Source organism: Stenotrophomonas sp., from assembly GCF_032103445.1.
Taxonomy (GTDB): domain Bacteria; phylum Pseudomonadota; class Gammaproteobacteria; order Xanthomonadales; family Xanthomonadaceae; genus Stenotrophomonas.
This window is the reverse complement of sequence record NZ_DAMDFR010000004.1, coordinates 57,672-114,173: the sequence shown is the minus strand read 5'-3', so window position 1 is coordinate 114,173 and position 56,502 is coordinate 57,672. Positions and strand designations below refer to the sequence as shown.

54 protein-coding genes and 1 pseudogene (2 of these 55 running past the window's edge) are annotated in these 56,502 nt (G+C 63.2%); 34 read left to right on the top strand and 21 right to left on the bottom strand.

Going from position 1 to position 56,502, the window contains the following annotated elements:
• From RT551_RS02895 to RT551_RS02885, 3 genes are all read right to left on the bottom strand, one after another.
• On the bottom strand, positions 1-1,220 hold the 5' end (the start) of the coding sequence (locus RT551_RS02895) for an AAA family ATPase (RefSeq protein WP_227851959.1). 1,387 nt of this gene lie to the left of the window's left edge; the window shows 1,220 of its 2,607 coding nt (coding positions 1-1,220); its start codon is at positions 1,218-1,220; its stop codon lies beyond the left edge, outside the window.
• A 135-nt stretch (positions 1,221-1,355) separates the two neighbouring features.
• Complete coding sequence (locus RT551_RS02890) at positions 1,356-1,667, bottom strand: hypothetical protein (RefSeq protein ID WP_136191685.1); 312 nt, start codon at positions 1,665-1,667, stop codon at positions 1,356-1,358.
• Positions 1,661-2,047 (bottom strand): helix-turn-helix transcriptional regulator, encoded by a 387-nt coding sequence (locus RT551_RS02885; RefSeq protein ID WP_024958708.1) that lies wholly within the window; start codon positions 2,045-2,047, stop codon positions 1,661-1,663. The genes RT551_RS02890 and RT551_RS02885 overlap by 7 nt, the downstream gene beginning before the upstream one ends.
• Before the next feature lie 106 nt (positions 2,048-2,153).
• Between RT551_RS02885 and RT551_RS02880 the strand changes: the two genes are divergently transcribed.
• From RT551_RS02880 to RT551_RS02860, 5 genes are all read left to right on the top strand, one after another.
• Positions 2,154-2,972, top strand: a complete 819-nt coding sequence (locus tag RT551_RS02880) for a hypothetical protein (RefSeq protein ID WP_024958707.1) — start codon at positions 2,154-2,156, stop codon at positions 2,970-2,972.
• A gap of 1 nt (position 2,973) precedes the next feature.
• Positions 2,974-3,357 (top strand): hypothetical protein, encoded by a 384-nt coding sequence (locus RT551_RS02875; protein WP_024958706.1) that lies wholly within the window; start codon positions 2,974-2,976, stop codon positions 3,355-3,357.
• A gap of 74 nt (positions 3,358-3,431) precedes the next feature.
• On the top strand, positions 3,432-3,929 hold the full coding sequence (locus RT551_RS02870) for a hypothetical protein (protein WP_229298520.1): 498 nt from the start codon (positions 3,432-3,434) through the stop codon (positions 3,927-3,929).
• A gap of 657 nt (positions 3,930-4,586) precedes the next feature.
• The gene (locus RT551_RS02865; RefSeq protein ID WP_157806036.1) at positions 4,587-4,901 is read left to right on the top strand and encodes a hypothetical protein; all 315 of its coding nucleotides are present in this window, start codon (positions 4,587-4,589) and stop codon (positions 4,899-4,901) included.
• 138 nt (positions 4,902-5,039) lie between these two features.
• On the top strand, positions 5,040-5,618 hold the full coding sequence (locus RT551_RS02860) for a hypothetical protein (protein WP_024957707.1): 579 nt from the start codon (positions 5,040-5,042) through the stop codon (positions 5,616-5,618).
• Between the two features lie 58 nt (positions 5,619-5,676).
• Here the strand turns inward: RT551_RS02860 and RT551_RS02855 are convergent, their stop codons facing one another.
• Both RT551_RS02855 and RT551_RS02850 read right to left on the bottom strand, forming a co-directional pair.
• The gene (locus RT551_RS02855; protein ID WP_024957706.1) at positions 5,677-6,219 is read right to left on the bottom strand and encodes a hypothetical protein; all 543 of its coding nucleotides are present in this window, start codon (positions 6,217-6,219) and stop codon (positions 5,677-5,679) included.
• A 125-nt stretch (positions 6,220-6,344) separates the two neighbouring features.
• The gene (locus RT551_RS02850; RefSeq protein ID WP_313455584.1) at positions 6,345-8,273 is read right to left on the bottom strand and encodes a type 4 pilus major pilin; all 1,929 of its coding nucleotides are present in this window, start codon (positions 8,271-8,273) and stop codon (positions 6,345-6,347) included.
• Between the two features lie 160 nt (positions 8,274-8,433).
• On the opposite strand from RT551_RS02850, the gene RT551_RS02845 reads away from it, so the two are divergent.
• From RT551_RS02845 to RT551_RS02815, 7 genes are all read left to right on the top strand, one after another.
• A complete protein-coding gene (locus RT551_RS02845; protein ID WP_100468043.1) occupies positions 8,434-8,622 on the top strand; it encodes a hypothetical protein in 189 nt (62 codons plus the stop codon).
• Entirely contained in the window at positions 8,619-8,864 is a 246-nt protein-coding gene (locus RT551_RS02840; protein WP_100468044.1) for a hypothetical protein, read from the top strand. The genes RT551_RS02845 and RT551_RS02840 overlap by 4 nt, the downstream gene beginning before the upstream one ends.
• Complete coding sequence (locus RT551_RS02835; protein ID WP_100468045.1) at positions 8,861-9,175, top strand: hypothetical protein; 315 nt, start codon at positions 8,861-8,863, stop codon at positions 9,173-9,175. Before RT551_RS02840 ends, RT551_RS02835 begins: the two co-directional genes overlap by 4 nt.
• Positions 9,172-9,642: a hypothetical protein gene (locus tag RT551_RS02830; RefSeq protein ID WP_100468046.1), complete on the top strand. Its 471-nt coding sequence runs from the start codon at positions 9,172-9,174 to the stop codon at positions 9,640-9,642. Before RT551_RS02835 ends, RT551_RS02830 begins: the two co-directional genes overlap by 4 nt.
• Before the next feature lie 198 nt (positions 9,643-9,840).
• Complete coding sequence (locus tag RT551_RS02825) at positions 9,841-10,428, top strand: ParA family protein (protein ID WP_100437284.1); 588 nt, start codon at positions 9,841-9,843, stop codon at positions 10,426-10,428.
• 11 nt (positions 10,429-10,439) lie between these two features.
• Complete coding sequence (locus tag RT551_RS02820; RefSeq protein WP_157806601.1) at positions 10,440-11,003, top strand: hypothetical protein; 564 nt, start codon at positions 10,440-10,442, stop codon at positions 11,001-11,003.
• A gap of 3 nt (positions 11,004-11,006) precedes the next feature.
• Complete coding sequence (locus RT551_RS02815) at positions 11,007-11,513, top strand: hypothetical protein (protein ID WP_100468048.1); 507 nt, start codon at positions 11,007-11,009, stop codon at positions 11,511-11,513.
• A gap of 146 nt (positions 11,514-11,659) precedes the next feature.
• Here the strand turns inward: RT551_RS02815 and RT551_RS02810 are convergent, their stop codons facing one another.
• Positions 11,660-11,980: a hypothetical protein gene (locus RT551_RS02810; protein ID WP_100468049.1), complete on the bottom strand. Its 321-nt coding sequence runs from the start codon at positions 11,978-11,980 to the stop codon at positions 11,660-11,662.
• 730 nt (positions 11,981-12,710) lie between these two features.
• Here RT551_RS02810 and RT551_RS02805 point away from each other — a divergent pair.
• The 5 genes and pseudogenes from RT551_RS02805 (at position 12,711) to RT551_RS02785 (ending at position 15,154) form a co-directional block, all read left to right on the top strand.
• Positions 12,711-13,307, top strand: coding sequence for a hypothetical protein (locus RT551_RS02805; RefSeq protein ID WP_313455580.1), 597 nt, complete (start codon positions 12,711-12,713; stop codon positions 13,305-13,307).
• Between the two features lie 49 nt (positions 13,308-13,356).
• Positions 13,357-13,656: a hypothetical protein gene (locus RT551_RS02800; RefSeq protein WP_100468051.1), complete on the top strand. Its 300-nt coding sequence runs from the start codon at positions 13,357-13,359 to the stop codon at positions 13,654-13,656.
• 498 nt (positions 13,657-14,154) lie between these two features.
• Positions 14,155-14,460, top strand: coding sequence for a hypothetical protein (locus RT551_RS02795; protein WP_100468052.1), 306 nt, complete (start codon positions 14,155-14,157; stop codon positions 14,458-14,460).
• Positions 14,461-14,548: 88 nt separating this feature from the next.
• Positions 14,549-14,907 (top strand): annotated as a pseudogene (locus RT551_RS02790) (hypothetical protein).
• Positions 14,894-15,154, top strand: a complete 261-nt coding sequence (locus RT551_RS02785; RefSeq protein ID WP_099470322.1) for a hypothetical protein — start codon at positions 14,894-14,896, stop codon at positions 15,152-15,154. Before RT551_RS02790 ends, RT551_RS02785 begins: the two are co-directional and overlap by 14 nt.
• 18 nt (positions 15,155-15,172) lie before the next feature.
• Here the strand turns inward: RT551_RS02785 and RT551_RS02780 are convergent, their stop codons facing one another.
• Positions 15,173-16,225, bottom strand: a complete 1,053-nt coding sequence (locus RT551_RS02780) for a hypothetical protein (protein ID WP_164078000.1) — start codon at positions 16,223-16,225, stop codon at positions 15,173-15,175.
• A gap of 1,085 nt (positions 16,226-17,310) precedes the next feature.
• Between RT551_RS02780 and RT551_RS02775 the strand changes: the two genes are divergently transcribed.
• From RT551_RS02775 to mobF, 10 genes are all read left to right on the top strand, one after another.
• A complete protein-coding gene (locus RT551_RS02775) occupies positions 17,311-17,643 on the top strand; it encodes a hypothetical protein (RefSeq protein ID WP_130519073.1) in 333 nt (110 codons plus the stop codon).
• 34 nt (positions 17,644-17,677) lie between these two features.
• Positions 17,678-18,286: a hypothetical protein gene (locus tag RT551_RS02770; RefSeq protein WP_049419283.1), complete on the top strand. Its 609-nt coding sequence runs from the start codon at positions 17,678-17,680 to the stop codon at positions 18,284-18,286.
• Between the two features lie 66 nt (positions 18,287-18,352).
• A complete protein-coding gene (locus RT551_RS02765) occupies positions 18,353-19,501 on the top strand; it encodes a hypothetical protein (protein ID WP_049419281.1) in 1,149 nt (382 codons plus the stop codon).
• A 64-nt stretch (positions 19,502-19,565) separates the two neighbouring features.
• Entirely contained in the window at positions 19,566-20,060 is a 495-nt protein-coding gene (locus tag RT551_RS02760) for a hypothetical protein (RefSeq protein ID WP_064968313.1), read from the top strand.
• A gap of 2 nt (positions 20,061-20,062) precedes the next feature.
• Positions 20,063-23,077, top strand: a complete 3,015-nt coding sequence (locus tag RT551_RS02755) for a TraM recognition domain-containing protein (protein ID WP_313455573.1) — start codon at positions 20,063-20,065, stop codon at positions 23,075-23,077.
• An 85-nt stretch (positions 23,078-23,162) separates the two neighbouring features.
• Positions 23,163-23,693: a hypothetical protein gene (locus tag RT551_RS02750; RefSeq protein WP_049419277.1), complete on the top strand. Its 531-nt coding sequence runs from the start codon at positions 23,163-23,165 to the stop codon at positions 23,691-23,693.
• Between the two features lie 270 nt (positions 23,694-23,963).
• Positions 23,964-24,086, top strand: coding sequence for a hypothetical protein (locus RT551_RS02745; protein ID WP_255313069.1), 123 nt, complete (start codon positions 23,964-23,966; stop codon positions 24,084-24,086).
• A gap of 144 nt (positions 24,087-24,230) precedes the next feature.
• Positions 24,231-25,754 carry an ankyrin repeat domain-containing protein gene (locus tag RT551_RS02740; RefSeq protein WP_313455571.1) on the top strand — a complete coding sequence of 508 codons (1,524 nt, stop codon included), beginning with the start codon at positions 24,231-24,233 and terminating at the stop codon, positions 25,752-25,754.
• Between the two features lie 151 nt (positions 25,755-25,905).
• Entirely contained in the window at positions 25,906-27,642 is a 1,737-nt protein-coding gene (locus RT551_RS02735; RefSeq protein WP_313455569.1) for a type IV secretion system DNA-binding domain-containing protein, read from the top strand.
• A 62-nt stretch (positions 27,643-27,704) separates the two neighbouring features.
• Positions 27,705-30,701, top strand: coding sequence for a MobF family relaxase (gene mobF, locus RT551_RS02730; RefSeq protein ID WP_313455567.1), 2,997 nt, complete (start codon positions 27,705-27,707; stop codon positions 30,699-30,701).
• A 161-nt stretch (positions 30,702-30,862) separates the two neighbouring features.
• Here the strand turns inward: mobF and RT551_RS02725 are convergent, their stop codons facing one another.
• From RT551_RS02725 to RT551_RS02710, 4 genes are all read right to left on the bottom strand, one after another.
• Complete coding sequence (locus tag RT551_RS02725) at positions 30,863-31,345, bottom strand: GIY-YIG nuclease family protein (protein ID WP_053090785.1); 483 nt, start codon at positions 31,343-31,345, stop codon at positions 30,863-30,865.
• 131 nt (positions 31,346-31,476) lie between these two features.
• Entirely contained in the window at positions 31,477-33,168 is a 1,692-nt protein-coding gene (locus RT551_RS02720) for a YadA-like family protein (RefSeq protein ID WP_160314184.1), read from the bottom strand.
• Positions 33,169-33,233: 65 nt separating this feature from the next.
• On the bottom strand, positions 33,234-33,989 hold the full coding sequence (locus tag RT551_RS02715; protein WP_053091888.1) for a M15 family metallopeptidase: 756 nt from the start codon (positions 33,987-33,989) through the stop codon (positions 33,234-33,236).
• A gap of 806 nt (positions 33,990-34,795) precedes the next feature.
• A complete protein-coding gene (locus RT551_RS02710) occupies positions 34,796-35,818 on the bottom strand; it encodes a type II toxin-antitoxin system PemK/MazF family toxin (RefSeq protein ID WP_313455564.1) in 1,023 nt (340 codons plus the stop codon).
• Positions 35,819-36,151: 333 nt separating this feature from the next.
• On the opposite strand from RT551_RS02710, the gene RT551_RS02705 reads away from it, so the two are divergent.
• The 5 genes from RT551_RS02705 to RT551_RS02685 all read left to right on the top strand — a co-directional run bounded on the left by RT551_RS02705 (position 36,152) and on the right by RT551_RS02685 (position 42,302).
• The gene (locus RT551_RS02705) at positions 36,152-37,345 is read left to right on the top strand and encodes an OsmC family protein (protein WP_313455563.1); all 1,194 of its coding nucleotides are present in this window, start codon (positions 36,152-36,154) and stop codon (positions 37,343-37,345) included.
• Between the two features lie 31 nt (positions 37,346-37,376).
• Complete coding sequence (locus RT551_RS02700; RefSeq protein ID WP_313455562.1) at positions 37,377-40,331, top strand: TonB-dependent receptor; 2,955 nt, start codon at positions 37,377-37,379, stop codon at positions 40,329-40,331.
• 5 nt (positions 40,332-40,336) lie between these two features.
• Positions 40,337-41,281: a DUF1684 domain-containing protein gene (locus RT551_RS02695; protein ID WP_313455561.1), complete on the top strand. Its 945-nt coding sequence runs from the start codon at positions 40,337-40,339 to the stop codon at positions 41,279-41,281.
• A 100-nt stretch (positions 41,282-41,381) separates the two neighbouring features.
• Positions 41,382-41,813, top strand: a complete 432-nt coding sequence (locus RT551_RS02690) for a hypothetical protein (protein ID WP_313455615.1) — start codon at positions 41,382-41,384, stop codon at positions 41,811-41,813.
• A 126-nt stretch (positions 41,814-41,939) separates the two neighbouring features.
• Positions 41,940-42,302, top strand: coding sequence for a glycine zipper 2TM domain-containing protein (locus tag RT551_RS02685; RefSeq protein ID WP_313455560.1), 363 nt, complete (start codon positions 41,940-41,942; stop codon positions 42,300-42,302).
• Positions 42,303-42,342: 40 nt separating this feature from the next.
• Here the strand turns inward: RT551_RS02685 and fabR are convergent, their stop codons facing one another.
• Entirely contained in the window at positions 42,343-43,026 is a 684-nt protein-coding gene (gene fabR, locus RT551_RS02680) for an HTH-type transcriptional repressor FabR (protein ID WP_313455558.1), read from the bottom strand.
• Positions 43,027-43,099: 73 nt separating this feature from the next.
• On the opposite strand from fabR, the gene RT551_RS02675 reads away from it, so the two are divergent.
• Complete coding sequence (locus tag RT551_RS02675) at positions 43,100-44,182, top strand: ferredoxin reductase (RefSeq protein WP_313455556.1); 1,083 nt, start codon at positions 43,100-43,102, stop codon at positions 44,180-44,182.
• 2 nt (positions 44,183-44,184) lie between these two features.
• Entirely contained in the window at positions 44,185-45,312 is a 1,128-nt protein-coding gene (locus RT551_RS02670) for an acyl-CoA desaturase (protein ID WP_313455555.1), read from the top strand.
• A 107-nt stretch (positions 45,313-45,419) separates the two neighbouring features.
• Here RT551_RS02670 and RT551_RS02665 read toward each other — a convergent pair whose 3' ends face one another.
• The 9 genes from RT551_RS02665 to RT551_RS02625 form a co-directional block, all read right to left on the bottom strand.
• On the bottom strand, positions 45,420-47,570 hold the full coding sequence (locus RT551_RS02665; protein ID WP_313455553.1) for a TonB-dependent receptor: 2,151 nt from the start codon (positions 47,568-47,570) through the stop codon (positions 45,420-45,422).
• 110 nt (positions 47,571-47,680) lie between these two features.
• Positions 47,681-49,168 carry a M23/M56 family metallopeptidase gene (locus RT551_RS02660; protein ID WP_313455551.1) on the bottom strand — a complete coding sequence of 496 codons (1,488 nt, stop codon included), beginning with the start codon at positions 49,166-49,168 and terminating at the stop codon, positions 47,681-47,683.
• The gene (locus tag RT551_RS02655; protein WP_313455549.1) at positions 49,165-49,551 is read right to left on the bottom strand and encodes a BlaI/MecI/CopY family transcriptional regulator; all 387 of its coding nucleotides are present in this window, start codon (positions 49,549-49,551) and stop codon (positions 49,165-49,167) included. Before RT551_RS02655 ends, RT551_RS02660 begins: the two co-directional genes overlap by 4 nt.
• Positions 49,552-49,648: 97 nt before the next feature.
• Positions 49,649-50,761 carry a metallophosphoesterase gene (locus tag RT551_RS02650; protein ID WP_313455547.1) on the bottom strand — a complete coding sequence of 371 codons (1,113 nt, stop codon included), beginning with the start codon at positions 50,759-50,761 and terminating at the stop codon, positions 49,649-49,651.
• A gap of 105 nt (positions 50,762-50,866) precedes the next feature.
• Positions 50,867-53,089 (bottom strand): TonB-dependent siderophore receptor, encoded by a 2,223-nt coding sequence (locus RT551_RS02645; protein ID WP_313455545.1) that lies wholly within the window; start codon positions 53,087-53,089, stop codon positions 50,867-50,869.
• A 22-nt stretch (positions 53,090-53,111) separates the two neighbouring features.
• The gene (locus RT551_RS02640; protein WP_313455543.1) at positions 53,112-53,438 is read right to left on the bottom strand and encodes a DUF3325 domain-containing protein; all 327 of its coding nucleotides are present in this window, start codon (positions 53,436-53,438) and stop codon (positions 53,112-53,114) included.
• Complete coding sequence (locus RT551_RS02635) at positions 53,435-55,012, bottom strand: PepSY-associated TM helix domain-containing protein (RefSeq protein ID WP_313455541.1); 1,578 nt, start codon at positions 55,010-55,012, stop codon at positions 53,435-53,437. Before RT551_RS02635 ends, RT551_RS02640 begins: the two co-directional genes overlap by 4 nt.
• Entirely contained in the window at positions 55,009-55,335 is a 327-nt protein-coding gene (locus tag RT551_RS02630) for a hypothetical protein (protein ID WP_313455539.1), read from the bottom strand. Before RT551_RS02630 ends, RT551_RS02635 begins: the two co-directional genes overlap by 4 nt.
• A 277-nt stretch (positions 55,336-55,612) precedes the next feature.
• A protein-coding gene (locus tag RT551_RS02625; RefSeq protein WP_313455537.1) for a GGDEF domain-containing protein crosses the window boundary here: on the bottom strand, positions 55,613-56,502 show its 3' portion. The gene runs 517 nt beyond the window's last position; the window shows 890 of its 1,407 coding nt (coding positions 518-1,407); its start codon lies beyond the right edge, outside the window; the stop codon is at positions 55,613-55,615.

Below are 56,502 nucleotides of genomic sequence, written 5' to 3'. Positions count from 1 at the left end.
GCCAAGCGGGCCTTGCCGTCGTCTCCCAACGGTTGCTGGCAGAGGACACAACGGGATTCGTCCCCAACGTGGGGGAAAGGGTGGTCACGGTAGGCAAGACCTGTCGAATACGCCTTTGCAGCGTCCCAAAGGGTTCGCCACACGGCGTCTCCGACGCCTTTGAGCGGCAGCCCATTGAGGAAGGCCGTGGCATAGGCGGTGGCGGCCTGGCGCTTGACCTCTGCATTGCTGCGGGCATCCAAGAGGGCTTGGGCCTTCTCGCCGTTCAAGCTCTCCTTCAATGCCGAGATGCTTGTGGCCATCTGCGACAAGCGTTCTAGCTCTCCGACGGCCTTGGCGTGGGCCACTTCAGGGTTCGCCTGGGCCAGTGCGGTCTCCAGCGCCAAACGCTCATCGTTCAGTGCCGCGGGGAAGGCGCAACGCTTGTTGATGTCCTCTTCGGTCAGTTTCGCCGTCAGCGTGCGAAGAAACGTCGCGACGCTGCTCTGGGCGTGATCTTCCGGGATGTTGGGCAGTTTGCTGGTGAGCTTGGCTGCACGGGCCTTCAACTGGGTGGCGAGATCGTCTGAGATGTGGATGAGCATCCCGACGAACCGCATAGCTCGGGGAAGATGGGTGGCGGTGGTGGCGCTGTCTCCGAACTCCAGCGCTGTGGCTGAGTCGAAGACCGGCACCGCTTTCAATGTCGCGTGGGGGCCGTCGGATGCTTGCCAAGTGAGATCAGCAGACGATGTCGTGCCGTCGGATCGGGTCGCCGTGACTTTGATCAGGGCAGAGGCAGCATCGGGATTCTGCTTGAACACGTTGCCGTGGATAGATCCCTTGGCCCGCGCGCCACAAACGTGCTTCATCAAACGGGCGTAGCCCGATTTCCCGGCCCCGTTGGGTCCGTAGACCACGGTCATCTGGCCTTGGCTGAGGTCCAATGCCGCGTCCTCGCCAAGGGCATTGACGCCGCAGATGGAGGAGACCGAGTCGATGCGAAGCTCAGCGGCGGTGGGTGTCCCCAAGATGGTTCCCGGTGCCAACGCCGGGTGGGGAGCATCCAGCTTCTTGGCTGCCTCGGCCAGGCAGTGATCCGCCAGCGCCTCCATCTCCTCTTCGTTCGGCATGCGGCGGTGCTGGATCACCGTGGAAGCGGCCATGCGCAGCCAGCTTGGGCGGCCATTCAACCACTCTTCCAGAGTCGTAGGCGCAGCGGCCCCATTCTTGTTCGCCATCGGTCACTTCCCCTGTGAATGGCCAGAGCCAGGAAGGCTCCGTTCCCCTTCCGCAATAGTGACGCGGGTCACATTTGGAGGCAAGTCGGTGATGGTCGTAGGGGATGGGGAAATGGTTCTCCCGAACGGTAGGGATCAGGCCTCTGAGGGGGCATCGATCTGGGCGGCAGCCAGGGCGGCTGCCAGATCACGGTTCAGTGCTCGCGCTTCAGCCCGCAGTTCGCTCCAGTTCGGCGTCCCGACCGGGCCTTGCCCACGCATCGACGCGAGCCAAGCATGGGATCGCAGCCTGGCCGCTTCCGCGGCTGGCGTCGAGGACTTGAGGGCGTCCAACGCGGCCAACTGGATTTCCAGAAGGTTGATGTCCATCAGCGCCTGCAACTGCTCCGGTGCCATCGGGCTTGGCGCATCCCGCTGCAGCCACCAGCGTCGAAGTCGTTTCAGCATGTCTTCTCTTCCCTGAGATCGTTGTCGCTACTCGGGAGGATGGCCACGCCACGGCTCTGGGCGTAATCCCTCACCTTCGTCAGCAGCTCTCGCTGCTGTTCGGGTTCAAGCCGCGACATCACCAGCAACGTCTCTGCCACTAGATCATTTGTGGCATGGAAATAGGCGACCGGCATGCCAAGTGCTTGGGCCAGCTTTTCCATCGTTGCAGGATCCGGCACGCGATCTCCTCTCTCGTAACGAGAAACCCTGGGAGCGGCGGAGTTTTCCTCGTCCAACCCAAGCACGGCCCCCAACTGTGCTTGCGTCAGGCCCTTGGCCAGCCGGGCCTCGCGCAAGCGGCGGCCAAACGTGTGAGCTGGGGCGAGAGGGGCAGGCATGGGCGATCACGAACCGGGAACAATCCCCAAGTCTGCCGCTTCCCATGCTGCACCGCATTTGCCAAAATGGCAAATAAGGCCATGGTGGCCGGGATCAGGGGGATGCATGAAGCAAGCGATTGCAGCCGTGGCCGTGTGCCTGGCGTTGGCCAGCGGGACGGCCACCGCCCAGGACGGCATTTTGGGAAGGATTGGCAAGGGGTTGATGCAGGCGGGCAAGGACGCCGCCTCGGCCCCGGCGACCAAGCGTTACCTGGAGCCGGCAGGCACTTACTGGGACGACGGCGACCCTCCGGTGCTCGACGGCTACACCCGGATCCGGTGGGGCTTGGCGGCCACCGCGTCGGGTGGTCACAAGATGTGCGAAGAAGGCCTCTTCGCCGAGGCCAAGGCAGGCAAGGCCATGACGCCCGCCATGCGAACCCATTGCATCGGATCATGGGGGCACCAGTTCAAACGCGTCGGCCTGCAGGGCCACCCGGCCTCTGCGTTTGAGGCCAAGGCGCGGCAGATCGCCTCCACCGACGCGTTCTACCTGCGGCCCTACATCGACGTGGAGATCGACCCCAGCACCAACATTCTCCACGCCTACGTGCTGGTCATGAACCACGACTGGTATCCCCGCTCGCCTGACTTTCTTCCGACGGCCGTTATCGGCCCTTCGCCGTTAGGCAAGGGCAGTGCGGTGGTCGGGGTCGAGCACGGCGGGCGCTACCACGCCGCGTTGCGATTGAAGCCGGAAGACGCGGCCGAGCTGCGACGGGTGGGGCGCGACGCCACGGGAGACCGAATCTTTTTCAAGGTCGTGGAGGGCAGGTTGAAGCCCAACGGCCTGCCCGACATCGTTCTCCAAATCGACCGCCTCGAGATCGGCTACAAGAACCAGATCATCGGCATCACCCCTTCCAAAGACAAGGACGCATGACATGAAGCACGCACTGATCGTGGCCGCAGCAGCGGCACTTTTGACCCTGACGGCCTGCTCTGGCGACAAGGGCCCCACGAAGGAGGACGGGGTGAAGGTCGTGGAAGGCTTTTTCACCGAGCAGGGGAGGCAGGCAACCCTCCAGCGCTCTTGGCGGTTTGAAGTGACCGACGCGGGCGGCTTGGATCTCGACTGCGAGAAGAAGCCCAATGGGGATCAAGAATGCATGGTGGGCGGGTCGGTAAAGGCCCTGGGTTACATCGGCGGCCAGCCCACCAAGGATGAGCCGAGCACCCTCAAGCCGAAGCTGCGGGCCCTGTTCCGCCCGCAAGGCGAAGGTTGGCAAGTGGTCGAAGTGACCGACGAAGGGACGTCTGCGGGCTAAACGGGCCGCAGTCCGCCGCTTGACTGCACGCCGGTCCCGATCAAGCGTGCAGCCATCCAACAGGGGAGGACCATATGAACCGCTATCCGTCGCAGCAAGTTGTGTATGCGCCGCCGGGCCCGTCCGCGCTGATCCTCCCTGGCGTCATCTTGGCTCCGTTGGGCTTGGTTGGGCTGGCGGCCGGCCTGGAGGTGATGAAGCGCGACTTCTTCATCGGCGTGGTCTGTTGTGTGCCCGGTGCGCTCGTCTTCGCGTTTTTGGCATTTTGCCTGGCGCTCCACATCCGGGCTCAGCGGCTCTGGGACTGGCACGTCCGCACGGGGCGGATCCCGTATTTCCGGAAGCACGGCTTCCTGAAAGGGGCACTGCTCGGGGGCGGGTTGGGCGTGGTGGCGGTGGTGGCGGCTGCCGTTCTGGGCTTCAAATATGCCGATCATCCCCAGTTTGGGGAGATCGCTACCGCAGCGTTTTACTTGGCTTGGCTCTGGGGCGTGCTTTTGATCGGCGTGCTGGCCGTGGTGTTCGGGTGGTTCAAGCGGGCGTGGGATAGGACGGCCCTGCCGGACGCCTGATGAACCAGCGCATGGACCTCTCATCCTTAGTCGGATGAGAGGTCTGCTCCGAACCGTGCCCTTCATATCCCCCTCCCCATGTGAATCGACAACTCGACCAAGAGAGGCTCGTTCGCCAGCGAGATTCCCTGACCGTCGGGGCATGGCTTAAACTTAACATGGCTGCCGCTGATCAGCAGGGGTAGGCGTCTTTTTTCACGTTGGATGACAGGGGGAGTGAATGTTAGGGAAAACACCAGCGCTGCTTTGCGTCGCTACTCTCATGCTTGCTGGCTGCGCGACGCACAAGGAAATGCTCGTCACCGGTGCTAGCCGAGCGGACGGAACCATCACTCTCTCTTACGAGAGCAATGAGTTTCAGCGAGTCTCCGTAGACGGAGAAAAGGCTGAGAGCATGGCGGCGCAACGCTGCAAAGCATGGGGCTACAGCGGTGCTGAGTCCTTCGGCTCTCAGGAGACTCAGTGCCTGTCGCGCCGGGGGTTTGGCAACTGCGGTAGCCGCCGTGTATCGGTTGTCTATCAATGCACTGGCTCGCCAGGGCAAGGTCGATCAGAGTGAAGATGCCTCTCCCATTGTTGGCCGTATTCCCACTTGCGCTTGCCTTCTGTGCTTCGGCGGAAGACAGCAGGATGGACTTCTTGCCATCGCAGAGCGTTGTGAACGACGTTGCCCGGTGCTCGGCCGCAGCAAGCTACGTCATGGCGGCGGCAGCCGTTTTGCCCAATGACTCTTCCCGTTGGATGGCGTTCGCGACTGACATCAGCAGGACGATGGCCGAAGACCAGAGCCGTTCGCCGGAGCACCGAGCGCAGCTCACCCCCACGACTGCCGAGATTTTTGTGGCTGCTGCGCATGTCCGGGGGCTGGTTGAAGAAGGCTGGGATCTCAAAAAGCCGTCGGGCAGGGACTACGTCGTTGCCAACGCTGCCGCCTATTGCACTGCCTCGCTCTTGGGTCCCAAGGGGAAGTAGCGTTCGATTCGTTCAAGGGGCCTGCGGGCGTCTAGGTTCCGATGCAGGCTAAACGACGTCTTAGGTGCGACAATGCAGGCACCCGGCTGATGCGGAACGCGAGTCGCCGGTGTCTGCGTAACTCACAAGGAATGTGTTGTGTTCGGAATATTCAAGAAGCGCGAATCTCAAATGGATCAGGCTCAGAAGCAAGTCGATGAAGCCCTTGCTCGGCTGGGCGCCTCTGTGCTCCTCATCACTCAAGCAGGAAAGATTGTGATGACCTCGGAGGCACTAAAAAGCCGTCCGAAGGACTGGATGGGAGGGCAGGCTATTGAGGTGATGGTTCATCATCCCAGCCAAGAGCCCTACTTCATCTATTACGAGAACGAGCAATACTACTTCAGCATGGCGAGTGCTGGGGGCAGGCAGTCCCTTTCCGATGCTCAGAGCTTTGAGGGCTACCGAAGCAGCGTTTCGCAGGTTCTGTGCATGTTCCTTGTCCTTCATCTCATCAGGGAGGAAGGGAAGGACATTCGGCATCCTGAAATGTCCTTCACTCATAACCGCATACACACCAACGTTGTCGCTTACGTTGAGCGCCTGAACAACTGGTATCCAATCCAGCACGGCTCCGAAGAGCCTGACTCGGCAACCGACAGGAAGCTGGTGTTGGTCAATCGAGGCTCCGTCGACATCTCTGAAGTGATCGCCATCAACGCGCCATCGCCCGCGTAGGTTGGCAGTTCGCCTAGTCTATGGCTGGTCCATGGCGCTACTAGGTTCGACGGCCTTGTCATGCCTGTCGCAAGGCCGCGATCCGTGAATACATCGCGGCAAAAGAAGGCCAATCCGTTCTTCCACTGGACCCGATCTTTCTTATCCAATGACTGGAGGGCACGGGCTCGCTGGTTGTGAGGACATCACCCGCGTTCTCCCAATAGGAGATCATCTCAGTCTCGCCCTTCCGACTCGTCGGATACTTGGCCGCCCAAACAACCGTAGAGGCGTAGAACTTCAGAAGCTCAACGTCGGTTTGGGAGGTGGCTAGGCCCGCCTCGTTGGCAAGGAGCACGCTGTCGTGCGTGTTAGCGGGCTTCTTGCCGCGGCTGACCAGAATGGCCTTCAAGAGGACTTCTATCGCCAAGCCGCAGAGCAAGTGGTAGGAGGGGCGAGCCGCCAGAGCCATAGAGAATCCGACGGGCTCTCCCAGCAGCTCTCTTGTCTCTTCTGCGCTTCCCCTGATGGACAGCCAAATGCAGGCGGCACCGGCTCTCAGGCCTGCTGCTCTTGCAAACCACTGGTTGGGGTGGTTCTGATCCGAGACGATATCTTCCATGCATGTGCTCTGGTGGCTCTACGGCCTTCAGTCTAGGTCATTGCAAGCAACGGAACTTCTAGGCGCTTCATTCGCGGGCGGCCGCGTGAAGTCACCCATGCGTCCGTGTTCGCTTCGATGCACCGTCACGCGGTGGGTCCTCTGCACGTCAGCGTCAGCGTCTGGTAGTCCACCCGCACGGGGTTGTAGAACTGGCGATACCAGTTGAACGCGAAGGTCTCGCCCACGTTGTGCTCGTTGCACGCCGGCAGGCCTTGCTGGGTGCCAAACCCACCGTTGGGCGTGCATCCAGCCTGGCCCGTGCAGGTGGTGTAGGGCGTCGAAGCCACAACCGAGGATGCAGGCCACTCCCAACGATACGGATTGTTGGTCTTGCCCACCAAATCGGACGCGCACGCTTGCCGGCACACGGCCAAAGAGGTGCCGCCGCTGGTCCAGTTGTAGTCGCAGTAATGCATGCCCATGTTGGAGACACATTCAAAATCGTAGGAGTAGGCATAACGGATGTTCCCCGCGTCCGAAAGCGTGTTGCATTGCTCTTCGTAAAAAGCCGACTCGCTCACGTTGGCGGGCCAGTTGCCGGGCATCGGTGCGGGCGTCTCCACCCGTTGGATGGGCACGTTGGCGATGGCCCAGTCCAGCTTTGCTTTCTCCGCTGGCGTCAGGCGCACCACCGCATCGGGATACCAGTAAGAAATGCCACTCGAACCCGAGGGGGGCGGCACGTCCTGCCCATCGGCCGTGTGCCACGCCACAACCTGCAAGCTCCCATCGCTGCAGCGAGCAGCCGTGGGCTTGCATGTGTTGACCTCGTTGCGACGCGCCCCTGTATCCACCCAGTTGGACCAGCCGCCATAAGTGGGGCCGGGCAGAGCGGTGGTGCCAAACGGGCAGTGGGTAAACACGTCCCTCGACCGCACCTGCTGCCGTTCCCAGGTGTGCGTGCCGGTTTGACCCGACGGGCAGGCTTGCGACGTGGGGAGCCATTGATCGCGTTCCTCACGGGTGCTCCACGGGCAGGCCTGGCAATCCCTCGTCGTCACGGCCGCCACCGTCTGGGCTTGAACCCACGCCTCGGGATGCTCCCACGCGGCGTCTGAGTTTGGATCCACGTCGCCGGGAGCGCAGACCTGGCGCGTGCGCACCGTCTCTGTGCCCCACGTGCCCGCCGGACAGCTCGCCCGGGCCGCCGAGCTTTCCGATTGCCGGCACGGCACCAAGGCCGGCGGAGCCGGGGTGGGGACCGGCGTTGGGAGCGGCTGAGGAACCGGAACGCTGGGCGCAACAGGAAGCGGCGGAACCGCCGGGGAAGGAGCAACCCCAGGGCTTGGCGACACGTTCCCAGGAACGCCCGGCACCGCATCGCTCACGCTGGGCGCACCAGTGACGGGCCCCGCCGGGGTCGGCGTTGAAGGGCCAGGGACGGCGGGCGTGGAGGGCAGGGGAAGCGTGGGTACCACGGCGACCGACGACCCAGCCACCATGCCCGAGTAATAGACGATCTCGACCACGGCCCCATCGACCCCGCACGCCAATCCTAAGCCGGGGACGTCCAGGCTCCCTCGGTTGCTCAGCAAAACACTGGTGTTGCCCACGATCACGTCCCGCACGTTCACGTCGTCCGCGATGGCGGAGACGAACGGCACGCAGGCCCGCGCAGGAAGCCCAGACAGCCCCACGGTGAAGGCATCCCCCGCCAAGCGCACCGTGGCCGGGGACACGGTCACTGCGCCGCCCCACGCGTTGCTCATGGTCGCTGCGCTGCCTTGGCGGAAGTCGGCAGGGGCCAGCCCTTCTTCGAGGACGTTCAACGTGCTGACGCCGCGGAACGAACCGACGACGCCATGGGACCGATCAACGCGGCTGGCCAGGTCTCGAACGTTCTCGACGTCCGACGCCACATTGACCCGCGTGGTGACGCGGGGGTAGACCCAAAACGCGGCGGCCCCCATGGCCGTGGCAACCCCCAATGCGAGCAGCAACTCGACCAGGCCAAAGCCTAGAGCGTAAGAACGGCGGGAAGGGCGGGCATGCGGTGTCATGCACTTCAGCATGCGACACAACCGCATTTTGACAAGCCCTGGCGACAGTTTTCATTTTTAGTCAAAAATCTTTCAAATCAATGGGTTGACAAAGGTTGGTGATGTGGTTGGATCGTGGTGTAGGAGCGGTTTAGTGGGTAAGCCGACCTATCCACAAAAAGAGAGTAAAGACATGAAGATTCATCCCGTCGAGTCTGCCAGCACCGACCTGGCGCATTTCCAACTCCACACCGCCGCGCGGTTCCTGGACCGCACCAATGGCCTCAATCAGCTGGCCGACAAGCACCGCAGGATCCAGCGCTTGGCCACCCGCGCCCGTCATGAGCGGCGTTGGAAGAGGGAAGAGGAGCGCTTCGCATGAGCATTTTGAACATGGCCCTGCTGTTTGTCGGTCTCCTGGGCATCGCGGTGTTCTACCGGGACCTGGTCGCCAACCCCATCTCCGCCGGGCGCGCCCTTATGCGCTTCTATCAACTGCCGGCGGAGCATCGCCAAGGAAGCGTTCTGCAAGAGGTTTCGAAGGCGTGGTGGAGCATCGTGCTGGTGCCGTTCTACGTGCTGGTGGCCCTGGCTCTTGTTGGGATCCTAGGAGCCGGCCGATGACTACCTTCATGCAACTTGTGTATCTGACCTTTGCGTGTTTGCTGATCTACTACGTGCCATTCTTGACCGCTCGATGCTTTATCGGGGTTCGTCGCGCCTACAAGGCAGATTCACCCATGGATGCTGAGGTTGCCCCGCTCATCGTGGGATTGCTGATGGGATGGATTCTTCTGCTGGCGTGCCTGGCCAAGGTCATCGACACCTTTGTGAACGAAGGGCCGTTAGGGGTATGGGTGCTCAGTTTCTACCTTCTCGTCAATGCCTGGCGCTTCTCTGTAGGTCTTCAAGAAGTCGGGGGAGACAAGAAATGAGCTGGACCGAGAACCTCATCCGAGCCATCCAAACCAACGACTCGCTGGCGTTTTATGGGTGGCTTCACGCACTCAAGGGGACGCCCGACCTGGACGCTGGCGTGGCCGGCGATCCAGGCATCACTGCGTTGGCCGTCGCCTCCCTCATGTATTCCAAGGCCGTCCAGTCGGACCCGGTCTTGGCGACGCGCTATGCCGCGATGGTGGAGGCGCTTATGGACGCCGGGGCCAATCCGCTGGTTCAGATCGGGGAGCGGTTCGTGGTGCGACGGGGGCAAACCGGGAAGCTGGAGCGGCGACGGGTGGACGAAGGCCGAACGCTGGCGGAGGTTTGTGGGGGCGTTCTTTGCCCGGCCATGCAGGCATGGTTTCGACGCCAACGGGCAGGCGAATGGTCCAACACCGCGCTTCATCGCCCTCATCCCGCCTATGCCCACCTCCGGCGACGCCACAACGCCGTGGCCTGAAGCCAAAGCCGGCGGCTGCTCGCCGCCGAAAAGCGGGGTGGAAACCACGGCAGGGTGGGCCACGGCTCCCGCCGGGCCCCTGGGGTCGCTGAACCTCCGACGTCTGCACCGCTAAAACCCCCTGGCTGCATGGCTCTTGCGGGAATAGGTTTGCATCGTAGTGTGTTGCACGACATACCCATAAAAGGAGCCCATCTCATGCGTCTCGTTGTCTGCTGCTTCAAGGGGGGCGTGGGGCGCACCACGCTCTCGCTCAACCTCGCCGCCGCGTTTGCCGGCCAATCCCGCGTGCTCGTCAACGACCGCGACCCTCAGTGCGGTTCCGTGGCGTGGTCAGCGATGAGCGACGGCGAGACCCCGTTCACCGTGAGCCGTGCCTCATCCCCAGGCTTCGACCTGGAGATTCAAGACCTGCCGCCCAGCGCCCCGGTGAAGGATCAGCTGCCGGACGCGGACCTCTATATCGTCCCAACGCTGCTCGACGGGGGCAGTTACGTCGTCTACCTGCGGACCATCGACACGCTGCGACGTCAGGGCAAGCCCTTCCTGCCGGTCGCCAATCGGGTCAACGTGAAGCGGGCGGAGCACCGCCGCCGGCTGGAAGATCCCAGCCTGGCAGGCGCCATCGTCATTCCCGAGCGGGCGGCGTTGGCGAGCTATTACGAACTGGGGGAAACCGTGTTCTCCATGCGAGGAGCTGGCGTGGACAAGGCCCGAGAGGATATTTTGCGGGTAGGTCAGGCTATCCAAAAAAGGTTGGTCAACCTGGCGGGGGGGAAGGCATGATGGACTTCCCAATGCTGCCCCTGCCGGACCTCATGGCTGCCAAGAAGACCCCTGCCAAGAACGCCGTCGCCAAGAAGGCGACCGCCCGCAAAGACCTGTCCAAGGCTGCGAAAGTGGTCCATGCCAAGCCGCAGCGGGAGTATGCGCCGCTCATCGACTTGGGCCAGTTCTCCGAAGAAGAGCTCGCCGAGCTGCTGATCGCGGCAGGCGATGCGCCCGGGAGGAAGACGTATTTCGACTACAGCGAGGAGCAGCCGTTTACCAGGTCGGGGAAGAAGGTGTATCTCGAAGTGGGGCGTGGTAGCCAGATGTTTGACTATCGAGACGCCCAGGGCGTCAGGACCGAGCGAACGATGGTGACCGTGCCGCCCAAGCTCCGCGAGCAGCTCCAGGATTTGACGGGCACAGAGGCCCCGGTGGTGACCACGGCCATCATCGCCTTGGCGTCCTGGGCCTGCCAGGAGCTCAAAAGGACCAAGCGCCGCCTCGTCGTGACTACGGCGACCGATGACCTGGATCCGGTGCGGAAGCAGGTCCGGAAGGCACTCGTAGGCCAAGCCAGGAGGGCTCGTTAGTCCATGGCTGAAATCCAAAGCGGCGGATGCTTCCACCACGTCATCGTGTTGCTCAAGGGAAGTGACAAAAAGAGGGCCTTGTTCACCGATTTGACGGCGGCTGAGCTAAAGCGGCGCTTTGTCAGGCCATACAAGCAGGGGAAGCCGGTGTTGCTGCCGGACAACTCGGTTGTCCAAACGCGGGACATCACTTGGACCACTATACGAGCCACTGTCGACGCCGCCGCGCCCACTTTGGAGGCGCTGGCAGAGGCGAGTCGCCGCAATACAGATGAGCTCAACCGAGGTGGCGGAGTGGTGTTCCTGGGGCGCTTCGCTTGGGGCGACGAAGATTTGGAAGAGGAGGGCGATGATGTCACCTCGCGCTACATCCAAGCGCCGCCTGGGGAAGACAGTCTCTATCGGAGATTGGGTTCTTGGCTGGCGGACAACCTAGGCAAGGCCGCCGTAGGACTTCTGTTGGCCGTTGCTTCGGCGGTGGTGCTGACTTGGTTGGGATTGAAAAAGTAGGGCAGGGCAGATGCTCGGTTGATTCAGTGGAACATAGCCCGGTGGTCCCATGTCTGGACTAGGCTTTCCCCGAGAGCCGAGTAGTTCCCAGATGCCCTCCGGAGGGACAAACCAGCCCCAAGCAATGCCGGAGCAATCGCGGTCTGTCACCCCGCGAACCTCGTCCAAGCGTAGCCATGCGCAGTGAGCCGCCGTTCTGCGATCGCCAGAAGATCTTCATCGAAGAACGTGCGCCATTCGGTCTGCACGATGATGGCCTCACAGGTCAGGTCCATTCGGCCCGCGAGCAGCAGCTCGTTGAACCCGTCAGAGGGCTTAGCGCTCGCGACGATGTCCTTTACCGTTTGAAACGGTCCCTTGCTGCGGATCATCGCTACGAATCGGTTTGGGTGATAGTTGAATGCCTTGGCTTGGTCCACAGCTTCGAGAAGCACCTGTTCGAACTTCGCTTCCTGTTTGCTGTCCATCCAATCTCCATCTCAAAAGGGTGATGCGTTCAATCTTAGCCGAACCGTTGATGGCGCCTAGCGTTAAGACGCCAGGAGAGGAGCTTTCGACGGGCGCGTCAACGCACACGTTCGCCGGACTTGGTCGGTCGACGCCTAAGCACACCTGCTAATCGACCACGCAGCTGCGGCATTTTTTGGCTTCGGTCGAGCTGCTGGGATAGGCATCCAGCTAGCCAGGCATTGAAGGGCCGGCGGGATCGGGCTGGGCGGGGCGAAGAGGCGGTTGATAGACCGCTTTCTGAAGCAGAGCCAATGTGGCGCGGAACTGGAGGGTGAGGGTAAGACGGCGGTCCAATGTCGCCTTTTTATGCATGGTGTATGGGGGTGTGGGAATGAAGCGGCGGCCTTGGTGGAACCTTGGGCCAAGTCCCATTCACTTTCCTGGAGGACGCCTTTAGGGCGCGGTGCCGCCGAGTTCTTTTGAGCTCTTGAAGAGGAAGGCAACGTCAAAGGCGGCTAGAGCAAAAGCGACGTGGAGAAAAGGCGGGGTGGGCCTCGGCTTCCGCCGGGCCCGGCGCTTGGCTGGAAATGTGAGGAGTTTCAGGGTTTCGTGTTTTCTGTGGTTGCCCGTCAGTTCTACACTTTAGTCAAATAAATGTGTTGTTTTCGGGTTTACATTTTTCTGGCCTGTCGTAACTTGGATTTGTAGGGGGGGCAATACCGCCGTCCCTTTTGAATCGAGGTTCTTATGAGTGATGTTACTGTTGTTGTTGAGGGTGGCTTTATCTATGTCCGTTCGCCTTGGAACGCGGATTTCGTTAAGGAAGCCAAAGAGGACTTCAGCGGGAAGTTCGTTAATGGGCAGTGGGTATTCGACATTCACAACGAGAAGCGCGTTCGTGAGGCGCTGATGGAGAACTACGGTTGTGACGGCATCACGACTGAGACCTGCACGGTCCGCGTGACCCTGGATGCAGATGACGATAGCTCTTGTGGCCCCATCACCGTTTGCGGTCGATCCATTGCCCGTGCGCGTGGGCGCGACAGTGGCGCCACCCTGTCCCCGGGTATCGTGATCATCGAGGGGGGCTTCACCTCGGGCGGATCGGTCAAGAACTGGACCACTAAGGTTAAGAACGGGCACGCCGTTGTTCTGATCCGGGACTTCCCGGGTGTTGTTGCTCGCAGGCTGGTAGCGAAAGGTAAAGAGTGGATCAGCATCGAGCAGGGAGTGCCGAGCATCAACCGCGACGAGCTGGAACAGGAGCGCAGCCGCCTGCTGACTCGCCTAGCAGAAATCGAGAAGCTCATCCCAGCCGTCCAAGCCGAGCAGTTCAGTGCCTAGGTCCTACGCCATTTCTCCCAAGCAACCGGCCCCGCGCCGGTTGCCCACAGTGCGTATCGCCGCGGACAAGGCCGCCCAGTTCCGGGCTCTGGCTCGCCAACGGGGGGGCACGGCCAGCGGTGCATTGGCTGCCCTGGTGGCCGCTCATGCCGACATCCGCCAGCCGTTCGCGCCCCGAGTCCGTGCCAAGCATGGGCCGGATGGGAAGCGTTACGGCGCGATTTTGCCGGACCCGAAGGTGAGCGAAGAGGTGGCCGAGGGCCTGGTGCGGGATGCCCGAACGGCGGGGATCTCGCTGGGCGAGGCGATGCGGCAACTGGTGGATCGGTGCCTGGAGCAGAGCCGGTGAGTCGGGGAGCCAAGGGGGAGGGGAAACGGCGGCTCAAGGGTCGCCTTTTTTATGCCCGGGGGTTGGGAAGGGTTGGGATGAAAAGGGGCAGGTGCCCCTTTGCTGAGGGCTGGGTTTTCGGATTCGTGGGAAGGTAGAGCGGTGGCTGGGGCGGAAGCCCCGGCCCATGTCCTAACCTCCCCGGAGGGGGCTTTTCAGGCGCGGCCCGGGGCCGCGTTGTTTTAAGAGCAAAAGCGGCCAGAGCAAAGAGCCGGCGGCTGCTCGCCGCCGAGTCTTGGTAGAAAAGGCGGGAAGGGCCGTGGCTTCCGCCAGGCCTGCGCCTTGCTGGGACGTTGAAATGTGAGCCGGTTCAAAGGTTATTTAAATCTGCTTTTCGCCCGTCATATTTACACTTTAGTCAAATAAATGTGTTGTTTTCGGGTTTGCATTTTTGGGGTCTGTCGTAATCTGGATTCGTGGGGAGGCAATACCGCTGACCTAAAATAAAAGGTAAACATCATGAATATCCAAAAATCTAACGTGAGTAAGCAAGACTTGTCGAAGGCTGCGCTTGTTGTGGGAATGGTGGTCCACTCCACGCGCCATTCGCAGATCAAAGCCGACATGCGGAAAGGCCATTTTCAGCGCAACTTGAGTGAGTGGATGCAACGCTCTGGAGCGAGCGCGTCAATCGTCTCTAAGGCTTTGAACCGTCTCTTGAAGAACCCCACGGAGTGGGATCGCGTGGGCCAATCCACCTTCCCGCTCTACAACAAGCTAGCTGCGAACGAGGCTGTCGCAGCGGTTGTTGATAACGAGGCCTAAGTGCGGGTGCGAAGAGAGGAGGGCGGCCAGGGTGCCGCCTTTCTTTTGTCTGCTCCCCCGTCACCGCCCACCCCATACGCTCCTCCCCATGGATCCCCTTACCACCCCAGACGGCCGTTACCTCATCGTCCGCGGGCGCCTCTGGCGAACCACCAACCCGGGCCTAGCGAGCCGCAGAGGGAGCGACTGGTCCACGAGCTGATGGACGCCCGGCGTGCCGTGAAGTCAGCAGAAGCCAACCAGGATGGGGAAGCACTCGCCGCCGCGCGGCGCGCCGTGGACAGCGCGAAAACAGGCTTGGGCGAACGTGGCCCGGTGTGGTGGACCGATGGGGAGAGGGACTGGAACCGGTGCCTGGTGAAAAACTCGCCCTATGCAGGGTGGTTCCAGAACGTGGATACTCGCGAGACCACACCACGGAAAGGAAGTGAACATGCTGAAGGGTGAAGCGAAGATCGATGTCCCGGTTTACAGCGATGACGAGAGAGATATTGAGCAGGGCATGGACCCTATCATGCACGGAATCCTCATCACTCCCTCAGATCTCAAGCCCGTGCCAGGCAAGCCTGGTGTCTATGTTGCCGAGCATAAGAACCCAGACGTCACGGTGACAGTAACGGTCCAGGCGGATGGCAGCACGACCATTGAAACGGACCCCGAATCCGACATTTTCGAAAACACGTTGCATGTCTGACCAGTCCGGGGGCAGTGACTACTGCTCCCGGCTCTCGGTGACCATCCGAGCCCAGTCCACGCCCAGTTGCCTCACCTCATCGGCCCACGCTCGGTAATCGTCCAGCGGCATGGGGGCTTCCAGGCCGCGCTTGACCCGCTCCAAATATTTGTTCTTCCGAGACTGGGCTTCTCGGAAACGGTGTTCCGCCTCGTCCAAGCGGTCAGCCCGTTTGGCGGCCTGCAGTTGGCCCAGCCGCCGAACCGAATCCGGGTTGGTGGACAGCACGCGGGGAGCATGAGGCAGCGCGTGGCCTCCGGTCATCGGGACGCGCTTGTGGTTGCTGACCGGGTCCATGACGCGGTGGCGCCAGCACTCTCTCCAGTCGTTTGCATCGAGCGGGCCGCCGCCTGGCACGTCCAACGGCACGACGATCCCATGGGCCTCGATGAGCGCCCACACGGCCCGCAGGAACGCGTCCACCGGAAGCCGTAGAAGGGTGACCTGGCCCTCTGCTAGCACCTCGCCCCCGTCCCTCATTCGTAACGCCAGCAGGGTCTCGCTCAGTGCCAAGGCATCGCCTGACCGGGAGTTCCAGCCCACCATGCACACCCTCTCCCCATCCACCTCACCCGACCACGCATAGACCTGGAAGCGGGGCCTGGCGAAACGCGCCAACAGGTGGGAGAGCAGCCGCTCACGCTTGGAGTGACGCGATAGGGGCGTGAAGTGGTTTTCAGCGTAGAGCAACGCAGAGCGCCGACGCTCCAGCAGCAGGGCCACCCGGTCAGGGTCTGCCTTCGCTCGCCATTCGGACCAGCTCACCACATCGCGCAGGCCCTTGGCAGCAGCGCAGGGACGGCAGGCAGGCACCCAGTTTTCGACAACGGAAGCTGGCCCTCCCAGTTGCGCGGGGACCAGTGGCGTAGCCGTCCAAGACTTGGGAGAGGACAGGTCCAGTGGAGCGGAGCAGAAGGCGCAGGCGCTGCCGAACTCGGCCAAAACAGCCTTGCGTTGCCACCCGTTGGCCTTGCCTTCCAGCGGGGCATCGGCTCGGGCAATGGCATCCAAGAAGGGGGTCAGCTCACGCACGGAACACCCCCCAGCCGTTCTGCGTAGGCCGAGCACCTGGATCGCAGAACGGGGGCAGTGGGGCGTTGCAGGAGCCTGAAAAAGATTTGACTAAAACGCTATGCCGAGCCTGTCGAACCTCCCCAGCTACCGCCGATCCCAAACCCATAACCTGCTTGCCCGATCTATTCCCAGCCCAGCACTGGACCCCCAGCCGCTGATCGAAGGCCGGGGGACAGCGAACGAGGGCAAGGTCAGACGGCTTGACTAAAACGGATGGGGTCAGTGTTTCCAGGGTATGCGAACCGAGCGCGAGAACCCCCGCACTCGACCATCCAAACCCCCAAGCAGAGTTGACTAAAACGGATGGAGACAGGGCTTTCGGAACACCCGGGCAGCGTGACTGAACCCAACCACTCACGCGATCCCATGCTGGCCTCCGCTTGACTAAAACGGACAGGGACAGGTCGCGGGAGTGGGGAAAACGGCGGTCCCGGATTTCTAAGGCAAGGGGTGCGGAGTCGGTGGGGAGGTGGGGAGCTGGCTGGGTGGGGAGGGAGGCTGCGGGGGCTGGCGAAAACTTTTTTGAGCGGCTGGGCGTGGCGGGAGTGAGGGGCATAGGGGGCTCCGGTTGGGTTGAGGATTGGGGCTTTACTTAACTTCTACCGGGGAAAAGCGGAAGGGCAAGAGCGGGGGAGCAAAAACTTGGGGAGGACTGCGGGGGAAGAGGTTGGCTGCCCATTCACCGTTCAAGGTTTTCCGAAGGGTGAAGGGAGTAGGCCATACACAAGTCGCACTGAAGTGTTTTTCCGGCTTGGCTAGAAACGCTGCGCCTTTCCACCCGTCCAGGCCTTGCTGCGCCTTGTTTTCAGTCTTGGCTAACAACTTGGCCAACCGTTCGGCTGAAAAATGGCCGGAACCCCAGAAAAACAGAAGAAAAACGGCTTAGCCCACTTGCGCTTCTTAAATCCTTTGCTAATCCATGGGTGTGGATTTTCATTGCAGGGGGTTAAGTGGGTCGTCCGTCGCTTCTAACCAAATCTTTCAGCATCGCTCCCGATGAGTTGGAGAGCGCGCGGTATTGCGCGAAAGAACAAGGCGTTTCCTTGAACAAGTATTTGCGCCTGGCGGTCCTGGAGAAAAACCGGGGCGTGGTTCAGGGGCTTGAAGCGTCCGATGCGTTGGGCGACATCCGAGCCACGGTCCGCGAATCCGAAACGCGGAATGCCCTTGCCCTAGAAAGCGCGCTGGCGGACTTGCGAGCAGAGCAGAGCGCGGCGCTCCAGGCCAATGAAGAACTGGTGGTGAAAACCCTTCAAGCGTTTTCCCAGTTCCTGGCGCAGCAAGAACCCGACGCCGAAACCCTCTCCAAGCAACCGGCTGCCGAACCCAGTCGAGCTTCTGCTGCTACCTCGGCGTTCCTGCCTCCAAAACTCTAACCCTTTCCCCACTACCTCATAAGGAGGCATACCCATGAAGCGTTTCATCCTCACTCTCACCATCGCCGCGTTGCTGGCTCCGGGGCTTTCGTTTGCCCAGGACAGCACCCGGCCCGAACCCCAAAAGACCAACAAGCTGCGCCTGTTCAAGGCCGGCGGGATTGGCTGCGCTGCCGGTGCAGGCATCGCCCTGCTGACCGGCAAGAAAGACAAGGCCCTGACGGTGTGCGCTGCTGGGGCGATTGTCGGAGGCATTGCGTCCTATCAAGCCCAGCTCAAGGAGTTCCGCGAACTGGAAGCCGAAGCCAAGGCAGCTGGCCTGGATGCTCAGGTGCATACCAAGACCGTCGAAACCAAGGACGGCCAGGCCGAAGCCCTGGACAAGCTGGTCATCCGTTACCCGGCCGCTGACATGCAGCCGGTGAGTGCCAAGACCGGCGCCACGCTGGACAAGCTGGCCGCGTTGCTCAAGGCGAGCAAAGAAAAGCTGACGGTTGGCTTCAGTGGTGCCGATGCCGCCGTGTGCCAGGTGCCGGTCGTTGAGCTGGCAAAGCGCGGTGCGCTTCAGAACGCCACGGTCGATGACCAGTGCGGCCGGGGCGATTACGCCATCACGGTTTCGCCGATCCCCGACGTTCGCTAAGCCAACCGAGAGCTGGGGGGCGAAAGCCCCCTGGCTCAAATCTTTTTCAAGCGCCTGGGAGGAACCATGACACCCGAAGAACTCATCAAACAACGCAAGCAGCGCGAGCTGCTCGCCAAAGCAGCACAAGCCAAGACCACCGCCCCCACGGACGCGGAGAAGCTCGTCAGCGATGCGACAAAAGAAAACTTGAAAACCGCAGGCCGGCTGGCTGCAAGTTTTGGCAAAGCCTTGGCAGACAAAACCAAGCAAGCGGCCTCGGTCGCCGCTGAGAAGGGGCGAGAGGCGCAAGAAGCGTTGGCCCGGCGTGCGGAAGAGGCCAAGGCGCGCAAGGAAGCCGAAGCCGCAGAGAACGCGCGCCTGGAAGTCGAGCGCGCCCAGGCGTTGGCCGAGCAAGAAGCGACTGCCCAGCCCGAGCCGCGGGTGGTTGAGCCCGAGCCCGTTCAAACCGATTCCGCTCCCGAAGCGCCCGAGCCGGTTGTTGAGGAGGTGGTTCCCGAGCCGACAGCAGAACCAGAAGCAGGCCCCGCGCCTGTCATCAAAGAGCCGGTCAGCGCTCCTGCGCCTGCCGTCAGTGAAGCCGTGGACGCAACGCCTGCCGCTCCAGTGCCGGCCGAGCTGGTGGCCCCGTCTGTTCCGAACCCCGAACCGAGCAAGTCAGCTCAAGCCCCGGCACCGGCCCCCAAGGCGACGTCGACCCGGGCCCCGGTGAAACCGGAAGCCCTCAAGGCCAATCCGGCCGGTGAGGCGTCGGCGAAGGCCAGCAACAAGAAGGGCTGGCAACTTCTGGCTGGGTCGGGCGTGGCCGTCCTTGTGCTGGGTGGGGCGTTGGCGTGGTGGACCACTCACCGCTCCAGCGAAACCGTTCCGCTCCAAGACAAACCGGCTGCAGCAGTGACTGCCCCGGCCCCCGTCGCCGTGCCAGTTGCTCCGGTTGTATCCGCGCCGCCCCAGGTCGAGGAGCCCAAGCCCGTGACTGCCCCGGTGGAAGAGAAGGCCGCGGTCGCTGCCCCGGTTGTGGAAGCCCCGGTGCTGGCAGAGCCACCTAAGGCCCAGACCCCGGCAACTGCCCCGGCGTCAAAGCCGGTGCCGGTTTCGAAACCAGCTGCAAAGCCCAAGCCGGCCCCCAAGCCTGTTGCTAAACCCGAGCCGAAAAACGATTGGCAGGACCAAGCCAACAGCGATATCGACGCGTGGGCAGAAAAGATCAGGTGAGGTGCTTGCGCTTATCGAAAGCCTTGCTAGAAAGAATGTGTATCCATGAAAGATGGGAGGAAAAATGTTTGGGTGGTTGTTTACGCAGTATCGAAAGCCCGGAAAGCTCCACTTCGGATCGAAGTGGCTCAACCTGCATGGGCGATTTTTCATTGGTAACCCAGAAAGATTTGGGCTCTCCGATTGCCGAGAGAACGTCCTGACCTCGTATTACTACCTGCGGGCGGACCGGAAGATGCCGGTGGCAAACGATGAGGACTTTGATGCCTGGAGGATGGACGCCCTGCGCGCCAGCCAGGTTCGGCACGCCAGCGAAAAACATGTGTCCAAAGCCGGCTTTCTTGTCACCTCGGCCGCGTGCGTGGCCCTTTGCTTTGGGGCATTGGTCGTCAACAAAGTGAAAGGAACACGCCCTTCGCCGGCGGCGATCCAACTCGCGCCCTCGTTGTCGTTGAACGAGTGCAAAAAGAAATGGACGAGCGGCACCATCACGCCTCAGGAAATCGTGGCGTGTCAGGCGCTATCTCAAACCAACAACAACAACAACGGGAGGCACTGAGCATGTTGCTATCGCTGATGGATTGGACGGTCGGTATTGGCCGCAAGCTGTTCAAGAAGGACGATCAAGCGTCGAGCACGCTGGAGCAAATCATTCTGGACGGCAATGACCGCTACGAAAACTTGGTCGGGCGCTTTGACGTGAGCGACCGCGTGAAGAGCCGCGTGCTGGACGTTCCCCCAGAGGATGTAGATATGGCGGTCCAAGCGGGCGCGGTTTTCGACGAGAAAGAGATGGCACTGGTTGTGCCCGAAGAACTGGATCTGGACCAGTTCCATCCGTGGTGGCCGAAGGTTCCGGAGGATCTGCGCAACACCCAGGCCCGCATGATCATCACCAAGGAAGGACGTCGTGCCGAAGGCTTCGTGCTGGGGGACGACATGGCGCTGGGCGGCGACAGCACTGCAACCTCGCTGATGTATCTGGCCTTCCCGCTGATTGGTGCGGTTCAATACTTCTTGGGCTCGCTCATTGGCGCTTTTAGTTACGTGGTGCTGCTGGCTGCCATTCCTTACTTTGTTGCGTTGAAGCAAGCGGAAGGGATGAAGGAAGCCTTCAAGGGCCTGGCCCTGATGGTGCTGCCCGTGCTGATTGCAACCGCTTCGGCGGCGTTGTCGTCCGCGCTCCACGTGGACGCGGCCAGCATGGGGCAAGCAGCGGTTGACCCGATGAACACGGGAGCGGGGATGATGGCGGTCGCTGCGGGCTTTGCCAAAATGGCGGGCATCGTTCTTCTGATCTTGACCATTCCTGGCCTGCTGTTGTTTGCGGCCTTCCTGAGTGCGGCCTCGCATCCCCACCGGGGCGTGCTGGGGGGGACCGCCGAGCGCTTCATTCAGATGATGAAGTGGATGGTGGTGATCTTGGCCCTTGTTGGGATTGGCTCCCTTCTCCCGGACGGGATGGGCGTGGCCGTGGCGTTTGTGATCGCGGCCATGTATGCCTTGCAGTTCACGGAAGGCAACTTCGTTCAAACGGCCGCTCGCCTCTACCTGCAAAACCTGGACAACAACCTGGCGACCCAGGGTGCCCTGTCCAAGTCCCACGTGAAGGCCCGCGAGCAGCAGGCTGCCGAAGCGTTGCGCGACAAGACCCCGCTTTTGAAGGTGGGTCGAGCGTCTGGTCACCTGAACGACCGCGGCCATGGCTTTGCGCCGGACAAGGGCACGGTGATGATGCTGTCCTGGCGCGACCTGACCCAAGGCCTGATCGTCTACGGGCGTATCGGTTCGGGCAAGTCCTTCAGCGTGCTGCGGCCGTTGGCCCGTCGCTATCGCGAGTCCGCATTAGCCGTAGGACTGCGGAATGAACTGAAGGGGAGCGCCGCGGGCGAGACCGTTCTTGATGCGAAGCGCAGCGGGGGTGGAGCACTCATCCTCGACGCGAAGGACGGCGCGATCATCTCCGATCTGGGCAAGGACGCGTTTGATATCGTCGTGCGCGCAGGCATGTCGGTGGCCCCCTACGAGGGCCTGGAGCCGGATCAAATCACCAAGGCCCTTCGCGGCGCGACCGGCGGCAAGGTTGATGAGAAGTCCAAGCTCTGGAGCGATGGCGGCGACGCTTTCCTCTTCCACACCGGCATCATCCTGAAGGCCGCATGCGAGCACGAGCAGGCCTACCGAGACTTCTGCATCGCCAAGCTGGAAGGGTTGGAGCACGCCCGGTTGATTATGCTGCTGGAGCGGGAGGAGTTGGAGAAGCGTGGCTTGGGGTTGGAAGACCTGGAAGCGGCGCTGGCTCGCGTGGAAGAGCAAATGGGCACTTACGCGATTGTGGCGGAGGCTTCCCGGAACTGGTTCTACACCCCATTCCACCATGCCAAGCTGTTGGCGATGGTTGAGCAGGTGGTGCCGACGCCGCGTGGCGGGGAGATTGCCAGCGCTCGCGTGCTGGAGTTGGTGAACTGGTTGGGGTTGGAGCGCCCGGATACGTCTAGCACTGACGAAGAGCGGGAGGCCTATGCCGCCTACTCCCGGGACTACCACAACCGCTTGGCCACCCGGTCCGAGACCGTCCATCCCGACTTGCTGCGTCCCATGTCCCAGCTGCAAAGCTCGCTGGAATGGGCATTGCTGGGCGTTCCTGCAATGCATAAAGAGCAGCGCCAGTCCTTCACGTTGAACTCGCGGGGGCTCATCGAAAAACTGCTTCGGGGTGAAAAGCTCCGGACGGCAGATGACATCCCGTGGCATTCCGTCGAACGTGGGGAAGTGGACGTTTCTCAGGCGCTTTACGGGAAGTTCGTGGGCTTGTTCCTGCCCCCCACCCAGTTCGGCGAAGCGGGCGACATGATGCAGCGGTTGCTCAAGCAGCGTGTCATGAACGGCATTCGGGCACGCGGGGCGCACGGCGACAAGTGGCGCGAAATGCTGCCGGGCCAAACCGACGTGCTGCTGATGATGGACGAGGCGCATTTGCTGCTGACTTCGGACGACGTGCTGCTCTTCAGCACCTCCCGAAGCCTGGGGTTGATGCCGGTGATCGCGGTGCAGGGCCACGACAGCCTTATCAACACCTACGGGTCGGAGAACGAAGCCGATTTGCTGGCCAACACCATGCAATCGGTCATCGCGCTCAACCACTCGTTTGTCACACGCAACTACTTGATGAAGCGGCTGGGCAAGGCTCAGTTGACCACCTTCAAGGAGCCGACGCGTGGCATCGATTTCTCGGGTGGCTTGACCAACTTCCGCCACAGCGTTCTCAACGATCCGAACCACCCCTACGCAGCGGCCTACGAGCAAATGCTGATGCAGGGCGCAGGCCGCTTGAGCGCGCTTCGCGTGGATCCGGCGACGGGGCGCAAATGGCGCGTCGGGGCTGAAGACACGGTGGGCCAAGAGGAGCTGGCACGGGACATCGACATGCCCACAGGGGGCAAGCGGGAGGTCCTGCCGCTCTTCCTGGAAGAGGAATACCCGGCCCTGACCGCTGCACGTGGCAATGCGATTGTCTCGCTCTGCCGGGCAGGCGTGAGCCGCACGGACTTGGCCGAGATGATGCCCAACGACTGAGCCCAAAAAGGGCAAGGCAACCCTTGCCCTTTCCCAAAATCGATCAATGCTGACCTAACCACCCATTTCCTTGAAGGAGGACTTTATGAGCAATGCCCACCTCGATGCCTTGAACGACCTGCTGGGCGCTCGCGATAAACGGCGAGCCAAGCTGGCCGGAGAGCGTCCAAACGACCACCAACCGCAGAAGAAAGCAGCCTTCGACCAGTCGCTGGCGAAGGACCAGGCCGATATCCAGGAGAAGCAACAAGCCGTGTTGGACTGGGCCAAGCAAGCCAAGCCCGACGAGATCACCGACGCGCGTGAGCGGTTGCACGCACAGGTGCAGCAGCGCGCTGAAGACGCGCCCAAAGACAAGCACGCCCAAGTGGTGTTCAGCACCGTGGACGAATGGCGACAGAAGCGCCAGCAGAAGGACGGAGGGCAATCCTTGGGGGAAAACATCCCCATGCTGACTGCGGCCCAGCGGCAGCAAACCATGGGGCCTGGTAAGTTGGGCTACGCGCACTACGCCGCCAGCGCGAAGAAGGAAGCGGACTTCATGAAGCGCTATGAGGCGGGCTTCGACTGGGACAAGCACGAGGCCCAAGTCCAGAAGAACATCTACCGTCAATGACGGTCCATTCCCCGTGTCGCATCCAGGGCCCTTCGGGGCCCTTTTTGTTGGGCACGTTCCCTTGTTTGTGAGTGGATCGATCTACCCATAAAAGCAAACGGAAAAAGCGGCTCAAAGCAAGAAGCGGGGTGGGGGTTGATCATCTGGGGAAGAGAGAAAAAAAGGTTTGACTAAACATCAAAAGTGTCGATCAATCGAGATTTTTAGGGTTGCCAGTTTTATGGGATGTGGTTGACTGTAATCAGTCAAACACAACCGGGGGAGGCCCTTATGTATATTTTTGCCGATGCTTACGAGTTCGCCGTGGACAACGTGGGGAACCTGCTGATCACCTTGCTTTCGTTTTCGGTGGTGAGCTACGTGGCCGCCAACGTGGCAGGGTTGCTGGCTTGATGGCCTGGTTGAGGGGGGATTTGGAGCAGATGGATCTGCACACCGTTTCGCTTTTCCTACAAACCGGGGTTTTGGTTGGCGCGGCTTTCATCCTCAAGATCGCTTGCTGATTGCCAAAACCGAAAAAGACGGTATGCAAAGGGGATGGAACCCCAACACGACAACCCAGCAGGCAACCCAGGTGGGGGCGATTTCTTGAATCGTCACCACGAGCCGTTGCTTCATCCCATCCTCCACCCCCTGACGCTGGCCCAGTTCTACGGGAAGCATCACGAGGCCGCCGCTGCCGCCGATGCGCGGGAAGTGTTGGACCTGGCCACGCGGTTCTGCCGAGAGGCCCAGGTTTTCGGGTTGGACACCCAGACCGACGCGGGTTTTGACTGGGTGCTGACCCCCAGCCGTTTCTCCAACCGCATTTCCCTGGAGCTGGGCAACCGAGCTGGAGGAACCAAGGTTCACGTCGAGCCCGGCATCACCCCCTCGCAACTGGACGTCACAATCCACGCGGGCGTGTTGGGCCACACCCGGCTTGCTCCGGCTTACCTCAACCTCCCCAGCGACGAGCGCGCCGGCCTGCTGGCCCAGCTCCAGCAATCCATCGCAGAAGTCCAAGCCAACCGAGCCGCCGCTGACCAGCTCCAGCTCCTGCGTGCCCAGCCCGAGTTGCCGCAGGAGGCCCCGGCGCTTCCCCAACTGGACATCGCCGGACTTCTCCAGCGCTACGAGGTCCCGGAAGAGCAGGCCAAGGCCACCGAGCAACACCTCATCCAAACCCTGGGCGGAACGCTCTCCACGATGCACGGAAGCGAGGTCATCGCCGCCGCGCACCAGCACTGCGAACACCCGGGGCTCTACGGCGCACCGTTTCAGACCTGGCTTTGCGAAAACAGCACCCTGGGCAACTTGGCCGCGGTCAATGCTTGCCTGGCGATGGGCGCCGATCCGAACTGCCCCAATGCCCGAGGATTGATGCCCATCCACCTGGCCGCGCGCCAGGGCGAGGGGGCCATCGTTCGTCGGTTGCTGGAGCATGGAGCCGACCCCGCGCTCACGGCACCCAATGGGCAGACGACGTTGAGCATGGCTGAAGGCCACCGGGTGGCCCAGACCTACGTCGCGCTGGGCATGCAGCGCTCGGTCCAAAACTACCCGGCAGGACTGATGGAGCGTTACGGAGCTACGCCTGAGCAAGCGGAAGCATTGGAACTGAAGCTCATCGACGCCCACGGACCCCAACTCGCCCGCTTCCATGTGGCGGAACTTCTGGCGTCCGCGCACGCGTTCCATCCCGAGCTGACGTTCAACGTCCCTTCGCAAACGTGGCTGGAAGAAGGCATTTCGTTGAACGCGCCCGAGGTGGTGGACGCAGCGCTGCACCTGGGGGCTGACCCTAACCAGCCCGACGCGATGGGCGACCGTCCGCTTCACCAAGCCGTGCGTTCCGAAAGTCACGTCATCGTCCGCCGGCTTCTGGAAGTCCAAGCTGATCCCTCGCAGGTGAATCACTTCGGCCAGGCCCCACTGCATCTCGCTGCGCAATGGAAGCAGGCCCGCGTTTGCCTGGAGCTCATGGCCGCAGGCGCGGACCCGGGGCAGTTGGATCGGGAGGGGCGCAAGCCGGGCGACGCTCACCGGGAGAAGGCACGTGAGCAAGTCCACGATTTATGACTGCTGGAGCTGGACGGTCCCGTCGAGCATCGAACCAAGTCGGGCCGTCCGCTATTGGCCCCGGGCCCTGCTGTCTGGGGCGTGTGTGGCTGGTCTGGTCTTCCCAGCAGCGCTTTGGTTGGGCTGGCAGGTGCCCAGCAGTCACACGCTCATGAACTTCAACCAGGCCCTCACTGGCAGCCTGGCAGCGCTGGGCAACCTTGCCACCGGCACGATCTCATTCCGAGAGCCTGCCGCCGCATTCTGGGAGGTGGCCAAGGAGCAGGCCACGTTTGGCACGTTGGCACGGGTCGGCGTCGCCGCTTGCTTGGCCGGGTGGGCGTCGGCTTGGGTGACGCGTCGGGGGTTAATCCCGCGCTCAAATACCTGGCATGTGTCCGGCGCTCAACTGCTACAGGGGAAAGAGGCCCTGACTGAAGCCCGGCGTCGTTCGCTCACGAAGAAAGAGCAGGAAGACGAGCTGCATGCCTTGTCGCTGCATCCCGACTGGATCGCAAGCAAGAAGCTGCTGGCCCGGCACATGTTCATCTACGGCAGCGTGGGCAGCGGTAAGAGCGTCATCCTCAAGCACCTGCTGGAGCAAACGGTCCGTCTCAAAAAGAAAAGTTTCATCTACGACATCAAAGGGGACTTTACGTCCATTTTTAAGCACCCGGTCATCGTCTGCCCCTTCGACAAACGCAGTTGGATCTGGGACGTGGGCCGTGACGTGGCGACGCAAACCCAGGCCGCCGCGTTGTCCCAAAGCATCATCCCCCCGGAGGAGGGCAGCGGCGCATTCTGGGCGTCTGCGGCGCAAGCCTTGCTGGAAGGGTGCGTGCGCGAACTCCAGGCCACGAAGGGCAAGAGCTGGGGGTGGGCAGAGTTGGCCGCGTTGGTTGCCCGCCCAGCCGGACCCATGTCCCAAGCGCTTTCAATCCACTATCCCCGCGCCGCCGCGCTCATCTCCAATCCCGACAGCAACACCACATCGAGCTGCATGGCCGTGCTCGCCAACGGCACCGCGGTCATCGAGCGCCTGGCCTTGGCGTGGCCGGAGCGCAAGCCGGACCGCATGTTCTCGATGCTCGACTGGATCAAAGATTCCTATGAGGGTCGGAAGCAGGTCATCGTTCAATCGGGCCCAGACGAGGTGCTAACCAAGGCCTACATCTCCGCCATGATCAACTGCGCGGTGCCGGAAATCATCGGCCCCTCGCTGCCAGATGACGAAGCCGGGCGATTCCTGGGGTTCTTCTTCGATGAGCTCACTTCCGCCGGCAAGCTCAACATCGAGCCGTTGCTGGCCCTGGGCAGGTCGAAAGGCGTGGTGGCCTGCATGGCCGTGCAGGACTGGAGCCAAGTCGAGAAGGTCTACGGTGACAAGACGGCTCAGGCGTTTTCTGGGTTGGTCGGCACACACATCGTGTGTCAGCTCCAGGTGGGCGAGACCCGGGAGAGAATCTCCCGGAACCTGGGCAAGCGCACCGTGGCTTGGCGCACGCATGACGACAAGGCGACCGTCCACGAGGAGTCGAAATCCGTTGTTCCGCCAGGGCGCCTCACGGACGATCTGGGCTTCCGCAAAGGGAAGGCTTACGGCAAAGAACGTTGGGGCATCCGGGCCATCGTGCAGACCGCGGGCGATTTGTTGTTGCTGGACTGGCCGGGTGTGAGTTATCCGAAGGTTCGAGAGGGGCAGAAGCGGGCGAGGTGGACGAAGCAGGGCGCTCGCCCAGTGGAGCAAAAACCCATGCCACAGAGTGACGCGCAGAGCGCCGCAGAGGTCCAGCGCGTGTTGAAGATGACCGCCGACCAGGCCGCCGCGGAGCTGCAAAAACGCGGTGCCACGCCGCCGAAGCTCCGCGCCGTTTCAGACGACGAGCTGGAAGCCATCTTCCGCAAGTAGTGGGGTTGTGGAGTCGCAGGGTTTTGGTAGATCTGAAGGGATAGCCAGGACCTGGAGAACTCATGATCAACACCACACTGCTGAAGCGAAACGCCGGGGGAACCAAGGGTGGTTCTGCGTCGATTTACTACCTCTTGGCCCAGGAAAAGCTCTCTGAAGAAGCCGAGCAGGCAAGCATGGCCGTGGGTTACTACAGCCGCTCCGCGCCGAGCAAAGAGGCGCAATCGAAGTTCTTCGGCGGCTTGGCCCAGCACCTGGGTCTGGCAGGCGTCCGCGCCACGGAAGAGCTGATGATTCCGCTGACGGATGGATTTGACCCCAAGACCGGTCGAGCGCTATGCCACGGAGCCGGGGATCGCGGACAGGTCAAAGTCCGCTTTGATAAGACCGGCAAGGCCCCGTTGCGCGACAAAGACGGCAAGGTGGTCACGTATCTGGCCGGTGGGCATCGCATCGGCTTTGACCTGACAATCAGCGCACCGCTGGATATCTCCGTGGCGTTTGCACTGGCGTCCGATCCGGCAGAGCAAGAGGCCATCCATGCCGCGCACCGCAACGCGGTCCAGCGGGCGATGGAAGCCTTCGAAGCCATGTCCGAAACCCGGCGCAACAAGGCCGGGAAAGACGTCATTGGGGTAGGGGAGGGGGGCTTGATCTGGAGCTCCCACCACCACTACGCCGCCCGAGCCGACGAAGCGACCGGGGAGATGGGCCCGAACCTCCACACCCACAACCTGCTCTACAACCTTTCCTTGGGCAACGACGGCAAAGAGGCCAGCCTCTCTGCTGAAGAAATCTACCGCTACCGCAAAGCCATGGATGAGGTCTACAAGACCGAGCTCTACCAGGGCATGAAGGCGCTGGGCTATGGGGTGGACCGCATCCGTGAACTGGACGACGACGGCCAGGAAACCGGGCGCGTCTACGCGCGGATCGCGGGCCTGGACGAGGAGGTGACGGATCGCTATGGCAACCGCCGCAAGGAAATCCTCGCTTACGCGGCCAAGCACAACGTGTCTAATCAGCAGGCCACGTTGGCCACGCGCAAAGACAAGGACGAGCCGCCTTATCAGGAGCTCATCGCGCACTGGCAGGACACGCTGAAAGGCTTCGACGTATCCACGGAAAGCCTGAAGCAGGCCAAGGGCAACGCGCACGAAATGGAGCAAAAATCCCCGGCAGAACTGCTGGAGTGGCTCCATGAGACCGACGCCATCTTCTGCGACCACAACCTCTTGGAGGTCTTGGGCCAGGAATACTCCGGCAGCGTGACCGTGCCAGAGCTCTACGGCTTGGTTGAAGCGTTCAAGAAGGAGCACGGCCTGGTGCTGGTCAACCCCATGCGCCTGCACGACGACGACAAGGGCGACTCGCTGGCAAGGCGGCATACCCAGGAGCGCTACTGCGCCCCGTGGATGCTCCAGATCGAGCAGGAGGTGGTGGCCTTCGCGATTGAGCGAGCCAAGGAAACCCATCACCACGTGCCCCAGGCCGACGTGGACCGGGTGGTGAAAGACTACGAGAAGGCCAAGGGCCTTCAACTCTCCCAGGAGCAGCGCCACGCGTTGGACCACATCACCCAGGGCAGCGGGGGCGTGGTCAATCTTTCTGGGCTCGCCGGAACCGGTAAAACGACGATCAGTGAGTGTTTTCGGGCAGCTTACGCAACCCAAGGATTCGAGTTGCTGGGCGTCTGCGTTTCCAACGCCGCGGCCGAGAAGCTGGAGGCGGAAAGCGGCATGTCCAGCGTGAGCATGGCGCAGATGCTCCATGACCTGGACAAAAGAAAGATGCAGTTCCGCAAGACGGACGTCATTGTGGTGGATGAGGCAGGCATGGTCGATGCGCGCAACACCCACAAGCTTTTCAGCTACGCCGCCAAGGCGGGGGCGAAGGTCATCATGCAGGGCGACGTGGAACAGCTTCAGCCCATCGGAGCTGGGTCCGGCTTTCAGTTGACCAAGAGCGCGGTGGGTGATGCCAAACTCACGGAGATCCGACGCCAGGGCAAACAGGAAGACCGAGAAACCGCGTTGTCGTTCTACGCCACGGACGAAAGCGGCCAGATCATCGATCTGAAAAAGGCCAGCCGTTCCCGGGCGCAGACCCTCGACAAGGGCAACGAAATCAAGGCCCGGTTGCTCGACACCATCCGCGAAACGGCCACGGAGAAGGACGCCCGCGAGCGCTTGCTGCACGAATACTTCGAAGACCCAACCCCGATGCAGGAGAAGTTGGTCATCGCCCACACCCGTGCAGACGTGGCCGCGCTCAATGCGGGCATCCGGGCTGGGTTGAAAGAACGGGGAGAGCTGGGCCAGGACGAAGTGGTGATCGAGGCCCGGGACAAGGGGCGCAAGTTCGACTTGGCGTTGTCCAAAGGCGATCAGATCGTCTTCACCGCGAAGAACAAGGACCTGGGGGTCATCAATGGCACGCAGGCGGTGGTGGAGAACATCAAGCCCTCAAGGGCGGGCGGCTACGACATCAGCGTTTCCATTCGCTCGGAGACCAAGGCCGATGGCCGGCGATTGACGTTCAACAGCTTCGAAATGAAAGCACTGACGCATTCCTATGCCGGGACGGTTCACAAGAGCCAGGGCCAAGGTAAGCGGGAGATCTACCACCTGGCGAACCTGGGCATGCTCGACGCCCACAGCGCCCTGGTGGCCTACACCCGACTCACGAAGGGTTCCTACCGCATGTATGCGACGTCCGATGACGTGGAGCGGTTGAGCGAACGCCTGGGGCTGGAACGCCTCAAAGAGACCGTGCTCGACGCGGGACTGAAAGACGATCCGCAACGGCCGGTTGTCCAGGGCCTTGGGGCGGTTGCACGCCCCAACACTCAACGCCCAGCCGCTCAGCGAACGCGCATCCAGGGCAAGCTCGACGCACTGCTGAAGGAGCACGCGGAACGCCCAAAACCGCAGATGAGCGAGGGCGAGCGCAAGGCCCGTTGGCTGCTGGAAGTGCTGGAGCCGTTGCGGCGGGCGCGAAAGGCCTCTCCCAAGCTGCCAGCGCAGTCCCCGAAACACAGGCAGGGCTTCTCGTTGTGAGCAGCAGGCTGGGCGGCCATGCCGCCCATGTGCTTTTCTCTCCACACCGCTTTTGCTTTGAGGCGCGGCCACTGGCCGCGTTCTTTTTGACACCAAAGCAACGTCAAAAGCGCATGGAGGGTGCGGCAGGGCAGCCCGCGGCTTCCGCCGGGGCCCTTGCTTTACAGGGCGGCCATGACCACAGCCTGCAGCACCATCACCGCCACGCCGAAAAGGAAGGGGTAGAGGAACAGCCATTTGAAGAACCCCCAAGCCAGGGACGACGGAGCCCCCGCCGAGCGGCGCGGAACCGCCTCGGGCCACGCATACCCCGCCGCCAAGGACTTCATGTAACCCGTGGTGCGCCTGCTGGGATCGCGAATAAGAATGCCCGGTGGCTTGCTGTAGATCCGCCAGCCTTTCTGAAAGGCCTTGTAGCGCCACGCGTATTCGTGAGCCTCGGCATCGGCCTGGGTGCCCGTCATGCTCGACAGCGGGACGAACGAGAATCGGCGTCCCTGCCAGCCCCCACGAGCACTGCGGTGCTGCTGCTCGCGTTGCTTTAAATCGACGGTCTGCCCCACGTAGCAGCACCCGTTGTCAAAGAACAACCCGTAGAGATGGCGTGGGCGGGGCAGGTATTTCTGATTGCGTTTCCAGTTCAAGGGTCCTCCATCGATGGGTATACCTACATACCCATAAAAGAAAGAACCGATTCGTCAAGCCATGGCACGAACAAGGGCCCCGAAGGGCCCTTGCCGAGATACGATCACCTCCTTTTCCACCACGCAATCGTTTAGCGCCCCAAGTTGATGCTCAACCCGAAGCCGGCTACCGGCTTGTTGCCAGAGCCGAAGGACAGGCCCGCCGAGACGCTGACCTTTTCAGACACCCGAGCACCCCAGCCCACGGCCATTGCAGCACTGCCCCCCGAGAATCCCACGCCCACGTTCAGGTTCACCTGGCCAACGGCCGTGCCCCCGTTCTGCGCCGCAGCGGTGGCCATCTGGCTCATCGCGCCGAGTTGCGCGCCCAAGCCGTTGATGCGGCGATCCTGGTGCCGAAGGCGGCGGTCCGTATCGACCCAGCGGTCATCCCACACCTGCTGCATTTCGTAGACCTGCCCACCGTTCACAGCATCCGTGGACCCGCGTTCGATGCGCCCCGGAGCCACGCTGGTCACGCGCTGATTGCCCGCGTTGACGCCCGCAGTCGTCACCGAAGGGCCGCCTTGAATCGTCACGCCTTGGGCGTTGACCGTGGTCTGGCCGACCTGGACAGAGCCCTGCTCGGACAACTGCACGTTGTCGCTGACCGCCACGGTTTGGGTGCCGTCCGTGTTGTCGGTCACCTCGACGTTCTTGCCCGCCCTTACAGTCCAGCCCGCGCCGGTCCCGGCGGTTCCATCCACCCCATCGGTGCCGGCAGGCCCTTGGACCCCTGGCTCCCCTTTCAGGCTTGCCAGCCAATCTTGTTCATTCCCTTGGAAGCCGTTGGCCAAGGCCACCTCGTAAGCGCTCAACCCATCCGCGCCGCGCGGGCCTGGCGTGCCAGAGCCGCTGCCTGGGTTTTGCTCGAGCGAAGTCACGCGTCCGTCCAGATCGTCCAATGCGGCTCCCACGGTTTGATGCGTGGCACCGCTGCGGAACTGATAGATGGGCGCGATAAAGTTGCCGTTGACGAACGTGGCACCGCCGCCCAGCGCTTGGGCCGCCTGACGGACCTGTCCGAGGTTTGCGACGTCGGTGTCTGAGGTGCCGGCTCGAACGTTCGTGATTCGGCGGGTGCTCTGGCCCCCGTCCTCATACGTGGATCCCACGCTGACTTCGTCACTGGCCCAGCAGCGGCTATGTGAGCCCAGGGCAACGCAGTCTTGCCCGCGTGCTTCAGCCCCAACGCCTAACGCAAGTGACTGAAATGCATCGGCAACGGCAGAGGTGCCTATGGCGACGGCATGGTCAGCGTTTGCCTCTGCCAAGTGGCCTTGAGCAATCGATGCATTGCCCCGCGAACGGCTGGAATAGCCAAAGGACATGGAAAGATCCCCACTGGCTTGCGCCTGCACCCCTTGAGCCAACGATTTAACACCGGTCGCGACGGCTTGTTGTCCAACGGCTACCGCATCTTCGCCACCAGCAAAACTCAAAGTGCCGATGGCAACAGTCCTCGCTGCCGCGGCATTCGCGGCTTGGCCCGTCGCAATGGAGTTCGCACCGGACGCTTGGGCATTCGTGCCCGACGCCACCGCGTTGTCTGCGGAGGCGTTGGCTTGAACGCCCGTGGCGATGGCCCCGTTCCCGGAGGCATTGGCATAGGCCCCCGTTGCAGTGGCATTCGGGGCTGAGGCTTGGGCGTATTCCCCGGTCGCCGTCGAGTTGGGTTCCGAAGCCGTGGCCCCGGTTCCCGTGGCGGTTTGAGCAAACGATGGGGAGGCAAACAACGAGGCCCCCATCAAAGCCGTTAAGATGGATGCGCGAAGCGAAGACATGAAAACCCTCCCGAGTATGGATTGATACTTCATCCATAGCAGGCGATTTCATTTCCGCAAGGTGATCATCCGATCTTTTTCAAGGTGTTAGGAAAGGTCGCAAAGCAAACCCGTGCCGGCGCGAACCAGTTCCAGGCCATCCGGTTTTCATTGCCCCAGGCCAAGCACGCCGTTTCCATCCCCGCAGGGCACCAAGCCGGTGCCAGCGCACGGGCCAGCACTTCCGAAGAGGGCTCCCCGGTCACCGAAGGAAACGCGCCCGGCTTGCGCCCCTGCCGGTAGGCCCACTTGGCTTGGCCGCACTCGGCTTTCAGCTCGACGTGCGGATAGTCTTTCGGGCTGGTCCATCGGCCGCCCCAGTTCAGCCCCACGATCTCCGCCAGCTCCCCAAAGCGTTGATAGCCGGCCATCACATGGGCATCGTCCAAGTTCCAGCTGGGCTCCCCATTGATGAACACGGCGGCATCCAAGGCCAGTCCGAAGTTGTGGCAGCTGGAGAATGCCCCAACGCTGGTCACGCCAGACCCGGAGGCAAGCAGGGCCGCCTGGCGCTCGGGGCTTCGATACCCTTCCACGGGCCGCACATCAAACCCTTCCGCGGCCAGCTGGGCCTGGACGGCTTCCACCTTTTCCCGCAGCGCTGGGGAAACCCCCTTCCACATCCGTTCGTTTTTCGGATGGAAGAATCGGTAAATGGCGCCGTGCGGCTTCGGGGTTTGGAAAACCCAGGGGCTGCTGGGCTTGGGTTTGGGTTGAACGGTCGAACACCCAGCCAGTGTCAGGCAAGCCAGAACGACGGCGATGGTAAAGCGCGGTTGCATGCTTTCCTCCCAGAAAGGTAGATAGATGCTTTCAGGGGTAGTGGATTTTCAGGAAAGCGCAAGCGAGCTAAAAAAAGCCCCCGAACGACCGGGGGAGGAGGCCTGCAGCTCGGGGGCTTAATGAGGCAGGGAAAAAGAGTAAGAAACCCTGCCCCGTTGCAAGCCATAGCACACACAAGGGCAAGAAGTCAAACCGATTGCCGATCGCGTGACAGGGGCAGAAGGCGCGTGGCATTGGGCGGTCAAGGCGGATGCCGGTGACTGGGCCTGGGGATGACGGGTGGCCGCACAGCGCGTAAGTAAGAGGGAAGAGTTGTTGCGATAGTGTTGCGGCGGTCAGGTCAGAGTATTGGCCTGGCTGTCCGGGCCTTGCCCAGCAAGGCTTTCGCGCTCGAAAATGAACAGACGCTAATGATGCTTCATCAGCGGGGTGTGTTCAACGGGCTTCTGGGTCACGCGGGGTCCATCGGGGCAGGCTGGAACGCCTATTGTATCGGCAGGCACTGGGGGGCTGGGGGGCGTTGCCGCCGATTGCGACTGTCAGCGCTGAAGCGTGTCCGGCCGATCCGTGCATTCGGAATAGGCTCTCCTGTGGTCCCGATCCCGGCTCATGGTTGGCAGTGGTGAAAGCCTCGAAGACACAGCAAAAAGGCCACCCGAGGGTGGCCTTTGTTTTACAGAATTTACTATTGCAGCATGGCCATGGAGGCCGTCGCGGGGTACTGGTGCTGCTCCAGAACTCCCACCAATTAGGCGCACGGTATCGCATTGGCTTCGTCAGGTCAAGCCGGTTCAGTTACCGGGCGCTACCTTCCGTCGCTTCCATCGTACAGTTCCTTCAATGTGTTCACCTCGCTCAGAAGGTCCAGGTTCATGGCTTTGGCCCACATGTCGGCAACTTCCTTGCACAGCCGGAGGTGTTCGGCTTCCGTCTGCAAGGCCAGGGTCTGAGCTTCCAGGGCAGTCACCCGGTCGGTAAGTGGTTCCAGCGCGAGGATCCTTGCCTTTGCATTCGCGATGGAAGACTGGTTTTCATAGTAATCACGCACGCCAATTGAATGAAGAAGCGCTTCCTTCAGTGAGCGCATCTCGGTGCTCGAAAGCGATACGCTGTAGTTGGTATCACGGCCGGAACGAATGCCGTCACGGCCCTGAAAGTACGAAACCGGTGGCAAGACACGGCGGGTAGATACGGTTTCGATCATGCTGGCAATCGCCCAGCTTCGCTTGCCTGAATTGCCATAGAATTTGAGTTGGTTGAGTGTCGCTTCTGATAGTTCGAACGTAGTCTTGTCAGTTGACGCTGGCTCCTGCGAGGTGATGGGAACCACTTGTAGCGTAGTTCGGCGGGAGATGCTTACCACGACGGCCAAGCGGCGTTTGTGCATCTCCCCGTTCTGGATGGTGTCGCTGTATCGCTTGTTTGAGCGAAGCTCGCCATCGCCCCGTCCAATGGTCTGCTCATGGCCATAGTCCACCTCGACCAGATTGCCGACGCGAATGACGCGCTGAACAGTGCGCCCCTTACCCTTGTTTAGGCTTTGATGAAGATATTCCGTGATGCCAGAGCTGGGAGGGCACTCGAGCACTACGTTGAACGCGGCACCGCTGGTTTCTGTGGGGAGCGTCCTTTCAACCGAGCGCACAATCCACTGGTATTTGGAGCGCGCGGTGAACTTCTTGATGAAGTAAATCGTACCGTCGTGCTCGCTTCGGGGAAGCAGTACTTCAGAGATTCCGTCAAGGGACTCGGTGCCGAGCAAATGAAGAACTTCATCCTCGGATTGGTCTAGCGTGCGCTCAAAGTAGGTGACAACAATGTTGGCCACAGAATTCACCTGACTTCCGACGTTTCAAGGCTCAGCCCAGCGTCGCAATTGTTGTCTCGATTCTCCGTCTATAAAGACCCGGGGCCCATCACTCACGTACAGCCTGCAAGGAGGGGAGCTGGTCCGGGTATGCCGGACCACCTTATCGACGCACGCCGTTGATTCAAAGAGGCAATCCCGTCATCCCTCGCCGGGAACAGCCTGCTGCAGGTAAAGCTCCACCCGAGTCCGGGTACATACACATATGGGAATGCCCAACCGTTATTTTAATGCGGCGGCGCGGCATGAAAGAGTGGGCTCCTGTTCATCATCGCCTTCGGAGACCGCCTGCCCATGTCCGCCGTCCGTTCTGCAGCTGCCGCCAAAGTCATTGGCGCGTCCGCGTTGTCTACCCTGCTGTTGCTCGCCGCCCCCCTGGCCTTCTCAGCCGAGGGCACCGCTTCGCCGCTGCGTGACTACCTCGCGGCCAAACACGCCGCGATCCAGACCCAGCAGGCGCAACCCGGCGTCGCCACCGCGATCCACGCCAAGGTGACTGCTGAAAGCCGCTCGGGCGTACGCCGCCTGCGCATCGGGGAAACCGGCGAGTTCCAGTACATCAGCGACAGCGGGCGCAGTTATGCGGGTTACAACCTCGGTGCCGGTTCATGGGATTCGCTGGTGGGCACGCTGGCCAGCGCCGTTGCCGACGAATATGTGGTGCAGGCGGCGGTGCAGGGCTTGCCACTGGATGGCCTGGATGTGGTGTTCACCAGCATTCCCGAGCGCAAGAGCGAGACCCTGGCGTATCCGAACAACCTGTCCTATGTGGCCTATATCGACTCTCCGGCCACGGAGGCGCAGTTGCAGGCGCTCAAGCGTGCCGTGCATGAGAACTCTTCAGCCATTGATCTGGTCACCCAGCCGCATCAGGTCAGCCACGCCGAGGTGGACTATGTCCAAAGTCCCGCCACGCGTGATCCCAAGCTGCCGCCGGGCCTGCGCGATTTCATCACCGAGGAAAAGCGCCCGGCGGTACTGGCTCGCCAGGTGAAGCCAGCAGACGGGAAGAAGAAAACCTCCGAACCGGAAACCCTGGTTGCCCGTGCCCACGTCGAACCGCGCACCGGTCTGCGTCGCGTGTTCCTCGGCAAGGACGGCTACCACCAGCAACTGCACGACAGTGCCCCCGGGCTGCTGGGCTACGGGCTGGCACCGACGGTGGAAGAACACCTGCTCGGGGTGACCGGCACCTGCCTGACCCACATCTTCGAGGTGCAGGCCGCATCGCGGAATGTGCTGCTGGATTCGCTCGAACTTACCGTAGACGGCCAGTTGAGCCCGCGTTTCGGCAGCAACGTCACGTCGCCTGCGCGCTTCAGCGACATCCGTTACAAGGTACGCATTGAATCGCCGGCGTCGGCACAGGAGATCGATGCTTTGCGTCAATCGGTGGAAGCCACGTGCCCGCTGTACAACCTGGTGAAGGACGAGCAGAAGCTGGAAGGCCGCATCGTGCGAGGCGCGTATGCAGAACCTGCGCAGTAGGCCCGGGCCCGCCCACCGCGTTCGTCGCGGCTTGCCCCTGCATCGCCGGCATCTGGTGCTGGCACTGTGCACCTTGCTGGCACCGTCGGCATACGCCGAGGAAGAAGCGGTTGCCACAGCGGAAGCGAACGACCGCGCCGGTGCGCGCACGCTGGACCGGGTCTCGGTACTTGGTTCGCAGATTGCCGGTGGCGGTGCGCAGGCGGCGCTGCCGGTGGTCGCGGTGGACCGTGAGCAGATCGATGCCATCGGAGCCACCAACGGCAACGAGCTGTTCCGCAGCCTGCCGCAGTTTGGCGATGTGGCGGTGACCGAAAAGGGCACCACCAATGCGGGGCGCAATTCCAATGTGGCACGCGGGGATGTGGGGTCGATCAACCTGCGTGGCCTCGGCTCGAAGTACACGCTGCTGCTGCTCAATGGGCGTCGCACCGTGCAGCACCCGATCAGCAACAGTGGCGATGAAACCACTTACAACGCCAATGCGATTCCCACCTTCGGGCTGGAGCGGGTCAATCTGCTGCTGGATGGTGCGGCCTCGATCTACGGCTCCGACGCGGTGGCCGGTGTGGTCGACCTGGTGATGCCCAGCAACCTGGCCGATGGAGGTGGCATCCAACTGAACTACGGCAAGGTCACCGATGGGCACCGCGAGGACATCTCGCTGGATGGCTACTTCGGCAGCGATTTTGCCGAGGGCCGCGGCAATCTGTCGGTGCTGTACGGCTTCTCCAAGCGCACCTCGCAGCTCAATTCCGATGCATGGTTCACCGCCACCGATGGCCGCCGGCCGCTCGGCGACGGCACCAGTGTGCCGGACCCGAACGGTACGACCGGCTTCAGCACGCGTACCCCGTGGGGGCATTTCGAAACCTATGCGAACGGACGTCGCACCGGTACCTGGTCGGTCAACCCGGTCACCGGTGCGCTGGTGTCCGGCTCGGTACCCACCCGATATCACTACGACTCGGCGGCCGAGCCGGGCATCACCACGTCACCGGCGATCAAGAAGGGCAACGTGTTCGCCAGCGGGCGCTTCGACCTGACCGACTCCGTGCAGCTGTTCGGCGAGCTGGGTTATTACCGGGCCCGCTCCGAGTCCTGGGTCAGCAGCGAGTCCGGCTTCGGTGGTGATGGCTTCCTGCTGCATATCCGGCCGGATGCCTACTGGGTGCCGGAGTCACTGCGCGGAGCTGATGCCATCCGTCTGCTCAACTACCAGTTCGCCGATTCGGGTATCCGCAAGGTCGAGGTGGACAATGATCAATCGCGCGTGTTGCTGGGGCTTCGGGGTTGGACCGAGGGCGGCTGGAATTGGGAAACCGCGCTGCTGTATTCGCGGGCCCGCAGCAAGGATACCCAGCAGGGCGGGTTGACCGATGCCTTCATCGAGGCGGTGAACCGCACCGACGCCAGTGCCTACAACCCCTTCAGCGGCGGTGATCCGAACAGCATCCGGGTCGGGGACGCTACGCCCTACGACACCTCGTCGTTCATTGGCGAAGCTACGCGCGAAGGCACCGCCGAACTGGCGCTGTGGGACTTCAAGGTCAACCGTCCCGACGTGATCAGCTGGTACGCCGGCGACATCGGCCTGGCCGCGGGCGTGGAGTACCGCTATGAAAGCCGCGAGGATGACCGCGATGAGAACATTGATGGCAGCCGCCCCTACACGGACTGGTACACCGGCACCGTCGCTGCCAGCAATTTCTTTACCCATAGCCCGCGTCCGGATGTGCGTGGCAGCCGCAACGTGAAGTCGGCGCTGATCGAACTGGCGGTGCCGCTGATCTCGCCGGCGCAGAACATTCCGTTGGTGCAGTCGCTGGACCTGCAGATTGCGGGGCGGTACGAGGACTACAGCGATGCCGGCCAGGTCGCCAAGCCCAAGTTCGCCGCCGCATGGAAGGTCATTGACAGCCTGCTGCTGCGCGGCTCGGTCAGCGGCGGCTTCCGTGCCCCGGGGCTGGAACTGGTGAACTCTCCGCCTACCTACGGGTTTGGCTTCAACAACGATGCCATCCGCTGCCATGCGCTGATCAGCAAGGGCGCGCACCCCGACTACAGCGCCTGCTTGAACGCCTACAGCAGCGGTTCCTCGGTGAAGCCTTCGGTGAGTACCGTGACCTCCTATGGCGAGGATGTGAAGCCGGAAACCACGAAGCAGTCGTCATGGGGCGCGGTGTTCGAACCCCAGTTCCTGCCCGAATCGCTGGGCTCGGTGAGCTTGAGCGTGGATGCGTGGAAGGTGAAGGTGGAAAACCCCATCAGCACCCTGGGTGAAGAGCTGCTCTACGACGCCTATCTGCGCGTGGTCGAAGGCAGCAGCAACCCGAACGTAGTGCGCGCGGCGGTGACCGCCGAGGACATCGCGCAGTTCGAAGGATCTGGTCTGGCCCCGGCTGGCGTGGTGACCCACGTCTACACGCGCTATCAGAACCGTAGTCCGCTGACCGCATCCGGTGTGGACTACAACTTCACCTGGCGGTTGCCGGAGACGGCATGGGGCAATTTCGCCTTGCTGATCAGCGCCAGCCAGTTGAAGGAATACACGCAGCAGAAGCCCATTGAAGTGCAGCAGGTCGCGGCCGCAGTGGCCAGTGGCCAGCTGAACATCATTGCGCCTGACCTGGGCGCGGCCAACGAGGTGGGGATCAATGGGGCCAAGCCGGAATGGCGGGCCAGCGCCACTTTGATCTGGAACCTGCAGGACTGGACCGTGCGACTGCGCGACGACTACATCGACAGCGTGACCGCGGGCGCATACTCGGACCGGACGCCTTATGTGGTGGGCTCCACCCAGCGCTGGGCGCTGTCGGTGAAGAAGGAGTTCAACCAGGGCGCACTTGCAGGCACGGCGGTGGAAGTCGGGGCACGCAATCTGTTCGACAAGGAGCCGCCGCTGAACGCGTCCGGCAACTACCTCACCGCGCTGCATGAGTCGTATGGGCGCTATCTCCACGTTGGCATTTCCAAACACTGGTGAACGGCATGAAGACCTACGCGCTTGCCCTGTCTGTACTGACGGTCGTGTTCGCATCCGCCTGCAGCCCCAGTGCGGCTGCACCCGCACCCAGCCGCTTCCAGCAGGAGCACACGGCGTGGGTGCAGCAACGTGCAGCCGATCTGCGCAGGCCCGATGGCTGGGTCAGTCTGATCGGTCTGCACTGGATCGAAGCGGGACGCCAGGACGTCGGTGCAGGCAAGGACAACGGCATCCGGCTGGCGATAGGGCCGGACCGTCTCGGCCAGCTGGAGCAACGCGCTGATGGGTTGTATTTCAAACCTGCAGAGGGCGCGCGCATCACCGCCGACGGCAAGCCGCTGCAAGGGGAAGTGCGGTTGGTCCCGGAAGGGAAGGGCGGTGCCACCAAGCTGGGCTACGACCAGGGCAAGGGGCAAATTACCGCGATCAAGCGCGGGCAGCGGTTGGCGCTGCGGGTGCGGCATGCCGATGCACCGGCGCGTGTCGGATTCGCCGGCCTGGACTTCTTCCCGGCCGATGAAGCCTGGCGCGTGCCGGCCCGCTTCGTTGCGCACCCGGCCGGCAAGACGCTGCCGATTGCCAGCGTGATCGGCGAAATCAACAATGCGCCGAATCCGGGATACGTGGTGTTTGAGAAGGATGGGCGCACCTGGCGGCTGGAAGCGCTGGGTGATCCGGCGGAAGGCCTGAACCTGATGTTCCAGGACCAGACCACCGGGCGACAGACGTACGGTGTGGGGCGCTATCTGCATACCGATGCAGTTGCCGCGGACGGTAGTGTGACGCTCGACTTCAATCGCGCCTACAACCCGCCGTGCGCCTATACCGACTACGCCACGTGCCCGCTGCCGCCGCCGGAAAACCGGCTTGCGCAGAAGGGGGCGAATGCACAACCGGTGCGACTGGCGGTGCTGGCGGGGGAAAGAAAGTACGCGCTGGCGCAGCACTGACGGCCGTCACGCTGCCTTTGCATCTATGCAATGTGCGGCTGTTAAGGTTGCCTGACCCCAATCAGGAAGCCTCACCATGACCCGGACGTCTACGTTCGCTCTGCTCACACTTGCTCTCAGCCCGGCGCTGGCCTTTGCTCAATCCGACCGTGAGGTTGCCGAGCATATGGTGACCCGCTCTGCCAACGTCTGCCCTGGCCACAGCACCGAGCGCACCACGCCCACGGTGAAGAAGGTGCCGGTGGGTGCGCTGCGGGTAATGCTCGATCGCGGTCTGGTGATGTGCCCGGATCGCCGGCTGGATGCCAGTGCGCCGGCGGTGTTCTACGGCCGCGTGGGCGTGTTCGCGTGGAATCCGGAAGTGCCGGCGGGTGCCACGGAGATCGTCAAGCAGATTGACGAGATGACCCGCAAGGATGAGTACCCGGTCGAGACGCTGGTGTGGGATGGCAAGGGCACCGCGCTGACGCAGCAGACAGTCCCGGCATTCGAGCCGCGCCCGGGTGCTGCGGTGCTTTACAAGGTGCGCTGATCACGTTGGCTGCGATTCACATGCTGAATCGCAGCCTATATTTTGACTTCGCCTACACCTGATTTCACGGTCGCTTGCGCACTGGGTGTCGACACTGGACGCATGTTCCACCCACAGGAGTCGACCATGCAGACCCAACTCAAGATGCTGTGCCTGGGCAGCTTGCTGGCCTTTTCCACCGTTGCTTCGGCGCAGACCTACGGGCCGAGCGACGAAGGCCGCCGCTTCAACGACGGCAGCAAGGTGGTGTGCAAAAACGTGGAAGTCCAGCGCAACAGTAAGGACCCGAACCGCATTGCGGGTACCGCGATTGGTGCCGTGGCCGGTGGTCTTCTGGGTAACCAGGTAGGCGGTGGTAACGGCAAGAAGGTGGCTACCGTGGCCGGTGCGGTCGCTGGTGGTGCAGCGGGCCGGCACATCCAAGGCAACCAGCAGTCCAAAAATGGTGACCGGGTGGTGGAGCGCCGGTGTGAGCGGCGTTACCCGTAAGGTTTGAACCCGAACGGCCGGCGAAAAAGCCGGCCGTTTTTCATCGCGTCGGCGGATTGCCCGCGATCGTACGCGCGCCGGTGATGATCATGCGCAACATCTGCGAGAGCTGATCAATCAGCTCGGGGTCCTTCTCCGGTGGCTGATCCAGCGCGCTGCCGCCCATGGCGAACACCAGCCGGGTGATGGCTTTGGCGACCAGATGCGGTTCGTGCAGGACCGCGCCATTGTCAGCGGCGGCCAGACGGATCAGGTCCACGCACAATTCTTCTTCGAAATAATTCAGTTCGCGCTCGACCGCGTGCTTGAACGCGTCCGAGCCGGCGCTGCCTTCGCGCAGCATCACGTGCAGCAGGCGGTCGTCGGCGCGCAGCTGTTCAAAGAACGTCTCCACCGAGACCCGGATCACGCTGCGGTCGGACGAGGCCGCGCGCTGGCGGGCCTGGCCGATGATGGTGCGCAGCGAGCGCCCGGCCAGGTCGATCAGCGCCACGGTCAGCTCGTCCATGTCGCGGAACTGGCGATAGAACGAATTCGGGGCGATGCCGGCCTCGCGGGCGACCTCGCGCAGGCTGAGCGTGGAGACACTGCGGTGTGGGCCGATCAGGGCCAGCGCAGCGGCCAGCAGGTCGTCACGGGAGATAGCCCCCTTGCGCGCCGGGTGTGTCTCATCCACCGCTGATACGGCAAGGTCGGTGGCAGTCAGGGAAGGCTGGGCGGTCATCAGATGAATCATAGCCTGTCCGGGTAATATACAAGTGTATACACACCTGTATGCTCGGCCGTATAGTGGCGGCATGAACGCTCGAGTCCGTCCTGCTGTCCGTCGCCGCAACCCCTTGCTGCCCCGCAACTGGGTGTCGGAAGAACTGTTCGATTTCTGGGCGGGGCAGGTGCACCCGCTGTGGACCCTGCGTCGTGCGCGCGCCCGGCTGGTGTCCCGCGAGACGGCCAGTGCCGATGCGGTGACCCTGGTGCTGCGCCCGAACCGCCACTTCAAGGGCCTGCTGCCGGGTCAGCACGTGAATCTGGGGGTGGAAGTGGATGGCCGTCGGCTCAGCCGAAGCTACAGTCCCACCCGGCTGGACGACGGCACCCTGGCGATCACGGTGAAGACCGTGGTCGGGGGCGCGGTCAGCCAGCATCTGGCCCAGGCCGCGCAGCCCGGCGATGTGTTCGAGCTGGGCGTGGCCTTCGGCGAGATGACCTTGTCCGCGCTGCCTGCGGCACCGCTGGTCCTGCTGGCCGCTGGCAGCGGCATCACCCCGATGCGCGCGCTGCTGCGCCAACTGCAGGCCGCTGGCATGCCGGGCCGTGTGGAGCTGGTGTACTGGGCGCAGACCCGCGACGCGCTGTGCTTTGTGGAGGAGTTCAACGCTCTGGCCGCGCGCCATCCGAACCTGCGCGTGCACCTGGCGCTGACCCGCGATCCGCTGAACCCGGCTGTGCGGGTAGGCGATTACAACTTCAGTGCGCTGGGCGATCTGAGCGCTGCACAGGTCATGGCCTGTGGTCCGGCCGGTTTTGTGGAAAGCGCGCGTACCCGCCTGCAGGCGCAGGTGGCCAGCTTCCAGGCCGAAGCCTTCAGCCCGCCGGCGGCCAGTGAAGTGGCTGCTGAAACCGGCACCGTGCAGGTCGAACTGCGTCGCAGTGGCCGCACCCTGGAACTGTCCCGTGGCACTCCACTGTTGACTGCGCTGGAAGCCGAAGGGCTGCGTCCGGCCAGCGGCTGCCGCATGGGTATCTGCAATACCTGTGTCTGCGGCAAGGTCAGCGGGGTCACCCGCAACACCCTGACCGGTGAACACGCGGCCGAACCGGCCACGCAAGTACGGCTGTGCGTGAACAGCGCCAGCACCGATCTGATTCTGGAGCTTTGAGCATGTCTTCCGTGCAAATCCGCGTGTTGTCGGCCACTGAACTGCAGACCTTCGGCGAGGAACTGGACGCGCTGCGTGCGCGCCATGTCGCCACCCTGGGTGCTGCCGATGCGCGCTACATCCGCCGCGTGGTGGCGGGCGTGCGCTGGACCGGCGTGGCCGGTCGCGCGCTGCTGTTCCTCGGTGCGTTCGTGCACAGCGTGCTGATTCCGGCGTGGATTGCCGGCGTGGCGCTGCTGGCCATCTCCAAGATTCTGGAAAACATGGAGCTGGCGCACAACGTCATCCACGGCCAGTACGACTGGATGGGCGATGCGCAGCTGCAGGGCAACACCTATGAGTGGGACATCGTCGGCACTGCTGACAACTGGCGCAAAACCCACAACTTCCGCCACCACACCTATACCAACGTGCGTGGGCTGGATGACGACATCGGCTACGGCCTGCTGCGCATCTTCCCGGAACAGCGCTGGCGTCCGTTCTACCTGATGCAGCCGTTCATCGCGGTGGTGTTCGCGCTGCTGTTCGAGTGGGGCATCGCCATCCAGGACCTGAAGATCGGCCGTCTGCTGGCCGGCAAGATGACCTTCAAGCAGCTGCTGCGGCAGGCGCGCCCGGTGGGCCGCAAGGTCGGCAAGCAGGTGTTCAAGGATTACATCCTGTTCCCGGCGTTGGCCGGCCCGTTCTTCCTGCCGGTGCTGCTGGGCAACGTGGTGGCCAACCTGATCCGCAACGTGTGGACCTATGTGGTGATCTTCTGCGGTCACTTCACCGCCGATGCGGAGACCTTCCCGAAGGAATGCGTGCGCGATGAAACGCGCGGCCACTGGTACCTGCGCCAGCTGCGCGGTTCGTCGAACATTGCCGGCGGCAAGGTGATGAACCTGATGACCGGCAACCTGAGCCACCAGATCGAGCACCACTTCTATCCGGACGTGCCGGCCAACCGTTACGCCGCCATTGCGGTGGAAGTGCGGGAGATCTGCCAGCGGTATGGGCAGCACTACAACACCGGCTCGCTGCCGAAGCAGTTCGGGCAGGTGGTGTGGCGCATTCTGCGGCATTCGCTGCCGAGCCGGCCGCGGGTGGTGGTAGTGCCGGAGCGTACGCCGGTGCCGTCGACGCCGTAAGGTGTGATGTGGGGCGGTGGGATGACGCGCATCGTGCGGGGAACGACGTAGAGCGGGGCTTGCCCCGCTGCTGTTTGCGCGGTCGTTCCAGCGGGGCAAGCCCCGCTCTACAGGGAAAACTCCCATTGCAGGCGCCAGGTGGGCGTGATGCGGCGTTCGCGCTGCAGCGTCTGTGTCCCGGTATCGTCCGAAAGACGCTGACCCGAAGTCGTATCCGGATGCAGCAGGTTCCCCACGCTGAACCGCACTTTATTGCGTGGTCCGAAAGCGCGAACAACATACACATCCAGCTCGCGATTCCACCCTTCCAGATCGGTCTGCCAGGTACTCACCCGGGTGGCATCGCCGCTGCGCCACGTGTAGCTGGCCCCGGTACTCCAGCGTGGATCGATCCGATAATCCGCGCCCAGTGAACCCGTGAAACGCAGTTGCCCGTCCAGCCGGTTGTCGGGTCCGGGCACCTCATCCACCCGCGATGCGTTGTAGGTGGCATTCGCACGCAGCGTGATATCCGGCGCGTCCGCGATCACTGCGTCCAACGGTGCTTTCGCATCCATCTCCACGCCCCAGCTGCGCGCAGAACCCCCGTTGCGAGGCGTTGCCACCCAGCGCCCATTGCGCAATGTCGTGTCGGTCAGGACCACATCGCGGATCCTCCGGGCGTAACCGCCGATGCTCCACTGCACGCCGTCCTTTCGTTGCACCTCGTAGGCAAGGTCAACGCCACTGGCCAGTTCGGGCCGCAGTGCCGGATTTCCCTGTTCGTCAGGATTCAATGGTCGGTTATTGGTCGAGGTGTACGGGCGTGGAATCAGCGAACCCAGCGTCGGCGACTTGTAGGTGCGCGTGAGTGCCAGGCGCAGTTGACGATCACCTTTGCCAGGCAGCTTCCAGCGCGATTGCAGAATGGGGGAGAGCACACTGTCGGTTTGCCGGATTGAATCGAAACCACTGCCGCTGCTGCGCGTGCTGATGTGCTCCCAGCGCGTGCCCAGGTACAGCGACCAGCGTGGGGAAATCTCGATGTCGTCCTGCGCATACACCGCCAGGCGGTCGACCTGGGCGTCAAAGGAAAGGTCGCTGATGCTGCCGGGAAGGCCCGCGATCGGGCGCAACAGCTGGACCCGTTCCTCGTCGCGCTGGTCAAGACTGGCTTCCCAGCCCAGCTGCAGCGTGTGCCGGCCACGCGAGGGCAGTGCCCACTTGCCGGTGCTGTTGGCGTTGCGGACGTTCAGGCGCGCGTCGGTGTGGTCGTCCAGGTTCTGCTGGCCTTGCGCGTCCTGGCCCTGTTCGCGATAACGGTAGCGTTCGTGGTTGCCCCCCAGCGCCAGTTTGCTGCTGAAGCTGCCGCCGGCGTCCAGCGCATGCGTCCACTCCGCACTGCCGTTGGCCTGTATCAGATCGATCCTGGTCTGCTGCTGGTACTGGGTGTGCAGCAGCGGCTCGCCCAGTTGCGTGTCCCAGTCGATGTCGATATGGCGCTGGAAGCGGCTGGCATCGATGTAGGCCTGCAGGGCCAGTGTATCGGTGTTGTCGAAGGTAAGCTCAAGACTGGGAGTGACCACCAGCGCTTCCCGGGTGCCACTGGCGCGGAGTGCGCTCTGGCGGAGCGCTGTGGGCTGACCTGTGGCGTCAATCACGGTTTCGGTGGCAACTTCCTCCACCAGAAACGCACGGCGGGTGGCGGTGGTAGTGATCGTGTGGCTGTGGCCGTCGCTGCGACGGCTGCGCTGCCAGGACACGGACGGTGTGCTGCGGCCGTTGTTCACGCTCCAGTTCGCGGTAACCGTGTCGGTATCACGTTCGGCCCCGGACACCAGCACGATGTTCAGGGTGCCGGCGATGGCTTCGCCGCGCACGTCGGCAGTGGGAGCGCGCAGAATCTCCACCTTCTCCACCATGTCCGGGCTCAGCGAATCCAGATCGAAGCCCAGCGGTGCTTTCTGCCCGTTGATCAGAATCTGCGTGTATCCGTTGCCCAGCCCGCGCAGCGTGATGCCCCCTGGACGGCCGGGCGCTCCGGGCACCACGCTGACGCCGGGCAACCGTTTGAGCGCATCCAGCAGGGCCGTGTCGCCATACTGGCGCAGCGCGCCGGCATCAAACACGATGCGGGTGGCACCGTCATCGCGACGCGCGTCGTAGCGTTCGACCTGCACCTGCACGGTGTCCAGTTCGGTCGCGGGCGGCGATTGAGCGGCGGCAGGTGCGGCCAGCAACGCGGGCAACACCAGCAGGGCGGGACAACGTGCAGGCATGCAACAACCTCCTGTGCAGATCAGGAAAATGAATGACGTAGAGCGGGGCTTGCCCCGCTGCAGGTAACGGCCCCCGTAGAGCGGGGCTTGCCCCGCTGTCGCGCTCCCCGCTACTGCAGGTGCTTCAGCGGATCCACCCGCTCACCGTTGAACAGCAGCTCCCAGTGCAGATGCGGCCCGGTCACGCGCCCGCTGCGTCCACTGCGTGCAACCAGATCACCGCGGCGCACGCGCTGGCCAGGTTTCAGCCCGGTACTGTCCAGGTGCGCGAACAGACTCTGCCAACCGTTGCCATGATCAATCACGACCACCGTGCCGTATTGATCGCCCTCGGGGTAATTCGGTGTGGCAGCCAACACCACGCCATCCGCCGGTGCCATCACGGGCGTACCCACGCGTGCGGCAAAGTCGGTGCCACGATGCGCGCGCTGACGGATGCCGTCGTTGTCGCCGAAGTGGCTGTTGATGCGCACCCGCGCCAGCGGTGCACTGAACCGTTGCTCCGCTGCCACCAGGTGAGCGATCGATGCCGGTGCCATCGCCACGCTCATGCTGCTGAGCGTGGTCAACGGAGGCAGCGGAGCCGGTGACAGCGCGGCCGCCTGTACCACCGTCATGACGGCACCACTGACCAGCAGCGCAGCGAGCACGGCGACACGGCCTGGCCAAGAGGTGCGTAGCGCGCTGCCACCGCGCAGCATGTGCTGGATGCGCAACTGGTGGCCGGCCATGTCGCGGTGGGTCAGTGCGGTTACCGGGCCGGGCGCGCTGCCGTGTCCGGCCAGGCGCAGTGCGCCCAGGTAGGCGACGGCAAAGCTGCGGCCGGCGACGGCGTCGCCGGCCAGCGCCATGGCATCGCAGCGCAGTTCGGCGGCCATCTGCACACGAGCAGCGATACGCCGCACGAAGGGGTTGAACCACAACAGCGCGCCCACCATCGCCATCAAGCCGGCGCGTTGCGGATCGCCACGCTCCAGGTGCGCGGCTTCATGCCGCAGCACCAGGCGTAGCTGAAGGTCGCTGAAGTGGTGCAACGCACTTTCGGGCAGCACGATGGTCGGTCGCGGCCAGCGCACGGCGAACGGGGTCATCGCGTGTGAAGTAAGGCGGATTGAAATGCCCTGCGCGCGAAGGGCGAGCACCTGCTGCGCGCTTGCTGGGCCTGGCCAGTTGGACGCGTCCAAGATCTCCGATGCGTCGCGCACCACCCGGTACGCGGTCCAGCTTCCGGCGAGCAGGCGCAACAGCGCCAGTGCCGAACCCAGCAGCCAGGCTGTCATCAGCACGTCCCCCAGTGAGGGCCAGCCCTGCCCAGGCGAGACGACTGCGTCGAGGGTCGTCGCGGGGTTGTCCAACGCCAGCGGAAGGGGCAGCGCAACCGGCAGTGCCGCCAGCGGGGCCGGGGCCCAGCCTGCCAGCAGCACCGACAGCAGGGGGGGAAGCACCGCCAGACACCACGCCGCGAACCACACGGCCGGGGTAGACACCGTCTGCGGCCACAGCCGCTGCACCATGCGGCCCAGGGCCAGTGCAAGCGCGGCGCTGGCCACGCTGCCCAGCGCCAACAGCATCCACGTGTGCAGGGACAGGGCACTCATGGCGCGTCTTCCGGGTCACGCGCGTGCAGCAACGCCTCCAGTTGCTTCAGTTCCTGTTCGCTCAACAGGCGGCTGTCGGCGAAGGCCTGCACCGGCAACGCGCCGTCGAGTTCCAGCACGCGGCGGGCGAAATCCGCGCTCAAGGCCGCCAGCGTGGCGACCTTGCCGACCTGGGCGCGGTAGACATTCAGGCCGTGTTCGTTGGTTTCCGTCACCAGACCCTTGTCGACCATGCGTTCCAGCGTCTTGCGCGTGGAGGAGTAGGACCAGTCCAGGCTGGCGGCAATGCCGTTGTGCAGTTCGCGGGCACTGCAGGCGTCCAGCCGCCACAGGCACTTGAGCAGTTCCAGCTCGGCGTTGGAGGGGGTGGGGGGACGGACCATGGCGGGAGCCTGATGGATGTGGTGTCGCAAGCATGCGACATATGTCGCATGAAGCGCAACCCCTGGTATCAGGCTGATCCGGGAACGCCGACATACATCAATCCGAGGTACCGATCACCCCTTCGGCCAACGGCACGCGTGAGCCATCCAGCAAGCCGCGGCTGAGCACGCCGTCCTCGATGAACAGCAGTTCGCCGTTCTCGCCGTTCTTGATGCTGCCGTCGATCGCGATGATGCGGTCACCATGGAACGTGCTCACGTGCGGCATCGAGGTGTGTCCGACCACAATCCGCTTCAGCGCCAGCTGTTTCAGCAGGGCATCCACCTGCGCGGTGTCCATGCGTCCATCGAAGTAGCCGCGGTACCAGATCGGACTGGTCTTGCCATCAAACAGGCGCGCGCTGTCCGGCGCGGCTTTGACCTGCTCGCGCGGCACGCCAAGCGAGGCCTGGTACAGCGCATTGGTGGCTTCCAGCGCCTGCACCAGATCGACATTCTCAGCCGCGATGCCGCCGTGCAGGAACAGGGTGTCGCCGATCTGCAGCAAGGCCGGGCGGGTGCGCAGCCATTGGCCGATCACCGAATCGGTGGCATACAACCCCGGATAGGTGCGGCCGAGCAGGCGTGCGCTCTTGAGATACTTGGGATTGACGTAGCGCAGGTCGCGGTACAGCACCATGGTCTCGTGGTTGCCCAGCACGAAGTGCACCGCGCCGCCGGCATCGGCCGCCTGCTGCTGCAGGCTGTACAACAACCAGAAGGCTTCAGTGACCTGCGGCCCGCGATCAAAAACATCGCCCGCCACCACGAGGGTGGCGGTACCCAGCGACCAGTGGTCCTGGTCGTCAATCACGTGATGTGCGCGCAGCAGTTGCACCAGCAGGCCATACTGGCCATGGATGTCGGACAGCGCCACGATGCGTGGCACTGCCGGCAATCGTGCGGGCGCAGGGGAGATCAGTGGCCTGATGTCCAGCGCATGCGGATAGCCGCATTCGGGCAATACCACCGTGGTGCGGCCATGCGCAGGCAGATCCCGCCGCACCACATGGTCATCGCACACCCACTGTGCCTGATGGCCGTCGCCGGTCAGAAACACATAGGGGCCGTCCGCATCAACGTGTTCGGCCGGGGCGGCGACCTCACGGGCGGACGTGGCGAACCCGGCCGCGAGTAACAGAGCAGCGGCCAATACCGGGCGCAACGTCATGGGCAGTTCCAACAGCAAAGAAGGCCATCTTACGTAGTCACACGCCATGCGTGTCAACGTACCCCAGGACTGCCCGAACCACCCACGACGCCACGTCCGCTACGGTCAGAAGTTCGCGCGCAGATTGAACAACACCCGCCGCGGCTCACCCCAGTACCCGGAATTGAAGAAGCCCACATTCCGGTAGTACACCTTGTCGAACACATTGGTCACGGTCACGCCCACGCTCATGTGGTCATTGATCCGGTAACGCCCCATCAGATCAAACAGCATGTAGCCACCCTGGCGCATCTTGCCGGTGGCGGTGACCGGCGCACCGGCCGCGGTGTAGCGACCGGTGGGAATCGGCTGCAGCTGGTAGATCTCACTCTGCACAGTGAAGCCGCCGCCAACCATCCAGTCACCGCGCCGATACGTGGTGTTGAAGCGCGCCAGCTGCATCGGGCTGGTGCTGGCGAAGCGGCTGCCATCCGGGTTGGTGCTGTAGGCGTAGGTGTAACCGCCGGTCATGCTCCAGTTATCGGTGATCGAACCGGACACCTCGAACTCGGCACCGTTGGTCTCGATGCCCTTGCTGGCAATGTAGGGCACGCCGCCGTCCGGCAGGATCACGTCGGCCCCGGCCGGGTCACGTGTGGCCACGTTGTCCTGCTTCATATAGAAGCCGTTGAGCGAGCCGTACAGGCGGCCACCGAAGAACTCGCCCTTGAAGCCATACTCGTAGTTGCTGCCGGTCACCGGGTCGAGCAGCTGGTTGTTGATGTCACGCAGGGCAGTGGCCTGGAACACGTCCGAATAGCTGGCGAAGGCGGTGATGCTGCTGCTCAGGTCGTACAGAACGCCGAAATACGGTGTGGGCTCGTGCGCGGTGGTGCGTGCGCTGCGACCGGTGAAATTGCCGTTGACGTCGTAGTTGTCGGTGGTGGTGCGGTAGTCCGAATAGCGCACGCCGGCGATCACCTTCAGCGGGTCGATCGGATTCAGGCGTGCGGCCGCGTAGTAGCCGGTTTCGGTGGTGTTCACCGTGCTCGACGGAATGCCGTAGTTGAACGTGGTCGGCTTGCCTATATTGCCGTCCCAGCTGAAGATGCTGGGGAAGGCGGCCACGTTGTAGGGACGCGAGGTGATGCCGGCGCGAATGGTGTCCAGGTCGCGGTCGTAGTGATTCACGCCCACGACCAGCTCGTGCTGGCGGCCGAACAGCTGGAACGGACCGGAGGCATACAGGTCGAAGGCGTCTTCGCGGGTTTCCGACACCGAGTAGGTATCGGCGATGCGCAGGCCCAGGCCGGTGACAGGGTCGGCCCAGTTGCCGGTGTTGGAGCCGGCCAGCAGCAGCGAGTCGGTGTCGGTGGCGCGGTGGTTGTAGGCGATGCGACCACTCCAGCCTGCGCCCAGCTGCTGCTCCAGGGTCAGAAAGTAATTGGTGCTTTCGCGGTTCCATTCATTCCAGCGCGCAGCGGCGCTGTAGGAACGCGGCATGACCGCGCGGCTGCCGTCGCGGAAGTACAGTGGCGAGGCGCTCCAGGCACCACCGTCCGATTCGGTCTTGAGGTAGTCGATGCCGGCACGCAGGCGCGTGCTGTCGGTCAGGTCGGCCTCGATCACGCCGTACAGGCTGGGCGAGGTGTCGTGCTGGAAGCGCACCCAGCTTTCCTTGTCGGTGTACGCCCCGACGAAGCGACCACGCACGCGGCCGCTGGCGGTGAGCGGACCGCCCACATCCACTTCAGCGCGTCGGTAATCCCAGGAGCCTGCACTCAGGCTGGTGCTGGCCTGGAAGGTATCGGTGGGGCGCTTGCGCACCATGTTCACCGTGGCCGACGGATTGCCCGAACCAGTCACCAGGCCGCTGGCCCCGCGCACGATTTCGATGCGCTCGTAGATCGAGGTGTCGCTCAGGATCGAGTTGCCGCCGGCACCGGTGGTGTAGTTGGTGGGCACGCCGTCGAACATGAAGTTGTTGATGGTGAAGCCACGCGCGTTGAACAGCGTGCGGTTGCTGTCGTACGACTGCACGGTGACACCCGGGGTCTGCTGCAGCACCTCGGCGATGGTGATCAGGTTGAAATCCTCGATCCGCTGGCGGGTGAACACGGTCAGCGACTGCGGGGTTTCGCGCAGGGTCAGCGGCAGCTTGGTGGCGGTGTTGGTGCCGTAGACCTGGTAACCCTCGGTGCGCTGGGTGACCAGTACTTTGTCCAGTTCGGTGGTGGTGGGCGCGTTGGCGGCGCTCTGCGCCAGTGCCAGCGAAGGCGCAGCAGCCAGCGCCAGGCACAGCGCCAGGGTGTTCCGGCGCGGTGCGCCGGGCAGGAATTCACGGATCATGGAAACCTCGGGGTAGCAGAAATCAGGAAGCGGAATCGCGCGGGGCGCGGGCGGGCGGAGCGCCTGGCGAAGGACGCGCACGCGGTGCGGTCCGATAGCTGAGCCAAAACAACGGAGGGGCGGCAGCGGCGGCCATCACGCCCAGGCCGGCGATGACGCCGTAGGCGACGCCCCAGCCGACGATGCAGCAGGTGACGGAGGCCAGCACGGCGGCCCATCCCACGGCCCGCAGCCCGCGGCGGCGCTTTGGCGTCGGCAGTGCGCCGAACACATCGCGATGGTGGCGGTCCATCGACAGCGCCAGCGCCGTAAATCCTGCGACGGCCAGCAGCCACGCCACCACGCTCATGCGCCTGCTCCGTCTGCGGCCACCACGGCGGCGCGCGATGCACGGACGCGGCGCGGTGCCGGCACATGGCGATGCACTTTGCGCGCCGCCCATAGCAAGGCCACGCCCAGCAAGCACAGCCCCACGTCGATGCCGGCTTTGGCGCTGTCGCCCTCGGCGACGGCGGTAAACAGCCCGCCCTTCCAGGCCAGCAGATTGAATGCAGGCATCAGCAGCGCCAATGTGCCAGCGACCGCCAGCTGCTCGGCCCATGCACGGCGCGGCGTACGCAGACTGGCATGCAGCAGGCACAGTGCCCATGCCGCAAAGAACACAGTGATTTCCGTCTGCGCACGCCCGCTCAGACTGACCGGCAGCAGCCGGTTACCCCACAGGAAGGCGAGCATCGCCAGCGGCAGGCCGGCAACGAAGCAGATGTTCATGCGTTCCACGAAGCGGAACGCGCGCGGGGGTTGGGACGGATCGGGCAGCTGCTCGTGGCGCTTCACCGTCCACAGCACCAGCCCGGTAGCCACCATCAGGGTGCCGGCCACGCCGGACAGGAAGAACAGCCAGCGCATCAGCGTGGGCGCGAAGCGCGCGGCATGCAGGCCGATCATGCCGTCGCGGGTGAATACTGCCGCCGAGCGCGCGGCGACTGGGCTCAGCAGTGCGCCCTGGGCGTCATAGCGCAGCGCCTCACCGTTGTCGGCAATGCGGTCGCCACTGTCGCGGCGGAAGGTGATGCGCATGGCCGCGTCGCCGGGATGGTCGACCAGCACCGAACCGGCATGGCCATTGCCCCATTGCCGCTGCGCGCTGTCCATCAGCGTTGCCAGCGCCGGCATGACCACGCGTTGCCCCGCAGGCTGCACCTTGGCCTCGCGCGGGAACAGCTCGGCGAAGAACGCGTCGCGGCTGCCAAAATTCGCCTGCACCGCCCACGGCATGTACACCGTCATCAGCGTGATCAGGCCGGTATAGGTGATCATCAGGTGGAACGGCAGCGACAGCACCGCCAGCGCGTTGTGGCCGTCCAGCCAGCTGCGTTGACCCTTGCCGCGGCGGAAGCTGAAAAAGTCGGCAAAGATCTTCTTGTGGGTGATCACGCCGCTGATGATCGCCACCAGCATGAACACCGTGCAGAAGCACACGAACCAGCGTGCCCACAGCACCGGCACGTAGTGCAGGTCGAAGTGCAGGCGATAGAAGAAGTCGCCGCCGCGGGTGTCGCGCGCCTGCACTGGATTGCCTGAGGCATCCAGAGTGGCCTGCCAGGGGTTGGGCTGGCCGCGCTTCGGCTCGGGCGCGTCTTTGGGCTGCCAGCGCACGGTGGTGGCATTGCTGCGGGAACCCGGCAGTTCAATCGACCAGCGTGTGGCGTCAGGCGCGGTACGCGCGAGGAAGCGCTGTGCGTGATCCAGTGCAACGTCAGACGCGGCCGGCAGCCCCAGTTCCGGCTGCATCCATCGGGTGAACTCGTTGCGCCAGTAGCTGGCCGTGCCGGCAATGAAGATCAGGTACAGCACCCAGCCGACGACGAGTCCGGACCAGGTGTGCAGCACCGCCTGTGACTGACGGAATCCCTGGCTCATGCGAACCCCAGCGCGTGCAGCGCGGCGGGCGCAACGCCGAGGGCGATCGCCGCGGTCAATCCAATGACCGCGCGTGGGGTGCTGCGCGCGGCATACGTCCAGATCGCGGCGAGCGCGTAGACCACGAAGGAGGCCATGGTGGCGACGAGCGCGGCGTCAGCGGGACTGCCCGGCAGCAGGCGGGCCAGGCCGTCGGCCCAGGCCGCCGCCACCGCATAGCCACCGATCAGCGCCAGCAGCCCACGCGCCCACAGCTGGGCATTGCCGTTGCGGCGAGGGAAGGAGCGCCGGGCAGGCGATACGGGAGGCGGGGCGGAGGACATCACGGATGTCGTTGAGAACGGCGTGGCAATTGCGACTCACTATTATTTGAGATCGTCGCAAGGGGCGTATCCCCCGTTTGGGGGATGCCTGAACCTACGGTCGTAGCTTGACAGGTCGTAGAGCGGGGCTTGCCCCGCTGCTTTTCGCGGCGAACGTCCAGCGGGGCAAGCCCCGCTCTACGGGCCGACCGCAATGTCCAGCGGGGCAAGCCCCGCTCTACGGTCAGGCCGCAATGTCCAGCGGGGCAAGCCCCGCTCTTCGGGGCCGCCGCAACGCTCAGCGCCGGTGCTGCATGCGTCGATCGGGAGCCGGCGGCAGATCGTCGCTGGCCAGCACCACCCGGTTGCGGCCGCGCTTCTTGGCCTCGTACATGGCGGCATCGGCACGCGCCATCAGATGCTCGAAATCCGGGTGCTCATCGTGTGCGGCCACGCCGATGCTGGCGGTCAGCGCCAGTTCCTGCCCGCTGGGCAGGGTCAGCGGGCTGCGCGCGATGTGTCCGCGCAGGTTCTCGGCAATCGACACCGCCTGGTCCACCGTGGCCGCCACCAGCACGATCACGAACTCCTCGCCGCCGTAGCGGAACAGGTAGTCACTGCCACGGGTGAACTGGCTGAGCAGCCCGGCCACGTGCTGCAGGGCGCGGTCGCCACCGTCGTGGCCGTGTGTGTCGTTGATCACCTTGAAGTGGTCCAGGTCCAGCAGCAGTACCGCGAACGGTGTATGCGAACTGCTCGCCAGTTCGATCTCCCGACGCAGCACGGTGGGCAGGAAGCGGCGGTTGAGCAGGTGAGTGAGGGCGTCGCTGCCGGCGTCCAGTTCGCCCACCCGCTCGAACAGCATGCCGAGCAGGGTGCGGATCTGCTCCAGCTTCTTGCGGATGTGCAGCAGGGCGCGCATGCGGGTGCGGAAATCGGTATGGGTCAGCGCATCCGGCAGGCGCGCGTCGATGCGCTTGATCAACGCGTCGATCTGCTGGGTTTCGCTGCTTTCGCCGAAGCTGGGACGGCCCTTGTGGGTGAACCACAGGCCAAATTCCGACTCGGCCAGCCACGCCCCTTCCGTCTCGGCACGCTGGCTGGCCATGGCATAAAGCAGGCCGTTTTCCCAGTCCAGCAGCAATGCACGCTGGCGCTCGCGTTCGGTGCTGACATTCTGTACCAGCG

Excerpts from the sequence above, each read along its gene's own strand:
- RT551_RS02890 (WP_136191685.1), bottom strand. The coding sequence starts at position 1,667 with ATGCTGAAACGACTTCGACGCTGGTGGCTGCAGCGGGATGCGCCAAGC.
- RT551_RS02885 (WP_024958708.1), bottom strand. The coding sequence starts at position 2,047 with ATGCCTGCCCCTCTCGCCCCAGCTCACACGTTTGGCCGCCGCTTGCGC.
- RT551_RS02880 (WP_024958707.1), top strand. The coding sequence starts at position 2,154 with ATGAAGCAAGCGATTGCAGCCGTGGCCGTGTGCCTGGCGTTGGCCAGC.
- RT551_RS02875 (WP_024958706.1), top strand. The coding sequence starts at position 2,974 with ATGAAGCACGCACTGATCGTGGCCGCAGCAGCGGCACTTTTGACCCTG.
- RT551_RS02870 (WP_229298520.1), top strand. The coding sequence starts at position 3,432 with ATGAACCGCTATCCGTCGCAGCAAGTTGTGTATGCGCCGCCGGGCCCG.
- RT551_RS02855 (WP_024957706.1), bottom strand. The coding sequence starts at position 6,219 with ATGGAAGATATCGTCTCGGATCAGAACCACCCCAACCAGTGGTTTGCA.
- RT551_RS02850 (WP_313455584.1), bottom strand. The coding sequence starts at position 8,273 with ATGCTGAAGTGCATGACACCGCATGCCCGCCCTTCCCGCCGTTCTTAC.
- RT551_RS02845 (WP_100468043.1), top strand. The coding sequence starts at position 8,434 with ATGAAGATTCATCCCGTCGAGTCTGCCAGCACCGACCTGGCGCATTTC.
- RT551_RS02840 (WP_100468044.1), top strand. The coding sequence starts at position 8,619 with ATGAGCATTTTGAACATGGCCCTGCTGTTTGTCGGTCTCCTGGGCATC.
- RT551_RS02835 (WP_100468045.1), top strand. The coding sequence starts at position 8,861 with ATGACTACCTTCATGCAACTTGTGTATCTGACCTTTGCGTGTTTGCTG.
- RT551_RS02830 (WP_100468046.1), top strand. The coding sequence starts at position 9,172 with ATGAGCTGGACCGAGAACCTCATCCGAGCCATCCAAACCAACGACTCG.
- RT551_RS02825 (WP_100437284.1), top strand. The coding sequence starts at position 9,841 with ATGCGTCTCGTTGTCTGCTGCTTCAAGGGGGGCGTGGGGCGCACCACG.
- RT551_RS02820 (WP_157806601.1), top strand. The coding sequence starts at position 10,440 with ATGCTGCCCCTGCCGGACCTCATGGCTGCCAAGAAGACCCCTGCCAAG.
- RT551_RS02815 (WP_100468048.1), top strand. The coding sequence starts at position 11,007 with ATGGCTGAAATCCAAAGCGGCGGATGCTTCCACCACGTCATCGTGTTG.
- RT551_RS02810 (WP_100468049.1), bottom strand. The coding sequence starts at position 11,980 with ATGGACAGCAAACAGGAAGCGAAGTTCGAACAGGTGCTTCTCGAAGCT.
- RT551_RS02805 (WP_313455580.1), top strand. The coding sequence starts at position 12,711 with ATGAGTGATGTTACTGTTGTTGTTGAGGGTGGCTTTATCTATGTCCGT.
- RT551_RS02795 (WP_100468052.1), top strand. The coding sequence starts at position 14,155 with ATGAATATCCAAAAATCTAACGTGAGTAAGCAAGACTTGTCGAAGGCT.
- RT551_RS02785 (WP_099470322.1), top strand. The coding sequence starts at position 14,894 with ATGCTGAAGGGTGAAGCGAAGATCGATGTCCCGGTTTACAGCGATGAC.
- RT551_RS02770 (WP_049419283.1), top strand. The coding sequence starts at position 17,678 with ATGAAGCGTTTCATCCTCACTCTCACCATCGCCGCGTTGCTGGCTCCG.
- RT551_RS02765 (WP_049419281.1), top strand. The coding sequence starts at position 18,353 with ATGACACCCGAAGAACTCATCAAACAACGCAAGCAGCGCGAGCTGCTC.
- RT551_RS02760 (WP_064968313.1), top strand. The coding sequence starts at position 19,566 with ATGTTTGGGTGGTTGTTTACGCAGTATCGAAAGCCCGGAAAGCTCCAC.
- RT551_RS02755 (WP_313455573.1), top strand. The coding sequence starts at position 20,063 with ATGTTGCTATCGCTGATGGATTGGACGGTCGGTATTGGCCGCAAGCTG.
- RT551_RS02750 (WP_049419277.1), top strand. The coding sequence starts at position 23,163 with ATGAGCAATGCCCACCTCGATGCCTTGAACGACCTGCTGGGCGCTCGC.
- RT551_RS02745 (WP_255313069.1), top strand. The coding sequence starts at position 23,964 with ATGTATATTTTTGCCGATGCTTACGAGTTCGCCGTGGACAACGTGGGG.
- RT551_RS02740 (WP_313455571.1), top strand. The coding sequence starts at position 24,231 with ATGGAACCCCAACACGACAACCCAGCAGGCAACCCAGGTGGGGGCGAT.
- RT551_RS02735 (WP_313455569.1), top strand. The coding sequence starts at position 25,906 with ATGAACTTCAACCAGGCCCTCACTGGCAGCCTGGCAGCGCTGGGCAAC.
- mobF (WP_313455567.1), top strand. The coding sequence starts at position 27,705 with ATGATCAACACCACACTGCTGAAGCGAAACGCCGGGGGAACCAAGGGT.
- RT551_RS02720 (WP_160314184.1), bottom strand. The coding sequence starts at position 33,168 with ATGTCTTCGCTTCGCGCATCCATCTTAACGGCTTTGATGGGGGCCTCG.
- RT551_RS02715 (WP_053091888.1), bottom strand. The coding sequence starts at position 33,989 with ATGCAACCGCGCTTTACCATCGCCGTCGTTCTGGCTTGCCTGACACTG.
- RT551_RS02705 (WP_313455563.1), top strand. The coding sequence starts at position 36,152 with ATGTCCGCCGTCCGTTCTGCAGCTGCCGCCAAAGTCATTGGCGCGTCC.
- RT551_RS02695 (WP_313455561.1), top strand. The coding sequence starts at position 40,337 with ATGAAGACCTACGCGCTTGCCCTGTCTGTACTGACGGTCGTGTTCGCA.
- RT551_RS02685 (WP_313455560.1), top strand. The coding sequence starts at position 41,940 with ATGCAGACCCAACTCAAGATGCTGTGCCTGGGCAGCTTGCTGGCCTTT.
- fabR (WP_313455558.1), bottom strand. The coding sequence starts at position 43,026 with ATGACCGCCCAGCCTTCCCTGACTGCCACCGACCTTGCCGTATCAGCG.
- RT551_RS02675 (WP_313455556.1), top strand. The coding sequence starts at position 43,100 with ATGAACGCTCGAGTCCGTCCTGCTGTCCGTCGCCGCAACCCCTTGCTG.
- RT551_RS02670 (WP_313455555.1), top strand. The coding sequence starts at position 44,185 with ATGTCTTCCGTGCAAATCCGCGTGTTGTCGGCCACTGAACTGCAGACC.
- RT551_RS02665 (WP_313455553.1), bottom strand. The coding sequence starts at position 47,570 with ATGCCTGCACGTTGTCCCGCCCTGCTGGTGTTGCCCGCGTTGCTGGCC.
- RT551_RS02660 (WP_313455551.1), bottom strand. The coding sequence starts at position 49,168 with ATGAGTGCCCTGTCCCTGCACACGTGGATGCTGTTGGCGCTGGGCAGC.
- RT551_RS02655 (WP_313455549.1), bottom strand. The coding sequence starts at position 49,551 with ATGGTCCGTCCCCCCACCCCCTCCAACGCCGAGCTGGAACTGCTCAAG.
- RT551_RS02650 (WP_313455547.1), bottom strand. The coding sequence starts at position 50,761 with ATGACGTTGCGCCCGGTATTGGCCGCTGCTCTGTTACTCGCGGCCGGG.
- RT551_RS02645 (WP_313455545.1), bottom strand. The coding sequence starts at position 53,089 with ATGATCCGTGAATTCCTGCCCGGCGCACCGCGCCGGAACACCCTGGCG.
- RT551_RS02640 (WP_313455543.1), bottom strand. The coding sequence starts at position 53,438 with ATGAGCGTGGTGGCGTGGCTGCTGGCCGTCGCAGGATTTACGGCGCTG.
- RT551_RS02635 (WP_313455541.1), bottom strand. The coding sequence starts at position 55,012 with ATGAGCCAGGGATTCCGTCAGTCACAGGCGGTGCTGCACACCTGGTCC.
- RT551_RS02630 (WP_313455539.1), bottom strand. The coding sequence starts at position 55,335 with ATGTCCTCCGCCCCGCCTCCCGTATCGCCTGCCCGGCGCTCCTTCCCT.